The sequence below is a fragment of the Algibacter sp. 2305UL17-15 genome (assembly GCF_040720935.1).
GTDB lineage: Bacteria > Bacteroidota > Bacteroidia > Flavobacteriales > Flavobacteriaceae > Jejuia.
In genome coordinates, this window is the sequence record NZ_JBFDAE010000007.1 from 115,344 (window position 1) to 173,014 (window position 57,671).

40 protein-coding genes (2 of these 40 cut by a window edge) are annotated in these 57,671 nt (G+C 34.4%); 24 read left to right on the plus strand and 16 right to left on the minus strand.

Going from position 1 to position 57,671, the window contains the following annotated elements:
• From fabD to ABXQ82_RS09415, 4 genes are all read right to left on the minus strand, one after another.
• Positions 1-854, minus strand: partial view of an ACP S-malonyltransferase gene (gene fabD, locus ABXQ82_RS09400; RefSeq protein WP_367058283.1) — the 5' portion only. Its footprint begins 40 nt before the window's first position; the window shows 854 of its 894 coding nt (coding positions 1-854); the start codon lies at positions 852-854; its stop codon lies off the left edge, out of view.
• 546 nt (positions 855-1,400) lie between these two features.
• Complete coding sequence (locus ABXQ82_RS09405) at positions 1,401-2,957, minus strand: FAD-dependent protein (protein WP_367058286.1); 1,557 nt, start codon at positions 2,955-2,957, stop codon at positions 1,401-1,403.
• 351 nt (positions 2,958-3,308) lie between these two features.
• The gene (locus ABXQ82_RS09410) at positions 3,309-5,126 is read right to left on the minus strand and encodes a long-chain-acyl-CoA synthetase (protein ID WP_367058289.1); all 1,818 of its coding nucleotides are present in this window, start codon (positions 5,124-5,126) and stop codon (positions 3,309-3,311) included.
• A gap of 209 nt (positions 5,127-5,335) precedes the next feature.
• Positions 5,336-6,262, minus strand: coding sequence for a dihydrofolate reductase (locus tag ABXQ82_RS09415; RefSeq protein WP_367058291.1), 927 nt, complete (start codon positions 6,260-6,262; stop codon positions 5,336-5,338).
• A 293-nt stretch (positions 6,263-6,555) separates the two neighbouring features.
• On the opposite strand from ABXQ82_RS09415, the gene ABXQ82_RS09420 reads away from it, so the two are divergent.
• A complete protein-coding gene (locus ABXQ82_RS09420) occupies positions 6,556-6,852 on the plus strand; it encodes an isoamylase early set domain-containing protein (RefSeq protein WP_367058294.1) in 297 nt (98 codons plus the stop codon).
• A gap of 261 nt (positions 6,853-7,113) precedes the next feature.
• Here ABXQ82_RS09420 and ABXQ82_RS09425 read toward each other — a convergent pair whose 3' ends face one another.
• From ABXQ82_RS09425 to ABXQ82_RS09445, 5 genes are all read right to left on the minus strand, one after another.
• Positions 7,114-7,968, minus strand: coding sequence for a thymidylate synthase (locus ABXQ82_RS09425; protein ID WP_367058297.1), 855 nt, complete (start codon positions 7,966-7,968; stop codon positions 7,114-7,116).
• A 284-nt stretch (positions 7,969-8,252) separates the two neighbouring features.
• Positions 8,253-9,782 carry a nucleoside transporter C-terminal domain-containing protein gene (locus ABXQ82_RS09430; protein WP_367058300.1) on the minus strand — a complete coding sequence of 510 codons (1,530 nt, stop codon included), beginning with the start codon at positions 9,780-9,782 and terminating at the stop codon, positions 8,253-8,255.
• Between the two features lie 14 nt (positions 9,783-9,796).
• Positions 9,797-10,417, minus strand: coding sequence for a bifunctional nuclease family protein (locus ABXQ82_RS09435; RefSeq protein ID WP_367058303.1), 621 nt, complete (start codon positions 10,415-10,417; stop codon positions 9,797-9,799).
• A gap of 118 nt (positions 10,418-10,535) precedes the next feature.
• Positions 10,536-11,495 (minus strand): electron transfer flavoprotein subunit alpha/FixB family protein, encoded by a 960-nt coding sequence (locus tag ABXQ82_RS09440; RefSeq protein WP_367058306.1) that lies wholly within the window; start codon positions 11,493-11,495, stop codon positions 10,536-10,538.
• Positions 11,496-11,575: 80 nt separating this feature from the next.
• Positions 11,576-12,322 (minus strand): electron transfer flavoprotein subunit beta/FixA family protein, encoded by a 747-nt coding sequence (locus tag ABXQ82_RS09445; protein ID WP_367058309.1) that lies wholly within the window; start codon positions 12,320-12,322, stop codon positions 11,576-11,578.
• A gap of 310 nt (positions 12,323-12,632) precedes the next feature.
• On the opposite strand from ABXQ82_RS09445, the gene ABXQ82_RS09450 reads away from it, so the two are divergent.
• From ABXQ82_RS09450 to ABXQ82_RS09460, 3 genes are all read left to right on the plus strand, one after another.
• Complete coding sequence (locus ABXQ82_RS09450) at positions 12,633-13,610, plus strand: pyruvate dehydrogenase complex E1 component subunit beta (protein ID WP_367058312.1); 978 nt, start codon at positions 12,633-12,635, stop codon at positions 13,608-13,610.
• 151 nt (positions 13,611-13,761) lie between these two features.
• Positions 13,762-16,269 carry a DUF5686 family protein gene (locus ABXQ82_RS09455; RefSeq protein ID WP_367058315.1) on the plus strand — a complete coding sequence of 836 codons (2,508 nt, stop codon included), beginning with the start codon at positions 13,762-13,764 and terminating at the stop codon, positions 16,267-16,269.
• Positions 16,270-16,499: 230 nt separating this feature from the next.
• Positions 16,500-17,588 carry a glycosyltransferase family 1 protein gene (locus ABXQ82_RS09460; protein WP_367058318.1) on the plus strand — a complete coding sequence of 363 codons (1,089 nt, stop codon included), beginning with the start codon at positions 16,500-16,502 and terminating at the stop codon, positions 17,586-17,588.
• Here the strand turns inward: ABXQ82_RS09460 and ABXQ82_RS09465 are convergent.
• From ABXQ82_RS09465 to ABXQ82_RS09475, 3 genes are all read right to left on the minus strand, one after another.
• Positions 17,585-18,850, minus strand: coding sequence for a glycosyltransferase family 4 protein (locus tag ABXQ82_RS09465; protein ID WP_367058322.1), 1,266 nt, complete (start codon positions 18,848-18,850; stop codon positions 17,585-17,587). The genes ABXQ82_RS09460 and ABXQ82_RS09465 overlap by 4 nt on opposite strands.
• Positions 18,851-18,865: 15 nt before the next feature.
• A complete protein-coding gene (locus tag ABXQ82_RS09470) occupies positions 18,866-20,698 on the minus strand; it encodes an ABC transporter ATP-binding protein (protein ID WP_367058325.1) in 1,833 nt (610 codons plus the stop codon).
• Between the two features lie 728 nt (positions 20,699-21,426).
• Positions 21,427-22,320, minus strand: coding sequence for a LysR family transcriptional regulator (locus ABXQ82_RS09475; RefSeq protein WP_367058328.1), 894 nt, complete (start codon positions 22,318-22,320; stop codon positions 21,427-21,429).
• 82 nt (positions 22,321-22,402) lie between these two features.
• Between ABXQ82_RS09475 and hutH the strand changes: the two genes are divergently transcribed.
• From hutH to ABXQ82_RS09535, 12 genes are all read left to right on the plus strand, one after another.
• On the plus strand, positions 22,403-23,896 hold the full coding sequence (gene hutH / locus ABXQ82_RS09480; RefSeq protein WP_367058331.1) for a histidine ammonia-lyase: 1,494 nt from the start codon (positions 22,403-22,405) through the stop codon (positions 23,894-23,896).
• 9 nt (positions 23,897-23,905) lie between these two features.
• Positions 23,906-25,903: a urocanate hydratase gene (locus ABXQ82_RS09485; RefSeq protein ID WP_367058334.1), complete on the plus strand. Its 1,998-nt coding sequence runs from the start codon at positions 23,906-23,908 to the stop codon at positions 25,901-25,903.
• Positions 25,903-27,147 (plus strand): imidazolonepropionase, encoded by a 1,245-nt coding sequence (gene hutI, locus ABXQ82_RS09490; protein ID WP_367058337.1) that lies wholly within the window; start codon positions 25,903-25,905, stop codon positions 27,145-27,147. The genes ABXQ82_RS09485 and hutI overlap by 1 nt, the downstream gene beginning before the upstream one ends.
• A complete protein-coding gene (gene hutG / locus ABXQ82_RS09495) occupies positions 27,134-28,123 on the plus strand; it encodes a formimidoylglutamase (protein ID WP_367058340.1) in 990 nt (329 codons plus the stop codon). The genes hutI and hutG overlap by 14 nt, the downstream gene beginning before the upstream one ends.
• Before the next feature lie 292 nt (positions 28,124-28,415).
• The gene (locus ABXQ82_RS09500) at positions 28,416-28,943 is read left to right on the plus strand and encodes an inorganic diphosphatase (RefSeq protein ID WP_367058343.1); all 528 of its coding nucleotides are present in this window, start codon (positions 28,416-28,418) and stop codon (positions 28,941-28,943) included.
• Positions 28,944-29,068: 125 nt separating this feature from the next.
• The gene (locus ABXQ82_RS09505; RefSeq protein ID WP_367058345.1) at positions 29,069-31,429 is read left to right on the plus strand and encodes a sodium-translocating pyrophosphatase; all 2,361 of its coding nucleotides are present in this window, start codon (positions 29,069-29,071) and stop codon (positions 31,427-31,429) included.
• A 106-nt stretch (positions 31,430-31,535) separates the two neighbouring features.
• Positions 31,536-32,534 (plus strand): phosphatase domain-containing protein, encoded by a 999-nt coding sequence (locus tag ABXQ82_RS09510; RefSeq protein WP_367058347.1) that lies wholly within the window; start codon positions 31,536-31,538, stop codon positions 32,532-32,534.
• Between the two features lie 126 nt (positions 32,535-32,660).
• Positions 32,661-35,087, plus strand: a complete 2,427-nt coding sequence (locus ABXQ82_RS09515) for a chondroitinase-B domain-containing protein (RefSeq protein ID WP_367058350.1) — start codon at positions 32,661-32,663, stop codon at positions 35,085-35,087.
• Positions 35,088-35,265: 178 nt separating this feature from the next.
• A complete protein-coding gene (locus ABXQ82_RS09520; protein WP_367058353.1) occupies positions 35,266-36,012 on the plus strand; it encodes a hypothetical protein in 747 nt (248 codons plus the stop codon).
• Between the two features lie 10 nt (positions 36,013-36,022).
• Entirely contained in the window at positions 36,023-38,785 is a 2,763-nt protein-coding gene (locus ABXQ82_RS09525) for a carboxypeptidase-like regulatory domain-containing protein (RefSeq protein ID WP_367058356.1), read from the plus strand.
• Position 38,786: 1 nt separating this feature from the next.
• Entirely contained in the window at positions 38,787-39,992 is a 1,206-nt protein-coding gene (locus tag ABXQ82_RS09530) for a DUF4249 domain-containing protein (protein ID WP_367058359.1), read from the plus strand.
• Positions 39,993-40,081: 89 nt separating this feature from the next.
• Complete coding sequence (locus ABXQ82_RS09535; RefSeq protein WP_367058362.1) at positions 40,082-41,746, plus strand: hypothetical protein; 1,665 nt, start codon at positions 40,082-40,084, stop codon at positions 41,744-41,746.
• Positions 41,747-41,748: 2 nt separating this feature from the next.
• Here ABXQ82_RS09535 and ABXQ82_RS09540 read toward each other — a convergent pair whose 3' ends face one another.
• Together ABXQ82_RS09540 and ABXQ82_RS09545 are read right to left on the minus strand one after the other, a co-directional pair.
• Positions 41,749-42,363 carry a deoxynucleoside kinase gene (locus ABXQ82_RS09540; RefSeq protein WP_367058365.1) on the minus strand — a complete coding sequence of 205 codons (615 nt, stop codon included), beginning with the start codon at positions 42,361-42,363 and terminating at the stop codon, positions 41,749-41,751.
• 3 nt (positions 42,364-42,366) lie between these two features.
• Positions 42,367-43,149, minus strand: coding sequence for a hypothetical protein (locus ABXQ82_RS09545; RefSeq protein WP_367058368.1), 783 nt, complete (start codon positions 43,147-43,149; stop codon positions 42,367-42,369).
• An 822-nt stretch (positions 43,150-43,971) separates the two neighbouring features.
• Between ABXQ82_RS09545 and ABXQ82_RS09550 the strand changes: the two genes are divergently transcribed.
• A complete protein-coding gene (locus tag ABXQ82_RS09550) occupies positions 43,972-44,523 on the plus strand; it encodes a hypothetical protein (protein ID WP_367058371.1) in 552 nt (183 codons plus the stop codon).
• Between the two features lie 254 nt (positions 44,524-44,777).
• Here the strand turns inward: ABXQ82_RS09550 and ABXQ82_RS09555 are convergent, their stop codons facing one another.
• Entirely contained in the window at positions 44,778-45,965 is a 1,188-nt protein-coding gene (locus ABXQ82_RS09555; RefSeq protein ID WP_367058374.1) for a tRNA modification GTPase, read from the minus strand.
• A 180-nt stretch (positions 45,966-46,145) separates the two neighbouring features.
• The gene (metK, locus tag ABXQ82_RS09560; RefSeq protein ID WP_367058377.1) at positions 46,146-47,399 is read right to left on the minus strand and encodes a methionine adenosyltransferase; all 1,254 of its coding nucleotides are present in this window, start codon (positions 47,397-47,399) and stop codon (positions 46,146-46,148) included.
• 825 nt (positions 47,400-48,224) lie between these two features.
• Between metK and ilvD the strand changes: the two genes are divergently transcribed.
• The 7 genes from ilvD to ABXQ82_RS09595 form a co-directional block, all read left to right on the plus strand.
• A complete protein-coding gene (ilvD, locus tag ABXQ82_RS09565; protein WP_367058380.1) occupies positions 48,225-49,910 on the plus strand; it encodes a dihydroxy-acid dehydratase in 1,686 nt (561 codons plus the stop codon).
• A 111-nt stretch (positions 49,911-50,021) separates the two neighbouring features.
• Positions 50,022-51,758, plus strand: a complete 1,737-nt coding sequence (gene ilvB, locus ABXQ82_RS09570) for a biosynthetic-type acetolactate synthase large subunit (RefSeq protein WP_367058383.1) — start codon at positions 50,022-50,024, stop codon at positions 51,756-51,758.
• Between the two features lie 141 nt (positions 51,759-51,899).
• On the plus strand, positions 51,900-52,436 hold the full coding sequence (gene ilvN / locus ABXQ82_RS09575) for an acetolactate synthase small subunit (RefSeq protein ID WP_367058386.1): 537 nt from the start codon (positions 51,900-51,902) through the stop codon (positions 52,434-52,436).
• A gap of 71 nt (positions 52,437-52,507) precedes the next feature.
• On the plus strand, positions 52,508-53,983 hold the full coding sequence (gene ilvC / locus ABXQ82_RS09580; RefSeq protein ID WP_367058389.1) for a ketol-acid reductoisomerase: 1,476 nt from the start codon (positions 52,508-52,510) through the stop codon (positions 53,981-53,983).
• Between the two features lie 443 nt (positions 53,984-54,426).
• Positions 54,427-55,686, plus strand: coding sequence for a threonine ammonia-lyase IlvA (ilvA, locus tag ABXQ82_RS09585; RefSeq protein ID WP_367058392.1), 1,260 nt, complete (start codon positions 54,427-54,429; stop codon positions 55,684-55,686).
• A 148-nt stretch (positions 55,687-55,834) separates the two neighbouring features.
• Entirely contained in the window at positions 55,835-57,427 is a 1,593-nt protein-coding gene (locus ABXQ82_RS09590; RefSeq protein ID WP_367058395.1) for an NADP-dependent glyceraldehyde-3-phosphate dehydrogenase, read from the plus strand.
• A 17-nt stretch (positions 57,428-57,444) separates the two neighbouring features.
• Positions 57,445-57,671, plus strand: partial view of an azurin gene (locus ABXQ82_RS09595; protein ID WP_367058398.1) — the 5' portion only. Its footprint extends 286 nt past the window's final position; 227 of the gene's 513 nt are visible here — the first part of the coding sequence; the start codon lies at positions 57,445-57,447; the stop codon falls past the right edge of the window.

The following is a 57,671-nucleotide window of genomic DNA, read 5'->3' on the forward strand; positions in this document are numbered from 1 at the left end:
TCTCTATCTATTTTCTTTACCAAACCTTGTAACACTTTCCCTGGGCCCACTTCAGTAAATAATGTAGCGCCATCTGCAATCATTTGTTGCACAGATTGTGTCCATCTTACAGGAGCTGTTAATTGAGATATTAGATTTGCTTTAATGGCAGATTCGTCGGTTACAGCACTTGCCGTTACGTTCTGATAAATAGCACAATTAGGTTTGGAAAAGGTGGTGTTTTCTATAGCAGCAGCCAATTCTTCGCGAGCAGGTTCCATTAAAGGCGAATGAAATGCACCTCCAACAGGTAATACTAAAGCTCTACGAGCACCTTCTGCCAATAAAGCTTCACAAGCCTTGTTAATGGCTTCAACTTCTCCAGAAATAACCAATTGTCCGGGGCAGTTGTAATTGGCAGCAACCACAACACCTTCTGTAGTGGCACATATTTTTTCAACAATATCGTCATCCAATCCTAAAACAGCAGCCATGGTGCTTGGTTGTAGTTCGCAAGCTTTTTGCATAGCCAAAGCACGTTGAGATACCAATTTTAGACCATCTTCAAAATTCAATGCGCCGTTTGCAACCAATGCTGAAAATTCTCCAAGGGAGTGTCCTGCCACCATATCTGGTTTAAAACTATCACCTATAGATTTTGCTAAAATAACAGAGTGCAAAAAAATGGCAGGTTGGGTAACTTTTGTTTCTTTTAAATCTTCCGCAGAACCTTCAAACATAATGTCGGTTATATTAAAACCGAGAATGTCGTTTGCTTGTTCAAATAAGTTTTGCGCCAATGGAGCGTTCTCATAAAGGTCTAAACCCATTCCAGAAAATTGTGCACCTTGACCAGGAAATATATATGCTTTCATAATTTGTTGGTTTTTTAGTGTGGCAAAAATAGGAATTTTATAAGACTTTTTGCATAAGATGAAGTGCTCTGTTAATCTCAGCGAAATAATTGTTACACAGAGTTGCACAGAGCATCACGGAGTTGCACAGAGAAATCTTGATTGATTTTTAAATTGAGTGATAAAATGAAACAGTTTAAGTTAACAATAAGTCACGTAATTCTTTGCGCCTCCGCGCCTTTGCGAGAATATTTTTTCTCTCTGCGAGTCTATGTGAAAACCTCAGCGTATCTCTGCGTAATAACTATCACACAGAGTCGCACGGAGCATCTCAGAGTTGCACAGAGAAATCTTGATTAAAAATTAAAATTTAGATTTTGAATAATATAGAAAATAGGGTTAGCTCAAATTCTTCTGTGAAATATTTTCAAATTGAGTATTAAAATGAAACAGCCTCGGTTAACAACAATTCACATCACTCTTTGCGCCTTCGCGCCTTTGCGAGAACATTATTTTTTTATCTCTGTGAGTCTTAGCGAAAAACTCAGTGTGTCTCTGTGTAACAACCTATAACCCAACAATAGCCGCCTCAGCACAACGTTCCCCATCCATAGCAGCCGAAACAATACCTCCTGCATATCCACCACCTTCGCCACAAGGGAATAAACCTTCAATTTCTGGATGTTCAAGGTTCTCTTTTCTGGGAATATTTACAGGCGATGAGGTTCTAGACTCTACACCAACAATATTCGCTTCTTCAGTATAATAGCCTTTCATTTTTTGTCCGAAGGCTTCAAAACCTTTTCTTAAACGACCTCCAATAAGTTTAGGTAAAAGCGAATGTAAGGGCGATGATTTTAATCCTGGTTGGTAGGAGGTAGCATTTAAAGTATCAGACCATCTGCCTTCCACAAAGTCGGTCAATCGTTGCGCAGGCGCGGTCTGACTGCGTCCACCAGCCGTAAATGCCAATTTTTCTAAATTCTTTTGATATTCCAAACCTTTTAAAACTCCAAACTGTTCGAATTTGTGAAGGTCTTTTTCTGCATTAATTTCGACTACAATACCAGAATTAGCATATAAATTATTCCGTTTTGAAGGTGACATACCATTAACCACCACTTCCCCATTTGCAGTAGCGGCAGGCACAATAAAGCCACCGGGGCACATGCAAAAAGAATAGACACCACGCTCGTTAACTTGTTGTACCACGCTGTAAGAAGCAGCAGGCAATAATGGATGACGTTCGCCGCTACAATGATATTGGATTGAATCAATGATATGTTGCGGATGCTCCACGCGAACACCCATAGCAAACGATTTTGCTTTAAGCGCAATCTTCTTTTTATGCAATAAATAAAATATATCTCTTGCGGAATGGCCTGTTGCCAAAATAACGCGATTTGCTTCTAGTACTTCGCCGTTTTGTAATTGAATGGCTTTTATTTTATTGTTTTTGATCACAAAATCGGTAACACGGGTTTTAAAATGAATGTCGCCACCATATTTTAAAATGGTTTCCCTGATATTCTGAACCACTTTTGGAAGTTTATTGGTGCCAATATGCGGATGCGCATCTACTAGAATTTGATCGGTTGCCCCATGAAATACGAGGTTTTCAAAAATCCGACGAACATCGCCACGTTTTAAACTTCGGGTGTAAAGTTTGCCATCGCTATAGGTACCTGCACCACCTTCGCCAAAACAATAATTAGAATCCTCATTTACAAAATGGTCTTGATTGATGGCTTTTAAATCTCTCCGGCGGTCTTTTACATTTTTACCACGTTCTAAAACAATGGGTTTAAAACCGAGTTCTATACAACGTAAAGCGGCATACATACCAGCGGGACCAAAACCAATAATATGAATGGGTTTTGCTTTTGAAACATCTTTATAATCAAATACATATTCAGATTTTTTGGGTAAAGCTTCTCGAATATATACTGCAACTTTATAATTGAAAATTATTTTTGGTTTTCTAGCATCAATAGATTTCCGGAGTACTTTTACGCCCTTAATATCTTCTTTGTCAATATCTAATTTAATTGCAGATTTTAAAACTAGAATATTGCTGATTTCTTCTTCCTTAAGTGTAATACGAAGTTGTATTTCTTTTACCATGTGGCGAAATTAATGAAAATTGTGGTAGTTTGTAGGGAGGTTTTAGGTAGTTCGTTTAACGTGTCTTTATTATGATTAGTTCCGCGGTTAAGTACAAAAGTTAGCAAATAAAGGCTGAATAGAAAAGTCCACGCGGGCTTTCGTAAGTAAGCTAGAGCCTATTAATTAATTTATACGCAAGTTGTTATTGTTCTAATTTTGTGAACATGTCAATATTTAATTCGATATAATCGGCTACTTTCTTAAATAGTTTTTTCCTAAATTCTGTATTATTTTAGGCTTCCCCAAAAACGACTCCAATAATTCCAACTATTATAATTCCTAATATTAATTTCACACGTAATTTTTCATCTAGAATATATAAGTTCCTTTGTTAATTTCACCTAGAAGTTTTTTATCCATTTGGACGTAAAAATTGTTTTTTGGCAGCATTACATATATTTGGTCATCACAATTGAAGCCTTCTTTTTTTAATTCGAACTTTTTTATTTTGTGGGTATGTGTAAAATCAATGTTATCCTTTAACCTTATAAAAATGGGGATTGCATATTTGGGGAGTTCTTTATATAAATGTTCTGCAACGGCATCTATATCAAAATGCGCTTCGGGATGCCTAACTATGGTGACCATACCCGCTCTTCCGTCATTATTAGGGATTTGCACGCCATAAGCAGCGCAGATTTCAACACATTTTAGATGGTCCACAACACCTTCAACTTCGGCGGTTGCCACATTTTCTCCTTTCCATCTAAAGGTATCGCCAATCCTATCGATAAACCTTGCATGTCTAAAGCCAATATCCTGTAACAGATCACCACTATTGAACCAACTGTCTCCAGATTTAAATACATTTCGAAGTATTTTATCCTCGTTTTTTTTAGCATTTACATAGCCATCAAATACAGATTTGTCACTTATTTCAGAAATTAATAAACCGGTCTCCCCTTTGCCCACAGGAATTAGGAAACCATTGGAATCTTTAACCGGCGCGTCGTTTTCCACATCATATTTTACAATCTTAAAATTTTGGGGAGACCATCCTATGGTACAATCAAAATTAAAGGTATTTGTAAATCCAACATTTCCATCGGCAGCACCATAAAATTCAAAAATATTTTTGATGTTAAAGCGCTCTTTAAATTCATGCCAGATATCTGGTCTTAATCCATTGCCCATTATTTTTTTAATCCTATGGTTTTTGTCTAAGCGTGAATCTGGGGCATTCAATAAATAACGACATAATTCCCCAATATAAATGAATGCCGAAACCTGATACTTTTTAACATCTTCCCAGAAATGGCTAACGGAAAATTTTCTTCTCATCACCATGGTGCAAGGTGCTGCAAGTGCTGTTGGCCAACCAACAATTAGTGCGTTTGTATGGTAGAAAGGAAGCGGGACATACATCACATCCTTGACATTAAGATTCATATTCACCTTGCCGAACCAGTAATAAGTCGCTAACCATTTTCTGTGGGTTTGTCGCGATGCTTTGGGCAAACCTGTTGTTCCTGAAGTAAAAACGTAGGCATACGTTTGATTGGCTTTTATTTGTTGGGTTTCAATCGGGTTTTCTGTAGTTATGTTTTCTAGTTCTTTTTTTAGAGCGGAATAGTGCTTTGGGCAATCAATTATTTGTTGGTCACTAATCCAGTAGTACTTATGTTTTGTAGCATCAGAAAGCGAATTTTTAACCTCTTCAAAAACAGGAAACAATTCCTCGCCTATAAAAAAGTACGGGGATTTGGCAAGTTCCATGGAATGGATTAAGACCTTTCCTTTCTGGTTAGGATTGATCAACGAAATGATAGCACCTATTTTTGCACAGGCAGAAATTAAAAACAAAAGTTCCGGTCTGTTTTCTAAAAAGGCGATGACCGTTTCGCCATTTTTAACGCCTTCTCGAAGTAGATAATTAGCATACGTATTAACGATGCGATTAAATGCATCATAGGTGTAGCTTTCATCTTGATATTTTAGGGCAACAATGCTTCCGTGCTGGCGGGCATTCTGCTCTATAATCTTTCCAATGGATTGGTAATTATCTGGTGCAATAGCTTTAGCCAACTTGATATACTTTAAAATCCTTGGAAACTGAGGTAGAAGCTTCAGCACTTTTCCAGCGAAATTAGCTAGATTCAAATTGTTATGTTGAAGGCTATCTGACATTTGTTTTGGTCTTTGATTGTAATGAAACGAATGTCAACAATTTTTCTTATAAAGCCAAGTTTTTAACCTAATGAAAAAAAATATTCTGTTCTCATAACATGGTTTTGTATTATAGACGCTATCAATTCAACTTAACTGTTGATGTTTTTTTTGTCCCGATTCCAGATAGCCATCGGGATTAACACATCGCGGGCTTGCCTTGAGTGAGTTTATTTCCGCTCATAAGTTAAAAACGAAAACTCATGATCGTGCTCCGCATCTTTTTTATGAAACACATTATTTGTTTCTTTCCAAATAGATGGGTCTATTTTAGGAAAAAAAGCATCGGCTTCAAAATCTTCATGCACACGTGTTAATTCTATTTTGTCGGCAACATCTAAAGCTTGCTTATAAATTTGACCACCACCAATAATAAACGGTTGTTTGTCATTTTTCGAAGCATCAATAGCATCTTCTAGAGAATGCACTACAATAACTCCTGAAGGCGCTTTGTAGTCTTTTTGTCTGGTTATAACAACATGTGTTCTGTTAGGAAGTGGTTTAGGGAAGCTCTCAAATGTTTTTCGGCCCATGATAATATGATGTCCACTGGTTAATGCCTTAAAACGTTTCAAGTCATCGCCCAAATGCCAAATCAATTTGTTGCCTCTTCCAATAGCATCATTTTCGGCAGCAGCTACAATAATGGTAAGTTCCGAAGTTTTAGGATTTAAATTTACCACTTTGGTTGAAGATTCTTTAAAAAGTTCGCTTTTAGCTTTTATAACTTCCTCTTTTTTAAACCCTTCTTTTAGTTTATCTATACGCATTTGTTGTTGAGAAACCAATTTTTCAAGCTGTGCCTTTTCCCATGCTTTCCCCATAAATCTATGTGTAACAAACACATTAAAAAGATGGTATAGAAATAGAAAAAGCCAAATAAAAATGGCGAAAACAAACCAATCTATTCCAGCAATTTTAAAATCTTTCCCAATTCCAAGCACAGTATTGGCGGCAATAAGCAGCACACATCCTATTAAAAATAAAACAAAATGAACATACAAACGCTTTTTTTGTCTGATGCGTCTTTGGGCATTCTCAATGAGTTCTAATTGATCTTTATCTATCTGTGGTGTTTGTTTTTTCTTTCCGAACATCTTAAATTTTAAAAAAGTAAAGTTAAAGTTTTTTTGTTGAAATAATCTTCAATTTCTTAAGATTGAAATACGAAAACGTTTAAGTTTGGAAAACCCTGAAAATCAGACAAAAAAAGGTAAATCCGTCATTGCTAATACTTCAATTTTACTCTTAATTTTTTGACATACTTCAAATTAAAAGGAGAACATCTTAACAAATTGATAATTCTTTATACTTAAGTGGTTAAATTTGTGTCCTTTAGGATTTTTGTTTATAAATTTGCGCCTTAAAACAACACATATTATTATTTATTATGGCTATTAAAAAACAGTATTTAAAGAGTAAACCTATATGTAAAGTAACTTTTTCTATTGAAGCGGAAGACGCTAAGAAAGTTGCTCTAGTAGGAAGTTTTAATGATTGGAATGCAAAAAAAGCGCCACTTAAAAAATTAAAGAACGGTACATTTAAAGGTACTATCGATTTAGAAAAAGATAACTCTTATGAGTTTAAATATGTTATAGACGGTACTTATGTAAACGATCCAGAAGCAGATGCTTATGCTTGGAATGATTTTGCTGGAACAGAAAACGGTGTAGTTACTGTTTAGTTAAAACACATTAAAAATTTATTGAAAGCACTTTCTTTTAGAAGGTGCTTTTTTATTGCTGTAAATTTAAGTTTTGTAATTTGGAAGCCTGCCTGCTGGCAGGTCTTTTTTAAGCATCATAGCGAGGACGAAGGACGTGGCTATCTGTTAAATATTAGTTCAAAATAAGACTTTTTTCTTATCTTAAAAAAGTATGCCGCTACAATCTCTAACGCATCATCCTCCAAGGTTATTTTTTTAATCTGCTAAATTTCAGCTATTTTAAATAGCAACAGCTCCCTTAATATGTGGATGCGGATTATAATCTACCAGAGTGAAATCCTCAAAATCGAAATCAAAAATATCTTTAATTTCAGGGTTTAAAAGCATTTTTGGTAAAGGTCTAATAGCTCTAGACAATTGCAATTCCAACTGTTCAAGATGATTGCTATAAATATGAGCATCACCAAACGTATGAATAAATTCCCCAGCTTCATAACCACAAACTTGTGCCATCATCATCGTGAACAACGCATAAGATGCAATATTAAAAGGAACTCCTAAAAAGACGTCTGCACTTCTTTGGTACAATTGTAAAGATAATTTAGATTTTGCATTTGCTCCCTCTTCCGGGGCTGGAGGGCTTACATAAAATTGAAAAAAGGCATGGCAAGGCGGTAACGCCGCTTTTCCATTGGCCACATTTTCGCTAAAACTTTTTGAAGTATCCGGCAAGACAGAAGGGTTCCACGCCGAAACCAACATTCTTCTACTATTAGGATTATGCTTTAAGGTATGAATCACCTCTTTAATCTGGTCAATTTCATCACTATTCCAGTTGCGCCATTGGTGTCCGTAAACAGGGCCTAAATCTCCATTTTCATCTGCCCACTCGTTCCAAATGCGTACACCGTTTTCAGTTAAATATTTGGTATTTGTATCGCCTTTTAAAAACCACAATAATTCATAAACGATAGATTTTAAGTGTAGTTTTTTTGTTGTCACCATTGGGAAACCTTCACTTAAATCAAATCGCATTTGGTAGCCAAAAACACTTTTCGTGCCTGTACCGGTACGGTCTCCTTTTTCGTGGCCGTTTTCTAAAACGTGTTTTACTAGGTCGTGATATTGTTTCATAACATATTCCTGCGAAGGCAGTAATCTCTTTTTAATTAAACTTTATTCTAAAAAAATGGATAAGAATATTGCAGATACGAATTTAAAGAAAAACAAAATATTATTTTGAATGGTTGATGATAGATATTAAAAGTTATTAACTGCTTTACTATATTTTAGCGTTGTGTTTTAAAAATATCGAATGATTAAATCAGTATGGTTTCAAAAAAGATTTTGTTGCGTAGGGTTTTAAAAGAAAGAGTTCGTTTTTTTTAATATGAGATTCCTGCCTTCGCAGGAATGTGTTACCCGATAATCATTCCCGCAATAGTAGCCGAAATCAATGAAGCAATCGTCCCACCAATCAATGCTTTCATTCCAAATTTAGATAAGGTTTTACGTTGCCCTGGCGCTAAAGAGCCAATGCCACCAATTTGAATACCTATAGACGCAAAATTAGCAAAACCGCACAACATATAAGTTGCCATAACTATAGATTTTTGATAGTTTAAATGCAAAGCGTTTTTTACATCTTTAAGTTCAACTAATTGCATGTATCCTATAAACTCACTCGCAGCTAATTTAATTCCAATGAGCTGCCCCATCATCATGGTGTCTTCTTTTTCAATACCAATAAGCCACATCAATGGTGCGAAAACAGTTCCTAATAGCGATTCAAGTGAAAGATTACTATATGGACTGTTATTTGAAACCCATTCGTTAATATTGCCAATAGAGCCTAGTTTTAATAAACCATAGTTTATCATTGCGATGAATGCCACAAACACCAATAGCATTGCAGCAACATTAACTGCTAATTTTAAGCCTTCGGTTGTGCCATTTGAAATAGCGTCTAAAATATTAGAGCCAATTTTTTCCGACGAGACTTCTGCTTCTGTATTTACAGTTTCGGTTTGAGGATATAATATTTTTGAAATAACGATAGCTCCAGGTGCCGCCATAACTGACGCTGCTAACAAATGACTTGCAAAAAACTCTCTTAAAACAGGATCATCACCTCCCAGAAATTGAATATAAACTGCCAGAACGCCACCAGCAACGGTCGCCATACCTCCAATCATGACCAAGAGCATTTCGGACTTATTCATTTTTTCTAGATAGGCTTTAATCATTAAAGGTGCTTCTGTTTGGCCTAAAAAAATGTTTCCGGCAACGCTTAAGCTTTCCGCGCCCGAAATACCCAATAGTTTTGTAAGTAACCAAGCTAGTCCCTTCACTACTTTTTGAATGATGCCCAAATAAAATAACACCGATGTTAACGCTGAAAAGAAAATAATGGTAGGTAATATTGAAACGGCAAAATTAACCATTGGGCTTTCTATGGTGCCAGAAATAAAAGAGCTAAACAAGAATTCTGTTCCTGCTTCAGTAAAGGTCAATACTTTATTAAATGCTTTTCCTAAATAGTTGAAAACTAATTTTATAAAGGGAACTTTTAAAACACCTATGGCAATTAAAAGCTGAAATGTTAATCCTATGCCTACCGTTTTCCAATCAATAGCTTTTCTGTTTCTACTAAGAAGAAAACCAATAAAAATTAACGATACCATTCCTAAAATTCCGCGCCAAAGACTATGAAATGAAAAACCTTGACTGGGAATAATGGTGTTTTCTGAAGCGGTTTTTAATATAATTTCTTCGTTATTCTGTGGAATAACCTTGGTGTCGCCAATAAGAGTAGTATGTATTTCGCTATCAATTTCATTAACTATTTCAGTTGGGGTATCGACAGGGGTAATTTGGATGTTTTGGGAAAAAGAAGATGGACTAGCTAAAACTAAAATGAAAAAGCTAGACCAAATTAACTGTTTCATAACATTGGGAAGATTTATCGTTTAGATATTTCATCTCGAATATGGGCTGCTTTTTCGTAGTCTTCATTAGCAACGGCTTCTTCCAGTAATTTATGAAGCTCTTCAAGGGATTTTGAGGAGAAATCTTCACTTGATACAGCTGGTTCTAATTCTCCAGAAAGAATATCATCGACTAAAATACTATCTTCAGAAGGTTTATCTTTATCTTCTTTTTTCGAATCTACTTTTAAGTAAATTCCAGCTTTGTCCAAAATATTTTTATAGGTAAAAATCGGGGCGTCAAAACGTAAGGCTAAAGCAATAGCATCACTTGTTCGGGCATCAATTATTTCTTCAATTTTATCGCGTTCGCAAATCAAACTTGAATAAAAAACACCATCAACCAATTTGTGGATGATCACTTGTTTTACAACAATGTCAAATCGGTCAGCAAAATTTTTGAATAAATCGTGAGTTAAGGGTCTTGGTGGACGAATTTCCTTCTCTAAAGCAATAGCAATAGATTGCGCTTCAAAAGCGCCAATAACAATGGGAAGTTTACGGTCACCATCAACTTCATTTAAAATTAAAGCATACGCGCCATTTTGGGTCTGACTATACGATATACCTTTTATATTTAATCTTACTAAACTCATAATGCTATTAAAACGCAAAGAACCGCTTAAATTTGGAATTTACCAACTGCCATCGACAGATTTACAAATAATTTGCCAAATTTAAACAGTTCCTCGAAGCTACAAGTTATAAATTTTTTTATTGTTGTGCCTTAAAAGCTTTTAATTTTTCAATAAGTTGCGGTACAACTTCAAAGGCATCTCCAACTACACCATAGTCTGCGGCTTTAAAGAAAGGTGCTTCAGCATCAGTATTGATAACCACTTTTACTTTTGAGGCATTGATACCTGCCAAATGCTGAATGGCTCCTGAAATACCAATGGCGATATAAAGATTTGCAGCTACGGGTTTTCCAGTTTGCCCTACGTGTTCGCCATGAGGACGCCATCCTAAATCGGATACAGGTTTAGAACAGGCTGTTGCTGCTCCCAGAACATCGGCCAACTCTTCAACCATGCCCCAGTTTTCAGGGCCTTTTAAGCCACGACCAGCTGAAACTACTATTTCGGCATCTGCGATAGTTACTTTATCGGTAGCTTTATCAACAGATCTTACTTCAAGTCCTAATTCTGGAATTGACGGCGAAAAATCTTCTGCGGAAGCGCTACCACTATGTTCAACCAAACCAAAAGAGTTGTTTGAAACTCCAACAATTTTAACATCGGAGTTGATTTCGGTTAGTTCAAACGCTTTATTTGTAAACGCTGTTCTTTTAACTGTAAACGGATTTGTACTTGATGGTGCTTCAACAACATTTGAAGCATAACCAGCATTTAAACCAACCGCTAAAAGTGGTGCTAAATATTTGCTGTTTGCACTAGAACTCACAATGACAACTTGAGCACTTTCTGCTTCGGCAGCTTGCTTAATAACCGATGCATATGCATTGGCATTAAAGTTGTCTAACTGTGGGTTCGATACTTTTAAGACCTTATCCACACCATAATTTCCCAATTCGGAAGTGTCATTTGCATTTATCGCAACCGCAGTTACGGTAGTTCCCAATTGATCTGCCACAGCTTTGGCGTAGGAAGCGACTTCAAAAGCGTTCTTCTTAAATTTATTTTGTTCTGATTCTGTATATACTAATACTGACATAATTTTTTTAAAAAATTTAAAAATCCAAAAACTAAATCCCAATCATTATCTTTTGGGATTTAGTTTTTGAAAATTGAGATTTATATTACTTTGGCCTCATTATGAAGCAAATCTACCAACTCGTCCAAATTATCTGGAGACACCAATTTTACGGCACCTTTTGGAGCAGGTTTTTCAAATTTAACTGAAGTTGTTTCTGCTTTAGCATCAACTGGTTCAGCTACGGTCAATGGTTTTTTACGTGCCATCATAATACCTCTCATGTTCGGGATACGTAAATCGCTTTCTTCAACCAATCCTTTTTGTCCGCCAATAACTAAAGGCAGCGCTGTTGAAACGGTTTCTTTACCACCATCTATTTCTCTAATTGCTGTAACAGAAGTGCCTTCAACTTCAAGTCCAATACAGTTGTTTACAAAATTGGCATTGGTTAAACCAGCTAACATACCAGGCACCATACCGCCATTATAATCGATAGATTCACGTCCGGCAATTACCAAATCATAACCACCATCTTCTACAATTTTAGCCAATTGTCTTGCAACCGAAAATCCATCAGTTGCAGGTGTGTTCACACGAATTGCAGCATCTGCTCCAATTGCTAAGGATTTGCGTAATGTTGGTTCGGTTTCTGCACCACCAACGTTGGCCACGGTAACTTCCGCACCTTGCTTTTCTTTAAACCACATGGCGCGCGTTAATCCAAATTCATCATTTGGGTTAATTACAAATTGTACGCCATTAGTATCAAATTTCGTATCACCATCAGTAAAATTTATCTTTGATGTTGTGTCAGGGACATGACTTATACAAACTAATATTTTCATCTGAATTATTTTATTGTTATTAAGTTGTCATACCTGCCTGCGGCAGGCAAGTGTAACCCGTATGAGAAAATCAATCATTTAAAAGTGTTTCATGATGAATTTTAATCCTACTGGTTTCATGTTTTTTAATATTAAAAGGTCTAATTTTTTTTAATCGGCACGAAGTTAGGAATTTTATTTGAAAAATACTATGCACGCATAGTAAATTTTTAAATGATTCTTTTAAAGATGTAAGCCATTTATTGTTATTTTTGCAATTCTAATTTACTAACTTAAAAAAGTTCTTTCCTTTGGGAAGACGGAAGATGGGATGAAGACAATTCAATTTAGAGAGGCGATTTGTGAAGCAATGAGCGAGGAAATGCGCAGGGACGAAAGCGTATATTTAATGGGTGAGGAAGTAGCAGAATATAATGGTGCATATAAAGCATCGAAAGGAATGTTGGACGAATTTGGCGAAAAACGCGTTATAGATACGCCAATTGCAGAACTTGGTTTTGCAGGTATAGCCATAGGTTCTACCATGACGGGAAATAGACCTATTGTGGAATATATGACCTTTAACTTCTCTTTGGTTGGGATTGATCAAATTATAAACAATGCTGCGAAAATCAGACAAATGTCCGGTGGGCAGTTTAAATGCCCAATTGTTTTTCGTGGGCCAACGGCTTCTGCAGGACAATTAGGAGCAACACATTCCCAGGCTTTTGAAAACTGGTTTGCAAATACACCTGGTTTAAAAGTGGTTGTGCCATCTAATCCATATGATGCTAAAGGCCTTTTAAAGGCGGCTATCCGTGATGACGATCCAGTAATTTTTATGGAGAGTGAGCAAATGTACGGTGATAAGGGCGAAGTGCCAGAAGGCGAATATATTGTGCCTATTGGTGTTGCTGAGATTAAAAGAAAAGGAGATGATGTTACTATTGTGTCTTTTGGAAAAATAATCAAAGAAGCTTATAAAGCGGCTGATGAATTAGAAAAAGAAGGGATTTCTTGTGAGATTATTGATTTACGTACCGTGCGTCCTTTAGATCGAAAAGCGATTTTAGAATCGGTTAAGAAAACAAACCGTTTAGTGGTTTTAGAAGAAGCATGGCCTTTTGGAAATGTAGCAACTGAAATTACCTATTTGGTACAAAGTGAAGCATTTGATTATTTAGATGCACCTGTCGTAAAGATTAATACAGCCGATACTCCTGCACCGTATTCTCCAGTTTTATTGGCAGAATGGTTGCCAGATTACACTGAGGTCATTAAAGCAGTTAAGAAAGTGCTTTACAAATAAAATAAGAGTTTTTACGTTATATAAACTTCATCAACAATTGTTGATGAAGTTTTATTTTTTTAAAAACAAAACAACCCTAAATTATTTTTTTGCAAGTGATGCAACTAAGACGGATTATACTTGTCTATAAAAGAGAATTAAAGTTTTTTGAATGAAGATTAAACTACTTTTTGCCCTGTTCCTACTTAATATATGTGTCGCAATAGCCCAAACTAAAGTAAGTGGTTATGTGTTTGATGAGTCTAATCTACCTGTTTCATTCGCGAATGTTCTGTTTTCTGGTTCTACTCAAGGTACTATTACGGATGAAAACGGAAAGTTTTATTTAGAATCTGATGACACCTGGGATGCGCTTACAGTATCATTCATTGGCTATGAAACTTTAAAAATTCCGTTAGAAAAAAAAGTAAACTATAATTTAAAATTTGTTTTAAAGGAAGAAACTGCGCAACTTGATGCAGTAGTTATCCTTTCAGGAAAGCAATCTAAAAAGAACAATCCGGCCATTGATATTCTTAGAAAAATCTGGGCGAATAAGCGTCAAAATGGGTTAAAACAATTCAAGCAATACGAGTATGATAAATACGAAAAAGTAGAGTTTGATATCAATACTATAGATAGTGCCCTTATAAAAAGTAAGCTGTTTAGAGGGATGGAATTTGTTTTTAATGAGGTGGATACGTCACGGGTAACTGGAAAAACATATCTGCCAATATTTATTAACGAAGCTGTTTCAAAAATATATGGCGATAATATCATCAATAAAGAAAAGGAAGATTTAAAAGGAAATAAAAACTCAGGTTTTAATGACAATCAAGTGATTATAGATTTTATTGGCGATTTATATTCAGATTTTAGTGTGTACGATAATTACCTAAAGTTTTTTGATAAAAGTTTTGTGAGCCCGCTTTCAAAAACAGGAATTAACACTTATAATTACGTATTGTCAGACAGTAGTTTTATTGATAATAAATGGTGTTACAACATTATCTATTACCCAAGACGAAAAAATGAATTGACCTTTAAAGGCGATTTTTGGGTGGCAGATACAACCTATGCCATCAAGGAAATTAATCTGCAAGCTTCAAAGAGTGCAAACATCAACTGGGTAAAGGATATTTATATAGAACAGGAATTTGAGGTATTGAACGATTCTTTGTTTTTAGTGAAACGCGATTATATGATGAGTGATTTTGCTTTCAAGAAAAAGGAAAAATCAAGAGGCGTTTATGGCAAGCGTACCACATTGTATGATAATTATAAATTTGATATTCCGAAGGATAAAAAATTCTATGATACCGAAGTTTATAATTACGATAAAGATATATATGATAGAGATGATGCCTTTTGGGAAGAAAACCGTCTTGAGAGTCTAAATAAGGATGAAAAGGGGGTTTACAAAATGCTGGATACCCTAAAAACGGTTAAGAAATTTAAGCGTTTGTATAATTTGGGAAGTATTCTGGCTTCTGGATATATAGAGTTTAATTCATTGCCTTTAGATTATGGCCCTATATTTTCAACCTTTGGTTTTAATGATGTTGAAGGATTACGCTTGCGTACAGGGGGGCGGACTTATTTTTCTAGAAACGACCTTTGGCGATTGGAAGGTTTTTTAGCTTATGGTTTTAGAGACGATAAATTTAAATACGGCATCTCTGGAAAATGGTTGATCGATAAAAAGAGAAGACTTATTGTCTCAGGAGGAAATAGACGGGATATTGAACAAATAGGGGCGAGTTTAACGACTTCCACGGATGTTTTAGGGCGAAGTTTAGCCTCGTCATCTGTTGTTGGTACCGGCTCTAATGATAAGCTAACGGCTATTAATCTCACAAGTTTGGCTGTTGAAGCAGAACCTTTTAGGAATTTGATTTTACGATTGGGAGGAAACTATCGCACTCTAGAATCTGCTTCATCTACATTTAGTTTAGATTATAATACGCCAACAGGAATTGCATCAGAGATTAAGCAATATGAAACCTCACTTTCTGCATCCTTTTTCCCAAAACGAAAAATGACAGGTTTTGGTGTTGAACGTAAAACCGCAAATGACGATTTTGCACGTTTGTTTGCGCAAGTTACCAGAGGCGATAAAGGTATTTTAGATAGTGATTTTGATTATACCAAGGTGCAATTGTCCTATTTACAACCTTGGCAATTGGGTGGTTTTGGTAGGTTGGTAACTTCGGTTGAACTTGGTAAAACCTATGGAGAAGTACCTTTGGGGCTATTAAGTGTGATTCCTGGAAACCAAACGTATTTTTCGATTTACAACACGTTTTCCCAATTGGATTTTTACGAGTTTGTGTCTGATACTTATGCATCCTTTCATATTGAACATAATTTTAACGGACGCTTCTTTTCAAGAGTTCCGTTTTTACGAAAATTGAATTTACGTGAAATTATAAGTGTGCGTGGTGTTATAGGGGATATTTCAAATGAAAACATAGCATTGAGTAATGTGCCCAGTAATCCAAATAATCTTCAGTTGATAGCACCATCAAAAGAACCTTATTATGAATATAGTTTAGGTATTGGCAATATTTTTAAAGTGTTTAGAATAGACTTTAATTTCCGGGGGAATTATAAAGATGACATTGCATATCCAGAGGCTAGAAAATTTGGGGTTACGGGGAGTTTTGGGTTTTATTTTTAAGATAGTATATTGCTTGGAATGTTACACGAGCAATTTAAGATTTGTGTATCTATAAAAAATACAGCGCTAAACTAGTTATTTGCTAAAAATTACGCCATATTAAGGATAATGTAGGAAATGCTATTATTTTTAAGTATTTCTCGCTTATCTTTGTAGGAAAACAGGATTGATATAGCTTTTATTATAGTAATAAAAATTAGTTGAAATAAATAAGCCCAAAAAATTATTCCATGAGAAGTATATTTCTAGAAACTCATAACATTAACAATTTATACTCTGGTTTTGGACAATTCAATTTCAACTTAGCTAAAGCTTTGAGTGAGGAAACTGAGTTTCTCAATAAGCATGATATTATTTTAAATTGTAGCAATAACTTAGCTAAAAAACAACTAGGAAAGAATCTTTCATATAATAAGTATTGGCAAGTTACTAGATATCCTTTATTCAGAGTTAAGAAAAAGGTTGATTTATGGCACTCTGTAAATCAAAATACTAAAATAGAGCCTTATTTGGATGATACGCCTTATTTGTTAACGGTTCATGATGTTAATTTCATGGAAGAGGAAGAAGGTGATCATTTAGATTTTAGAATAAATCAATTTAAAAATAAAATAGAGCGAAGTGCAGCATTGGTATATATATCAGAATATGCAAAAAAAAGCACGCATGAACACTTTAAAGTTCCTGATATTCCCGAATATGTAATTTATAATGGAAACACCTTAATAAATAGTACTTCTAAATTTGTAGATGAAAAGTGCTCAAATCCTATTCCAGCAAGACCATTTATTTTCTCCATAGGTCAAGTTGTAGAGAAAAAGAACTTTCATACTTTAATAGATATGTTGAAGTTTTTACCAGATATTGATTTAGTGATTGCAGGTGAAATGAAGAGTGAATATGCTGAGTTTTTAACAGAAAAAGTAAAAGAGCTCCAATTGGAAGAAAGAGTTCTTTTAGTAGGTAGTATTACGGAGTCTGATAAAATATTCTATTATAAAAATTGCCTAGCATTTGGGTTTCCTTCGTTGCGCGAAGGTTTTGGATTACCTGTTTTAGAGGCTATGACATTTGGAAAGCCTGTTTTTTTGTCCACTAAAACATCACTACCAGAAATAGGTGGAGAAATGTCCTTTTACTGGGAGCATTTTGATCCAGAATACATGGCGCATGTTTTTGAGAAACGGATGGAGGCATTTAATAAAGATAAAGATACATTTAAAATGGCTTATAAAAATCATTCAAAGCAATTTACGTGGCAAAATGCAGCAAAGCAATATATTGAGGTCTATAAAAGTATTTTGGATAGTACTTCTTAAAGTGGTTTTTTCCCTTTAAGTATTCTTATTCTGTTTTTTATGAACAACATAAAACGGATGACAATATTTTTTTTCATACTTCTAACCTGTCTTTCAAGTACGGTTATTTCTGCCTTGGCTAGTTGTAATTGATTCAGTAAGTAAGAACTTTGGTTTTTATTCGTGCTCAAATCATCAAAATTCATATATAGATGATTTAATCGGTTACTCATTATTAAACCTATTGCATTAAACGATAATTTTTCTTTAATATAAAGCGCGGCGTTTTTAGCCTTTGTTTCTCTTAAATTGGGGTTTTTATAAACCTCTTTCAGCTTTTCAATGGAATGTTCTGTTATGGGGTTTGCCCAAAGTGTTTCGGGAGGAAAGTTAGCGTCTGGATTTTTGATTAGTCCAAGTTCGTAATCCACTAAAAAACTATTGTCATCATTCATAAATTCTTTATTCCCAGAATAATTGGTAGCTATAGCGGGTTTGCCAAAGTACATAGCTTCAGCGAGGGTTAAGCCAAAGCCTTCTGAATGGTGCATAGACACATAACAATCACAGTCTTTTATCAAATGATTTACACTATTTTTATCTAGCTCAATATCAATGATTTTTATATTTTTTTGACTAGAAACGCTTTTGGCTACTCTTCTTTCAAATTTTTTGTAATGCTTTGCACCAGAAGTTTTAATTACTAATTCTACATTTTCATTAGTTCCAAAGGCTTTTTTAAAGGAATCTATTAAATGAAAAGGGTTTTTTCTTTCGACAGAACTGTGGTAACTAAAAATAAATAGAAAGCTAAATTTATCTTCATTGAGTATAGAGTTAAATTTACTTAAAGGTGTAAGTGATATTTCTACTGGATGAGGAACTGTAAGTATTGGCCCCTCGAAAACTCTTTTAAATACATTTTTACAATAAGACGATGGTGTCCAGATTTCATTAAAAAGAGTAACTGTTTTCTTTAATTTTGAAGGAATATATTCAGATTCCCAAACTAAAAAGAGAATACTGTATTTATCCTGAAAAAAAGTAGGGTCTATAACACTAAAAAAACGCTCTAAATCGTTTAATGAAATTTGAATTAAATTTACATCATAATCAAAACTGTATCCATACGCAGCATTTTTTTTTAACTTTTCAAAGTTTATTAAATTTAAAGAAATATTAGCTGATTTTGCTGCATTTATATTTAACCGCACAGCTTCTCCTAAGCCAAATTCACCTTCAGTATAACCAACAATATTTAGACCTAAATTACTAGTTTTCATTATAATTGATTACTGTTAATTAACCTCCAAAGATTGTAGCGCCACCAAATTGTTATAAGTGCCTTTCTTTTTCAACAATTCTTCATGAGTGCCTTGTTCAACAATTCGTCCCTTTTTCATCACCACAATAAGATCTGCTTTTTGGATTGTAGAAAGTCTGTGGGCAATAACAAGAGAAGTCCGGTTTTCCATCATATTCACTAAAGCATCTTGTACAAGTTTTTCCGATTCTGTATCTAATGCCGAAGTGGCTTCATCTAGAATCATGATTGGTGGGTTTTTCATAACGGCACGAGCAATAGCAATACGCTGACGTTGACCTCCAGATAACAGACTTCCACCATCGCCTACATTATTTTCGTATTTCTTGGGAAACTCACAAATAAAATTATGGGCGTTGGCAACTTTTGCTGCATCAATAATTCTTTGATTGTCTTTTACGTCAATTCCTAAAGATATATTGTTGGCAATAGTATCATTAAATAATATAGAATCTTGCGCCACAATTCCCATTTGCTCTCTTAAGGATTTTGTGGTGACATCTCTAATATCTACACCATCAAAAGTAATATTGCCTTCGTTTACATCATAAAATCTAGTCACTAAGTTTGCGAGTGTAGATTTTCCACTTCCAGATTCACCAACTAGAGCTATGGTTTTCCCTTTAGGAACTGTAAGGTTAAAGTCTTTTAAAACATATTCATCTTTATATTTAAACGATATATTATTAAATTTTATTTCTTTATCGAATTCCGTTATTACTTTAGCGTTAGGAATATCTTTTAATGGGTTTTCCGCATCTAGAATAAAAGCGACCCTTTCGTAGGCGGCATTTCCTCCTTGCAGTGCGTGGTTGGCTCGTGTTATGGCTTTGGCAGGTGTCAATATTTGGTAGGCTAACCCCATATAAGCTATAAAAGCACCGCCACTTAAAGATTGTTCGACTAGAACTAAAGACCCTCCGTAAATAAGTAATACGGAAATTACCAAGATGCCTAAAAACTCACTGGCAGGAACTGCTAAACTCATTTTTTTTCCAACTACATTATTTAGTGTGTTTATGTTTTCAGAAAAATCATTGAATTTATTTGAAAAATAATTTTCGGAAGTGAAGTTTTTAATGATTTTTATGCCTCCTAAAGTTTCTTCAATATTAGAAAGTAAGCCCCCTTCTAAAGCATAAATGTCTCCAGATTGACTTTTAATGGTTTTTCCGAGCTTTGAAATCAAGAATCCTGAAATTGGGATAAAAAAGAACACAAAAACAGTAAGTTTCCAACTTATAGCAATCATTGCTGCAAGTGTAAAAATGATGGTTAACGGCTCTCTTATCATCATTAAAACACTCATAAAAGATGTTTTTATAGTGTTAATGTCCGAAGTCATTCTTGCAATCAAATCACCTTTACGTTCATTTGAAAAGAACCCCACATTTAAGCTAATCACTTTATGATATACGTCTTGTCTTAAATCTTTTAAAATACCATTATTTAAGTAAGTCATGTAAACAATGGACAGATAACTAAACAGGTTTTTAAGTAAAAAAGCGCATAAAACAAACCCAACAACAATAATGAGTGTTACCAAGGCGCCTTTAGTATCGCGAGTAGTTGTAATAAAATAGTTAAGATAATTTTCGAGATAATTTAAATCGAAGTCCTTCATGCCATTAAAAACAGGTTTTACTCTTAGTTTTTCTCCTTCTTCAAATAATACCTTGATCATTGGTAATAGAGAGAGCATGGATAATGAGGAAAAAAAGGCGTACAGGATATTAAAAATAATACTCTTTATTTGATATCTCCTGTAAGCTACAAGGTATTTTAGAAATCTTTTAAAGTTTTTCATTTCATGACAGCTATTAGTCTAAATATTATGGGGTGTTTTTCCAATTTGCAAAAGTAATGATTTTAGCGATACTTTCTTACTTAAATGAAAAGTGCATGCATTAGTATTTTAAAATCGGTTTATATGTGGAGTAGCAACGGGTATTTCTCTCTTAATAAATATCTCCACCAATATTAATCCCATTCGGCAAGCTTTTAGGTATCGACTTATCAACCCTATCATTATTTAAACTATAAAAAAAGAAATAATTAGGTTTCATGTCCTTATCACTCAATTTTAAATTTTGGACGAGTGTATCGATATATTCAACTTTTACGTTTGGGTTTCCGGTTCTTTTAAAACTTTAATCTTCATAAAATTCTAAAACTTTTCTAAAGTAAGTAATGTGCCATTATGCGTATAAGGAGCAGTAAATCTTAAATTTCGTAATGTTGGGGTTCTAAATCCAAATTGTTTTTCGAAACCATCATCTACTAGATTAATATGTCATTTTCGGGAACACTCAACATATGCATTTTATTATCAGAAAATATCGATACGTTGTTGCGGTTAATTTAGCCTGCAAAGGGTAACACGTTGCAAAAGTAACATCTTTATCTCCAGAAAGGATGAAAAACAACAACCTGCCCATTTCTATTTTTTTGTATTAGGCTTGTTGTTTTCAGGATGTTTTATATCAAGAGGTAGCGCACTTACCTTTCTTTTGGAAATGGAGATTTGTTTAATTATTATAGTTTTACGTGTTCCATCAAATTTAAAAGATTGATCAATATTGGGTTTCTATTGGTTTTATTCCATACTACAGATAGATCGGTTCTTTGTTCAATGGTTTTTAATTCTATAAATTTTATGTTTTTAGTGGCATTTTCTATTAAAGATTTAGGTACAATGGAAATGCCAAAGTTATTTTCTACTAGTTTGTAAATAGAGCTGGAATGAATTGTAAGGTGGGATATTAAAGGGGTGAAGCCACTAGTTTCAAATATCTGAAGAACTTTGTCATAATAAGATTTGCTGTATTCTGGGTCAAACAGTATAAAAGATTCATCTTTAAATTGAGATAAATTTTTGAAATTTGATGCATCAATTTGATGGTTTTTTGGAAGCACCAAACAAAATGTGTCTTTTTGAATTGGCTTTCTTTCAATATTGGAAGGCACTCTATCAAGTCTCACAAAACCAATATCAATATTTAGATTTAATAAATCTTGAATTTGTTTTTCGTTATCCATTTCCTTCAAATTAAAAACAATATCCGGGGTTTCGTTTTTTAGTTGTACTAATAAATTGGGAATTACTTTTTGCATTGCAGAACCAACGTAGCCTAGTTTTAATTGTCCTTTTTTTCCTTTGTGTATTAATTTTGCATGGTTAAAAATATCATTAAATTGTTTTAAATTTATAGTTAATTCACGTTTTAGGTATTCGCCAGCTTTGGTTAATTGTACTTTTCTATTATGGCGTTCAAAGAGTAAAACACCTAAATCTTCTTCCATGTTTTTAATCTGCCTACTTAGTCCGGGTTGTGATATATAAAGACGTTCAGCAGCTTTTCTAAAATGCAAATCTTCAGCAACAGCTAGAAAATATTTGATATGTCTCAATTCTATTTGATTACTCATGGTTATCAATAAGTGACTTAAATAGTCTTTTTAAGTATCAAAAATAAAAATAACTTTGAAGAAATCAAGTAAAATTTTTAAAATGACATTTAAATACGGTATAGATGTATTAACCATAGAAAAGATTGGTGCCATTCTAGATGATAAAATAGAAGGGGAGCTAACTACTGAAGCAAAGGACAAAGTAATTTCTTGTAGAAAGAAAGTTGAAGTTTTAGCAAATTCCAACAAAGCCGTATATGGCATAAATACAGGTTTCGGGCCTTTATGTGACGTTAAAATTACTACCGAACAAATTAATAAATTACAAGAAAACTTATTAATAACGCATGCTGTTGGAGTTGGTAACCCAATAGATAAAAGGTTGTCTAGGCTCATGATGATTTGCAAAGTGCACGCATTGTGCCACGGGTATTCTGGTATTCGTTTAAAGGTCATAGAGCGTATTTTGTATTTTATTGAGAATAATCTTCTTCCTGTTGTTCCCAAACAAGGTTCTGTTGGAGCTTCGGGAGACTTGGCGCCATTGGCTCATTTGTTTTTGCCGCTTATTGGTAAAGGGGAATTTTGGAAAGGGGAACAAATTGTTTCGGCAAAAAAAATACTTAAAGAACATAACTTAAAACCTATTCAAATAAAAGCGAAAGAAGGGTTGGCGCTAATTAATGGCACACAATTTATACTAGCTCATGCAATTGAAGGCTTAAGGAAGATGGCGTATTTATTGGATTTAGCAGACGTAGCAGGAGCTATGAGTATTGAGGGCTATCAAGGTAGTTTTTCTCCGTTTCGTGATGAATTGCATAAACTTAGACCTTTTCGAGGCACTATAGAAGTTGCAGAACGCATGTTTATGTTACTTTATAAGTCTCAAAATGTAAATGCTCATGAAAATTGTGATCGTGTTCAAGATCCTTATTCCATGCGATGTATCCCTCAAGTACATGGGGCTTCAAGAAACGCTTATTACCATTTAAAAGAACTGACGGAAATAGAATTAAATTCGGTAACCGATAACCCTATTGTACTTAGTGAAACCGAGGCTATTTCTGGAGGAAATTTTCATGGGCAAACATTAGCAATGGCATTGGATTATTGTGCTATTGCAGCAGCAGAACTGGGAAATATTTCAGACAGAAGATGCTATTTATTATTGGAAGGTAAATTTGAGTTGCCTCGTTTGCTCACAACTGGAGGTGGTTTAAACTCTGGATTTATGATTCCGCAGTACACTACAGCTGCTTTGGTTACAGAGAACAAATCGTTGTGTTTTCCGCCCTCCGCAGATAGCATCCCTACGTCTTTAGGGCAAGAAGATCATGTGTCCATGGGAAGTATTTCAGGACGAAAATTTAATCAGATTTTAGAAAATCTGGAAAAAATATTGGCTATTGAACTTATGTATGCTGCTCAAGCATTAGAATTTAGAAGACCAAATACATTCTCTGATATTATTGAAGATAATTTCAAAATTATAAGAAAAAAAGTTGACAGACTCGAAGAAGATCGCTTGTTAAAAAATGATATTGATGCCATGATAAAACTGGTAAAAGAGCAAGCTTTTATTTTAAAATAGATCATAAAGATGACATTCAAAGAACAGATAATAAAAGGTTTGCCAGATACACTTCCTAATAAAAAGGAGTATCCTAAAAATGTAAATAGAGCACCTATGCGAAAAGATGTGCTTTCCAATACTGAGAAAAAATTAGCACTAAGGAATGCATTACGTTATTTTCCTAAAGGATGGCATAAGGAATTGGCTAATGAATTTGCTGAAGAACTTAAAAACTACGGACGTATTTATATGTACAGGTTTAAACCAGATTACAATATTTATGCAAGACCCATTGATGCATATCCTTCAAAATCAAAACAAGCTGCAGCTATTATGTTAATGATACAAAATAATTTAGATCCAGCCGTAGCACAACATCCAGAAGAATTGATTACCTACGGTGGTAACGGAGCTGTGTTTCAAAATTGGGCACAATATGTTTTAACCATGCAATACTTGTCTATAATGACTGATGAACAGACATTACACATGTATTCTGGCCATCCAATGGGTTTGTTTCCGTCTTCAAAAGAAGCGCCAAGAGTAGTGGTAACCAATGGTATGATGATTCCTAATTATTCAAAACCAGATGATTGGGAGAAATTTAATGCGCTCGGGGTTACACAATACGGGCAAATGACTGCTGGCTCTTACATGTATATTGGACCTCAAGGTATTGTTCATGGTACCACAATTACAGTAATGAATGCATTTAGAAAAGTGTTGCCCAAAGAAGAAAAACCAGCAGGAAAGATATTTTTAACATCTGGATTGGGAGGCATGAGTGGCGCGCAACCTAAAGCAGGGAATTTTGCAGGATGCATAACGGTATGTGCAGAAGTTAATGCCAAGGCAGCTATAAAGCGACACGAGCAAGGTTGGGTAGATGTTTTGGTAAGAGGTATTAATAGGTTAGTTGAGCGTGTTAAGTTAGCTAAGGCTAAAAATGAGGTGGTTTCCATAGCCTATATTGGTAATGTTGTTGAAGTATGGGAGCAATTCGATAAGGAAAACATTTTTATTCATTTAGGGTCAGATCAAACCTCGTTGCATATTCCATGGACAGGAGGTTATTATCCTGTTGGTTGTACTTTTGAAGAAGCAAATGCTTTGATTAAAGATAATCCAGAGCTTTTTAAAATAAAGGTACAGGCATCTTTAAAACGTCATGCAAAAGCTATAAATAAGCATACAGAAAAGGGAACATACTTTTTTGATTATGGCAATGCATTTCTGTTGGAAGCCTCAAGAGCTGGTGCCGATGTGATGGCCCCAAATACTAGGGATTTCAAATATCCTTCCTATGTACAGGATATATTAGGCCCCATGTGTTTCGATTTTGGTTTCGGTCCTTTTAGATGGGTTTGTGCTTCGGGTAAGCAAGAAGATCTAGATAAAACAGATAAAATTGCTGCTCAGGTTTTGGAAAATATTATGGGGGATGCCCCCGAGGAGATAAAATTACAGATGCAGGATAATATCACTTGGATAAAAAATGCAAAAGAAAATAAATTGGTGGTTGGCTCACAAGCACGTATCTTGTATGCTGATGCCGAAGGACGCATAAAAATAGCGCTTGCCTTCAATGATGCTATTGCTAAAGGCGAAATAGGTTTAGTTGTTTTAGGAAGAGACCATCATGACGTAAGTGGTACAGATTCGCCTTATAGAGAAACATCCAATATTTACGATGGCAGCAAATTTACAGCAGATATGGCAATGCATAATGTAATTGGAGACAGTTTTAGAGGTGCAACTTGGGTATCTATCCATAATGGTGGTGGCGTAGGCTGGGGAGAAGTCGTTAATGGTGGTTTCGGAATGTTGTTGGACGGAACAAAAGATGCTGAAAAAAGATTGAAAAACATGTTGTTTTATGATGTTAATAATGGTATTTCAAGACGAAGTTGGGCTAGAAATGATAATGCACTTTTCGCTATAAAACGTGAAATGGGGCGCACACCAAATTTAAAAGTAACACTGCCAAATTTAGTGGATGATACTATTTTAGAATCCTTGTTTTAATGAAAACACTTTTTAAAAATATAAAAGAACTCGTTCAGGTTAGGGAATATAACATTTCTTTTGTTAGCGGTAAAGACATGTCTGTTTTACCAACTATCAAAAACGCTTTTTTGGTTGTGGAAAACGGAAAAATTTCAGGTTTTGGTAAAATGGAGGACTGCCCAAAAACACAAAATACAGAAATTATAGACCTTTCAGGTAGATTGTTAATGCCTACTTGGTGCGACTCTCACACACATATTGTATATGCCGGAACTCGAGAAACTGAATTTATTGACAGAATTAAAGGATTGTCTTATGAAGCTATAGCAAAACGAGGCGGTGGGATTTTAAATTCTGCCAAACAACTTCAAAATACTTCAGAAGAAGATTTGTATCTTCAAAGTAAAATGCGTTTGGATGAAGTTATTAAATTGGGGACAGGAGCTATCGAGATTAAATCAGGTTATGGATTAACTTTAGATGCTGAGCTAAAAATGCTGCGCGTTATAAAACGGTTAAAAGAAAATTTTAATGTACTGATAAAAGCAACCTTTTTAGGAGCACATGCTTTACCCGAAACGTTTAAAAATAATAAGAAAGGATATGTCAAATTATTAATTGATGAAATGATACCAAAAGTAGCTGAAGAAAACCTTGCGGAATATATAGATGTGTTTTGCGAAACAGATTATTTTTCAGTTGAAGACACAGCTTTGATTTTAAACAGTGCCGCAAAATATGGGTTGATTCCGAAAATTCATGTCAATCAATTTACAGCCATTGGAGGTGTGCAAGTGGGCGTGAAATGTAAAGCGCTCTCTGTAGATCATTTAGAAGAAATGAGAGATGAAGATATCAACGCTTTAAAAAATACAGCCACTATGCCAGTAGCATTACCAGGATGTTCTTATTTTTTAAGTATTCCTTATACGCCAGCGAGAAAGATGATTGACTCTGGACTACCTTTAGCCTTGGCAACAGACTATAACCCAGGTTCTGCACCTTCCGGAAACATGAATTTTGTAGTGTCGGCAGCATGTATTAAAATGAATATGACCCCAGAAGAAGCCATTAATGCAGCTACTATAAATGGTGCATACGCTATGGGAGTTCATGAAGAATTAGGGTCGATAACTCAAGGGAAATTGGCTAATTTTATGATCACAAAACCCATAAATTCTTATGGATTTATACCTTATTCTTTCGGAGTAGATGTTATTGAAAGTGTTTATATAAAAGGAAAGAAGGTTGAAAACAAATAGTTTTTTACATAAAAATGTGGTTTATGAGCCTGGGCAAAAGAAAAATTGGACAGGAAGAAAAACAGCTCCTAACTTAAGTAACCAATATTGGTATCAAGACATACAATGCCTTAATTTGAATAACATTCAGGATTCGATAACTCCTAATTTTGGTTTAGTGGGCTATGCTTGTGATGAAGGCGTAAAACGAAACTTTGGTCGTGTGGGTGCAAAGTATGGCCCGCAAAGTATTAGAGATGCCTTAGCTAAACTGCCCCTTCATTTTAAGGATAAGATTGTTGCAGATTATGGAGATATTATTTGTATTGAAGATGATATGAAAGCTTGTCAATCGTCATTTTCAAACAGTATAAGTGCCTTAATTACTCAGTCTGTTTTTCCAATCGGTTTAGGTGGAGGGCATGATATAGCTTATGCACATTATAAAGGACTCAAAAAAAACTTAAAAGAAAAACGAATTGGGATAATTAATTTTGATGCGCATTTTGATTTAAGACCAGTTGAAACAAAACCAAATTCTGGAACGCCTTTTAACCAAATAATTACAGAGCTTAAAAACGAAAAACAGACTCTAGATTATTTTGTTATAGGTGTTCAGCAACAATCTAACACGAGGGCACTTTTTGAAATTGCTTCAAAAGAAAACGTTGAATTTGTCTTTAGTGATGCCTGTGACATAGCATTCGAAGCGATTGAAAATATAAAGCAAAAATTAAATCCAATACTAGAAGCTAACGATTATTTGTATATTACTATAGATATGGATGGTTTCTCATCGGCCTATGCAAAAGGTGTTAGCGCACCTTCTCCATTAGGATTTTCTCCTCAATTCTTTTTTAAAATTTTAAATCATGTATTAAAAACAAATAAAGTCATTGCTTGTGATATTGCTGAATTAAACCCTGAAAAGGATGAAGATGGGCAAACTGCGAATTTGGCAGCTAAAATTATAGACTATATAATTAGAAGTTTATAGGTAAATAGGGTTTTCAGCTATTGAGGAACTTCAGATTAATACATTTTATTTAAATATTTATAGGCTCTAATTTGTTCCAAGGTTGAAGTCAAAAAACTATAAATTGATATTTCTCATCATATAGTAATTATCATATTATTAATAAGTTACTAATTGTTATGGTGTTCTTTTGGTGATTTTTCATTTCATTCATGCTGCTATTAAGCTTATGTGCAAAAAGGCATATATCTACTTTATAAGTTGTATGAGCCTTAAGTGTTATGTACATTTGCAACTCAAATTTTATAGAATTATGACTAAGAATAAATCAGTAACCTTCGATGTGCTAATTGAAATACCAAAAGGAAGTAGAAATAAATACGAGTATGATTTTACCTTACACAAAATTAGATTTGATCGTATGCTGTTTTCATCGATGATGTATCCGGGAGATTACGGATTTATTCCTGAAACTCTGGCTTTAGATCAAGATCCTCTAGATGTATTGGTATTGGGAACAGAACCAACTTTTCCTATGGTTGTTATGGAAGTAAGACCAATTGGTGTTTTTTACATGACAGATGAAAAAGGGCCTGATGAGAAAATTGTATGTGTGCCAGTTTCAGATCCTATTTGGAGTAAAAGAAAAGATATTTCTGATTTAAACCCCCATAGACTAAAAGAAATCGAGCATTTCTTTCAGGTATATAAGGATTTAGAGAAGAAAAAAGTAGATACAGGTGGGTGGGGAAATGCTGAAGCAGCGGTTAAGATTTACCACGAATGTGTAGCGCGTTACGATAATAGCGAGCACAAGAAAAAACGAACATTTACGATCTAATTGATAGATTAATAAATTATTGCTAAAAAACTGAGCCATCTTTAATCTAAGGTGGCTTTTTTTATCACTTATATTTTCATATTTTCGCCCAGTTAAAAAATAATTAATTTAAAACTGACTAACTAATGGAATTAATAGTAAAATTTTTACCGCTTTTTGGTGTTGTAGCTCTGATTTTCGTTTTTCTTAAGAGCGGATGGGTTTCAAAACAAGAGGTTGGTAATGAAAAAATGTCTCGTATCGCTAAGAATATTGCAGATGGTGCCATGGCATTCTTAAAAGCTGAATATAAAGTTTTAGCCATTTTTGTGGCTGCCGTAGCTGTCTTATTGTACTTTAAAGGGGTATCCGAAGTAGGCTCAAGCGGAATGGTTGCCGTATCATTTATTATTGGAGCAATTTGTTCTGCCTTAGCGGGATTTATCGGGATGAAAGTAGCAACCAAAGCCAATGTTAGAACTACAGAAGCTGCAAGAACATCATTAGGACGCGCCTTAGAAGTGGCGTTTGCAGGTGGTGCAGTTATGGGCTTAGGTGTTGTAGGTTTAGGTATCTTAGGATTGAGTGGCTTATTCATGATATATCAAGGCGTGTGGCCTGGAGGTGGAAATCTAGGAATGGTACTCAATGTACTTTCCGGTTTTTCTTTAGGTGCTTCATCTATTGCATTATTTGCACGTGTTGGTGGTGGTATTTATACCAAGGCTGCCGATGTTGGAGCAGATTTAGTTGGTAAAGTTGAAGCTGGTATTCCAGAAGATCACCCGTTAAACCCTGCAACTATTGCAGATAACGTTGGAGATAATGTTGGGGATGTTGCTGGTATGGGCGCCGATTTATTCGAATCTTATGTAGGTTCTATTATAGGAACCATGGTATTAGGTGCATTTATTCTAACACCAGATTTTTCTGGTTTAGGAGCTGTGTACTTACCTTTAGTGCTTGGTGCTGTAGGTATCATCATGTCTATTTTAGGGACATTCTTCGTAAAAGTAAAAGATGGTGGGAATCCACAAACAGCATTAAATATTGGAGAATTTGGTTCTGCTGGTTTAATGGTTGTAGCGTCTTATTTTATTATTAATGCTTTAATCCCAGAATCTGTTGAAGGTTTGCCTTATGGAGCAATGGGTGTATTTTGGGCTACAATTGCTGGTTTGGTTGCTGGTTTAGGTGTTGGTAAAATAACCGAGTATTATACAGCTACAGGTAAAAAACCTGTAATGTCTATTGTGAAACAATCGGAAACCGGTTCTGCAACCAATATTATTGCTGGATTAGGTGTTGGTATGATGTCCACTGCAATTCCAATTCTTTTAATTGCTGCGGCTATTATGATTTCACATCATTATGCAGGTTTATATGGTATTGCTATTGCAGCGGTAGGGATGTTAGCAAATACAGGTATTCAATTGGCTGTTGATGCTTACGGCCCAATTTGTGATAATGCAGGAGGTATTGCTGAAATGGCAGAATTACCAAGTGAAGTTAGAGAACGTACTGATAAATTAGATGCCGTTGGTAATACAACTGCGGCTGTTGGAAAAGGTTTCGCTATTGCTTCTGCGGCTTTAACAGCGTTGGCATTATTTGCTGCTTTTATGAAAACAGCAGGCGTAACTGCAATTGATGTGTCACAGCCTAAAATTATGGCCGGATTGTTAGTTGGTGGGATGTTGCCATTTGTATTCTCAGCATTATCAATGAATGCGGTTGGTAGAGCAGCTATGGCAATGATTGAAGAAGTGCGTCGTCAATTTAGAGATATTCCAAAGTTAAAGGCAGCTTTAGAAGTTATGAGGGCAGTTGATTCTGATATGACTAAAGCAACTCCAGCGCAAAGAAAAATATTTGATGATGCCGATGGTGTTGCAGATTATGGAAAATGTATTGATATTTCAACAAAAGCATCTATTAAGGAAATGGTATTGCCAGGTTTATTGGCTATTGCCGTTCCTGTTGCTGTTGGGTTTTTAGGTGGTGCTGAAATGTTAGGAGGACTTCTTGCAGGTGTAACTACTTGTGGTGTGCTTATGGCAATCTTCCAGTCTAATGCTGGTGGTGCATGGGATAATGCCAAAAAAACTATAGAAGAGGAAGGAAGAAAAGGGACTGATGCCCATAAAGCAGCAGTTGTTGGAGATACCGTTGGCGATCCTTTTAAAGATACTTCAGGACCTTCTTTGAATATCTTATTAAAATTAATGTCGGTTGTAGCATTGGTAATTGCACCAAGTATTGCAATGACTTCTGATACAGTTACAGCTTATGTTGAAGGAAGCGATACTATTGAGCAAGTTGATGTTCAAAAAGAAGTTCAGGTAAAATTAACTGAAACTAATGAAGAGGGTATCGTAAAAGCAGTTGTAACAACAGTAACTACCGAGAATGGTGAAGCATCTACAACTTATGAGACTATTACTGGAACTGAAGCAGAGGTTGAAGCTAAAGTGGAAGCAGTAAAAAAAGAAGCTAATGCATCTTAATTAACTAAATAACTATCAAACTAAACTAACTAAGCTAATTTTGATTGCATTAAAGCCACGTTTTACGTGGCTTTTCTGTTATCTTTAAGTTTGTAAATTTAACGGTATGTTTAAAAAAGACCCGCTTCAAATTATTGCATTTCAAACCTATGGTACCTCTCGACATATATATTTAAGAGGGAGGGCTTTGGAAGATGAAAGTATTAATTTGGAGGTCAAAGGTGTTTTCAAACTTCTATTCAATGCCTGGAAACGTTTTGAAACCGATGAAATAAAGAACGCAGAACTCATGATAAAGATGGGTGATGACAAGTTTTTCTATGTTAAAACGGATAATGAGGGGTATTTTAAACTTGATAAAAAGGTTGAGGATATCAGTAATTACGTAAATGAAGAAGGTTGGGTGCACTTAGAATTCTCCTACCGACAAGAACATCTAAAGCGAATCATTAAATCTGATAACAAATTCCCCGGAGAGATGCTTATTCCCTCTAAAAAGGCATCGTTTGGTGTGATTAGCGATATAGATGATACCATTTTGCATACAGGTTTAACTTCAACTTTAAAATGGCGTGTTCTTATTAATACGCTGTTAACTTCTGCGGATAAACGCTTGCCTTTAGAAGGTGCGCCAGAGTTTTATCACTTACTGCACCGAGGTAAAAAAGAAGATGGGGCTAATCCTATTTTTTACGTCAGCCATAGTCCGTGGAATTTATACCGCTATCTGGAGTTCTTTTTGAAGAAAAATAATTTTCCGAAAGGTCCCATAATCTTAAGGAATTTCCCAAGGCCGTTTAAGAAAAAGATTGAAAAAGAAAAGCCTGCAAAACAACGAGAAATTCTTAATCTGTTAAAAACCTATCCCGATTTGAAATTTATTCTAATTGGCGATAGTGGAGAACATGATCCAGATATTTACATGGAAATAGCGACACAATATCCCGATAGGATTTTAGCCATTTATTTAAGAAGTGTAAAACACAAAAAGAAAATGTTTAGGGTAAAAGGACTTTTCGAAAATTATAAAAAAACGCCCGTACTATTAGTCGAAAGTAGTAAGGAAGCTATTGAACATGCAAAAAGGCACGGGTTTATTAGATAATTGAAAAACAAGTGCTTATACTTCAAGTTTTTATCCCCTGTTTAATTATTTTTTAGGCTTTATTAAATTAAAATCGCTACATTTGCAATTGGTTAACCAGTTTGGTTATCCAATAAAGCAAATATTATGAGGAATTATATTTATGTATTAATATTATTAGTTTTTAATGCTCATTCTCAGGTTGTTAGTAATAATGCCGAGCTTCAAAACGCTATTTCCAATGCTACAGCTGGTTCAACAATTATTTTAACAAATGGTGTTTGGAATGATATTTCTATTAGTATAAACAAAACGGGTACTCTCGCAAATCCAATTACCATAAAAGCTCAAAATGTTGGGCAAGTTTTTCTTGAAGGCAACCCTCATATTAGTTTAGGCGGACAATATATCATCCTTGAAGGTTTTGTTTTTCAGAATCCATCAAATTTAGTTGCCAGTAGTAATAGAATTGACCCTATTATAGAGTTTAGAGATGCTAGCAATAATGAATGTAGTAATTGTATTGTAACTAATATAAAAATAGACAGTTTTAATGGTACAGCTTCTCAAGATGAAGCTGTTTTTAAATGGACTATTGTCTATGGACAATACAACGAAATAAGCCATAGTTCATTTATTGGTAAAAATGGGGTTGGAAGTATTATTAACGATAATAGAAATGATAGCAATCCAGATTACACAAAAATCCATCACAATTATTTTGCAGATAGAGTTCCTGTTGATAATGAAGTAAATGGTTTAAATGATCAAGATGCTATTAGGATAGGAAATAGCAGTACATCGCTATCAGATTCTTTTACTGAAGTTTATGATAATCTTTTCAATAACTGGTCTGGTGAAGTAGAAATTATTTCAAACAAAAGCGGTAGTAATAAATATTATAATAACACTTTTAGAGATTATCAAGGTACGTTAACGTTAAGACATGGTAATAATACAGAAGTATTTGGTAATTATTTTTTCGGAAATAACAATCCGTTTTCTGGGGGTGTAAGAATTATTGGAGAAGACCATAAAGTATTTAACAATTATTTTGAAGGGCTTAATTATAAAAAGCCAAATGGGTCGGGTTCTAATGCCACCGGGGGAATTAATGTCTCCAACGGAAAACCAGACTCAGAACTTAATGAATATTATCAAGTTAAAAATGTACAAATAGTAAATAATACCTTAGTCAATTGCGATTTAGGGATACGAGTTGGAACAGTTATTAATAACAGCTTAACTTTGGCTCCTGAAAATGTTACTATTGCTAATAATATTATGCTAAATTCTAGTGATTCTGCATTACAAGAAATTACAGCTCCAACAGGAACGTCTAAATACGAAGGTAATATAACCCAAAACGGAACTTGGGATTTAACCAATGGGGTAAACTCTAACCAAACAGTTGTTTCTGGTTTATTAACAAGTGGAACCGATTTTTATAGACTACCACTTGGAAGTCCTGCTATTGATGCAGGAATTGGCAACTATCCTTTTTTAACTTCTGATATTTTGAATAGTACAAGACCAACTTCGTTTGATGCTGGAGCAGAAGAATATGGCGGTACCGGAACAAATTTGCCTTATAAGGCTGAAGATGTAAGTGTTAAGGTTGGTTTTCTTTCATCGCCTACGCCATATATCTCATTATCTACAAACACTCTTAATTTCAATAATGCAGCAAATAGTTCAAGTTTTGATATCGGTTCTAACCTTATTTGGACAGTTTCTGATAATGCAGATTGGATATCATTAAGTGCTGCAAGCGGAAGTAATGCAGGTACAATTACAGTAAATGTTTTAGAAAACACCACAGGTTCAGTCAGAGCTGCTACTGTTACTGTTTCAGAAATTGGAGGTGGTTTAAGTGCTTCCCTAACAGTAAATCAATCTGACACCACCTTAATTACTGGAATTAACGTAACAGGCGTAGGTACTCAAAACCCAAATATTCCTGAAAACACATTGGATGAAAATACTTCTACGAGATGGTCTGCAAATTCTGAAGATGGTTCTGCTTATCTAACCTATGATATACAATGCCAAAAAACGATTTCTAGCGTGAAAATTTATTTCCATAAAGGAAATATAAGAACCTCTTCTTTTAAAATTGCGACTTCTAACGATGGGACTAATTTTACAGATGCTACTTCTATTTTGACAAGTTCTGGGACTACTATTGGTTTTGAAGAATTTCCTTTGGCTACAAATCCAACTGTACAATATTTAAGAATTTTAGGTTATGGAAATTCTGAAGGTAGTGGATGGAACAGTTACGAAGAAGTAGAAATTTATGGAAACAATACTTGTGCACCATTAAGTATTGAAGATCATTCACTTAAAAATAGCAGAATTGCAGTTTACCCAGTTCCTTCAACTGATGGGTACATTTCCATTACATCGGAAAACAATACAATAGGACTTATTAAAATATATGACATACAAGGTAAATTACTTCATGCTCAAAACATACAATCAAAAATATCTAAAATAGATATAAGCAATTTTTCAAGTGGTGTATATGTTTTAAAAACAGATAAGCATACCAGTCGATTTGTAGTTGAGTAAAAAGTTGTTCGGATAATGATGTAATCTTATTGATAACTTTATCCAATTTAACTAATATTTCTTCTAACCATATATGGTTTTGGTTACTGTGCATTCAAAATATTTAATGTTAAATAAAGTTTTCTTCTACTTTTATTTAAGTAATTCAATTAATTTTAGTGTCAATTTGATTTACAAAATGAAGTATAATTTATTTTTGCCACTTCTTTTACTCATTTCAACACATTTAAGCTTTTCTCAAAGCAAGTCTCAGGTTGAAACCTATTACAATCTTTTTGATGCTTTTATTCCTTATGAAAACCGTGATATATTTAATGGTTCGGAGTACATAGATGAATATCCTGAACTGGTAACAAAAGCAAAAACAAACAATAAATTTTATGGGAGCTACAACTTTGTTAAGGGTTATATCAATTATGACGGACAACCTTATTTCAATTTAGAAATGAAATATGATTTATTGCGTGATTTGGTGGTCTTGGAGTTTGTCAATAAAAAAGTGAATTATTTAAGCCTTAATTCTACATTGGTCAATGAATTTGAAATACTTGGAGCTAAGTTCGTAAGGTTAGAGAATAATTCAGTTTTAAATTCTAATTATAGAAATGGTTTCTTTAAGGAAGCATTTAATGGGAAGGCTTTTTCTTTTTATGTAAAGTATCGAAAAGATAAGCGACAAGACCTTAGTGAAAAAAAAGAACGCTATGTGTTTAATGAACATCAGTTTTATTTTGTGCAACACGATAAGAAGTTCTATAGAATAACATCGAAAAAAGACATTTTAAAAGCCTTTCCTTCTTATCAAAAAGAGATTAGACTTTTTTATAGAAAGAATCCCGTTTTACGAAGAACCAGCAAAGCACAGTTTTTTACCAATCTGTTTATGTATTTGGATGGAATAAATTTAGAAAAAGCAAAAAACTGAACCGTTAGGAATGAAGGTATTTAAAACCATATGTGTGTTCATTTTATTTTCACAATTTCTGATAGCTCAGACGGGTAAGAAAATTTCCATTTCTTTTGAAGAAGTGACCGTAATAGATGCCTTGTTGCAATTAGAGCAAGTCTCTGATTATCAATTTTATTTTGATGACAATTGGTTTAATAAGTCATTGATTTCAAAATCATTTCAAGATGCTGATATTACATATATTCTGGATGAAATTTTAGTTGAAACTCCAATTAACTACTTTATACTACATAACAAGATTATTCTAACCAAAAACAATGCGGTACGGAATACATTGCCGCCAAACTATTTTAATTCTGATGTTGATAGAGAAGAGGAACAAGAACAACTTGAAGCAAAAGCCCCAGTATTGCAAAAAGAATATGTGAGTGCCGTTAAGGTAAAAAATGAAAAGATTTTTTACGTTGGGAAAGAAAATAAAAACTCATCTCAAAAATTATTTACATTATCGGGTCGTATTATAGACGGTAAAACAAGAAAACCAATAGATAATTTAGATGTCTATATTCAAGGCACCAGTATAAATACCTTAACGAATAGTTTAGGATATTACACGCTTAATGTCCCAAAAGGATTTCATATTTTAGAAATTGCCTCAATAGCATACGGGAAGCATGAAAAGCAAATAGTAGTTTATGGCGAAGGGGTGTTAAACCTTGAATTGGAAGAAGACGTTGAAGAACTCGAAGAAGTTGTGATTCAATCTAACAAAGATGAAAACATTAAAAGTGTTGAGGTAGGTGTTACCAAGATAGATGTTGAAGGTGTTAAAAACATACCGCTAGTTTTAGGTGAAAGAGATATTTTAAAGGTTGCTACAACAATGCCTGGGGTAAAAACTGCTGGAGAAGGTGCCTTGGGCTATAATGTTAGGGGTGGAAAAGTAGATCAAAATTTAATTCTTTTTGATGATGCCGTAATTTATAATCCTTCACATTTCTTTGGCATATTTTCGGCAATAAATCCATTTGCAACAGGAAGTGTTAATATTTACAAAGGAAGTATCCCTTCAGAATTTGGAGGTAGATTATCATCAGTTATAGATATTTCTACCAAGGAAGTAAACGTAAAAGAGTTTTCGGGAGAGGGCAATATTGGCCCTGTAACTGGAAATTTAATGGTTGAGGTGCCATTGGTAAAAGATAAATCAGGAGTGTTGATTGGTGGAAGAGCGACGTATTCAGATTGGGTTTTAAAGTCTATTTCGGAAGAATCCATAAAAAACTCTAAAGCTTCGTTTTACGATGCAATAGTGAAGTATAATCATAAAATTGACATCAATAATTCAATACAGGCAACTGCATATTTTAGTAAGGATGAGTTCAGTATTACTTCAGATTCTATCTTTAGATATAGCAACAGGTTAGCTTCTGTAAAGTGGAATCATACCATAGACGAGAAAAATAAAACCACAGTACAACTGGCAACAAGTCAATATAAATTCAATATAGTTTATGATGGTATTTTTAATAGAAATTTCGATTTTGGGTATAGCATCAACGAAACGCAACTAAAATTAAAAGCTAGGTACTTACATAGCAAAAAACACAAATTCACTTATGGATTAAGTAGTAAATTGTATGCCATTAATCCCGGAGATATAAATCCTTTAGGTGCAGAATCTGTAATAGAAAGCAAAAGTGTTGATCGGGAAAAAGGGTTGGAATCGGCACTATTTATTTCAGATTTATATGAAGTCAACAAGAAACTCCTTATAGATTTAGGTTTTAGATATTCTGTTTACATGGCTTTAGGGCCAGGGACTCAAAATGTTTATGCGCCCAATGCGCCTGTAAATTCCGAGTCGGTTATTGAAACAAAACAATACGGCAATAATAAATTTATAAAAACATATGGCGGCCCAGAACTCAGGCTTTCTGCAAGATATTTTTTGTCGCCCACCACTTCTATAAAAGCGGGTTATAACAAAACGATTCAATATTCCCATTTGTTATCTTCAAACACTACAGCTTCTCCAATAGATTCCTGGAAATTATCAGATTTAAACATAGAGCCACAACGAGCGCAACAAATATCATTGGGTGTTTTTAAAAATTTTGACGATGGGGTATATGAAATGAGTATTGAAGGCTATTACAAAAAAATGAAAAACCTATTGGATTTTAAAGTAGGTGCGGAATTATTGCTCAATCAAAATATAGAAACCGAACTCCTGCAAGGAGATGGAAAGGCTTATGGTGTAGAGTTTTTATTAAAAAAGAAACAAGGTAGGTTTAATGGTTGGTTGGCCTATTCGTATTCCAGAACTTTGGTAAAGCTCGATAGCCAATTTTTAACTGAGAGAGTAAACAACGGTAATTATTTTGCAGCCAACCAAGATAGACCTCATGATGTTAATTTAATATCAAATTTTAGATTGACAAAACGTTATAGCTTCTCTATGAATTTTAACTATCAAACGGGCAGGCCCATCACATATCCTGTCGGTAAGTTTATTTATAATGGCGCAGAACAAGTCTTATATAGTGACAGGAATAAGTTTAGAATCCCTGATTATTACAGGCTGGATTTAGGGATTAATATAGAAGGCAATCATAAAAATGTAAAACTTGCCCATAGCTTTTGGAATATTTCTGTTTACAATGTTTTGGGTAGAAATAATCCTTTTTCTGTATTTTTTGTAAACGAACAAGGACAAATTAAAGGCTATAAGTCATCAATATTTGCTATTCCTGTGCCAACAATAACATATAATTTTAAATTTTAAAATGAATTTTAAAACGTTATATAAAAGTGTTTCTCTGTTGATTTTATTGGTAAGCCTTGGCTGTACCGAAGAGTTTCCATTAGTTACAGAGTCGTTTGAAGATGTTTTGGTTGTTGAGGCTACTATAACAGACGAGCTTAAAACACAACAGATCAAAATCTCCCGCACCTTCGATTTGGAAGCAGGAAATAGTCCTGAGTTTGTAACCAATGCCAATGTAAGAATTGAAGCTAGTAATAATAACATCTACAATTTTGTCAGTTCTGGTTCTGGAATATATACTTCAGCTAACGAGTTTAAAGCAGAACAGGGTGTAGCCTATAAGCTAATAATCACTACCGATGGAAAAGAGTACGAATCAAATGAAGAAGTATTAGCCCCTCAAGCCGAGATAGAGGATTTTTATGCAGAATTGATCACTTCAGAAGAAAAAGTTGGGGTGCAAGTTTTTGTTGATTCCAATGATAATTTAGGCGGTGCAAATTATTTTAGGTACGAATACGAGGAAGCCTACCAAGTTATACCTATATTTTACTATCCTTTGGATCTAATTCCTGTAAATGTACAAAATGCTGAAACAGATTCCATAAGTTACGATTTAAGGGAAGAAAGTAGGCCTGAAAGCGAGCGGGTATGTTATTCTTATAACAATTCAAATGAAATTATATTAACCAATACAAATGGACTGACTGAACAGAAGGTGTCTAGATTTCCTGTTCGTTTTATCCCCGCTAATGATGACCGCCTGAGAGATCGTTACAGTATTTTGGTAAAACAATATGTGCAATCGGCCGATGCCAATAACTTTTATAAAGTATTGAGGGATTTAAGTTCAGATGAAAGTTTATTGATAGATAATCAACCCGGTTTTATACGTGGTAATATTAGCTCAAGCCAAAATGAAGAAGAAAAAGTTTTGGGCTTTTTTGATGTTTCTTCGGTAAGTTCTAAACGCATATTTTTTAATTATGAAGATTTTGGACTAGATGTGCCACCGTATTTTTTTACTTGTGAAATCATAAAATATAATACTGAAATTACTGGACCACCAACTAACGAAAGGTTGAGATTATATCAATTTTTGGTAAATAGAGGCTACAAGTTTTTTGGTAGTGAAGAAGAGGATGAATATTCAATCGTCAGGCCAGAATGCGGAAATTGTAGTTCTTTCGCCTCTAGTATTAAACCAGAATTTTGGGAAGATTAATGAAATATTCAACATACATATATGTCGTTTTTTGCTGTCTGTTTTGTAATATGGCAATAGCCCAGATACAAGAAAATGTTCAAAATAAAATGAAAAGCACAATTCCTAAGGAGAAAATTGCCCTTCATTTAAATACTGATATATTGCTTACAGGAGAAACCATCTTTTATAAGCTTTTTTGTTTGCTTGAGGGTGCAAATACTCAAAGTGGCATAAGTAAAATGGCCTATGTTGAACTTATAGGTAGTGAGAAAAACAGCTTGTTTAGGCATAAGCTCAAATTGTCAAACGGATTGTCAAACGGACATTTTTTTATACCTGCAAACGTAAAAACAGGTCATTATAAGCTAGTAGGATATACACAATGGATGAAGAATAACCCAAAAAACCGATTCGTTCAAAAAGATGTATATATCTTAAATCCTTACGTTGAAAGCTCGAATTTACAGAGCGGTATTTCTGAGGAAAATAATTTGGGAATCGTTCAAATTAAGAAAACAGGAAATAAAAATTTGGTTACTAATGCATCTCAAAGTTTATCGTTGAAAACAGATTCAGAGGTTTATAGACCAAGAAATAAAGTTGCGTTGAAAATAAATAATTTATTAGGAGTTTCAGGTTATGGCAATTATTCCTTATCCGTTAGAAAATTAGATGATGCAGAGGTAGAAACAAAACAGAATGACGCATTAAAAAATGGTGTTAATACTAATAGCTCATTTTATTTGCCAGAACTTAGAGGAGAAATTTTATCTGGACATGTAGTTTCAAAAGGAAACGATATGGTTGCAGCAAACAAAATTATAGCCTTATCCATTCTAGGTAAAAACTATGTGTACAAAAATGTTATGACTGATGAATTTGGAAGGTTCTACTTCAATGTTTATGAAAGTTATACGAATTCTAATGCCGTGCTGCAACTTCTCGATGCCAATAATGAAAACTTTAAAATTATATTAGATGATAAGTTGTTCAACTATTTTGAGGCTTTAAAATTTAAGAAGATACATTTAAACGAGAATATAAAGGATTGGTTGGTTCGTAAAAGTATTGCTAATCAGATTGAAAACGCATACAACTCATCAAAACTAGATAGCACAATTTATAGAAATCCTGCCAAATCTTTTTATGGAAAACCAACCATTACCTATAAGTTAGATGATTATAAAAGATTTCCAACAATAAGAGAAACGTTTGTTGAGGTGATTGAAGGTGCTGGAATAAGGGAAGGTAAGGAGGGCTATTCATTTAAAGTGTATTATCACGAGGATTTTGATACCAACCCTTTTAGCGGTTTTGAACCTTTGGTGCTTGTTGATGGTTTAATGATAAAAGACAACCAACGCATCATAGATTTTAGTCCATATAAAATTGAAGATATAAGTTACGCTCAAGGCATTCATTTTTATGGGCCAAGTATATTTAACGGGATTATTGATTTTAGAACAAAAAATGGAGATTTTTATGTGCCTACTAATGGCGATGGTTTGAATGATTTTGAACTTGATATTCCTCAGGAAAATAAGAAATATTACCATCCAAATTATGATAAAGAAGCCGCCATTCTTAAACGCATTCCAGATTATCGACACCAGTTGCTTTGGAAACCAGATATAGCATTAAAATCTAATATGGGGTCATTAGAGTTTTACACTTCGGATGTAGAAGGTGTTTACGAAATGGTGCTAGAAGGTTATACCTTAAATGGAAACTATATAAACTCTAAAGGATATTTTGAGGTAAAGCATCATTAGACCTAAAACAGCCCGTTAATCTCAGCATCGATGGTGTTGATAACATAACCTAAATCTTCAGGATTGTCCACAAAATTCAACTTGTCAACATCAATTATCAACAATTTGCCCTTGTTATACCCATGAATCCATGCTTCGTAACGTTCGTTCAATCTGCTTAAATAATCGATACTTATAGAGTTTTCGTAATCTCTTCCACGGTTATGAATTTGTGACACCAAATTAGGAATAGAGCTACGTAGATAAATTAAAACATCAGGGCCCTGTACCAAAGATTCCATCAAGTCGAACAATGAGCGATAGTTCTCGTAATCTCTATTGGTCATTAAGCCCATAGCATGTAAGTTGGGCGCAAAAATATGAGCATCCTCGTAAATGGTTCTATCTTGAATGATGTCTTTGCCACTTTCTCGAATCTGTAAAACATGACGGAAACGACTGTTTAAAAAATACACTTGAAGATTAAAACTCCAACGTTCCATTTGATTGTAAAAATCATCTAAATATGGATTGTCAACAACGTCCTCTAATTGCGCTTCCCACTTATAGTGTTTCGCAAGTAATTTGGTTAGCGTTGTTTTTCCAGCGCCAATGTTTCCGGCAACAGCAATATGCATAGTTTATTTGATTTTTATTTGGAATTCTTGAAGCGTTTCATCGTTGTAAATATACAAGGTTTCGTTGATTACAAAAAACTGTTGTATTAAAATATTATCAGTTTTTATTGGAATTATATCCTTAGAATCTTTTCCTAAGTAAAACAAATTGTTGTCTTTTAATAGAAATAAAGACTCATTGTTTTCAACCAATTTTGTATAGCCATCGTTTTTTATTTTCTTCACTACACTTCCAAAATAATTATAGATAATCAGTTCTTCTTTAGTTAAAAGGTAGCTGTAATTATAATTGCTTTTTAAGTCCAGAATTGGGCTATCAATAGGTTTTAGGGTTTGTGCTTTTGTAGTTTTTGTTTTGTAATCAAACACTTCTAGGCGTTGTGTGTCCTGGTTGAAAATCCAAATGGTATTATCAAATCCTGTTGATGTATGGGATACATTTTTATAATTGTTGATGCTGCTAAAATCTATTTTAAATATTTCGGCTAAACGATTGTCCAAAATAATTGCCGTGTTTAGTTCTTGGTAAAATAGATTGATTTTTAAAGGATTAAAACTGTTTGCAGAAGTCAATTCGCCTAATTGTAAATTATTATAGCTAATGGTTTCACTTTTGTTTTTCTTGTAAATGGTATTTAATTTGGTGTAAAAAATGGTGCCGAAATTATCAATACCAACAATGGTGTCGGCTTTCAATTTGGTTTGTTTAACAAGGGTAATTTCAATAGGATTTTGCGCATACATCGAAATCGTAAAACCTAAAAATAGAAAAAGTGCGTATTTCATTTCAAGTTGAAAAATACAAAAATTGAACCATTCTTTATCTTAATAAAATCCAAATGAAAGGGAAAGTGTAATCAATTTGTACTTTTTAAGGAAGTTTTAACTTTTGCCGATTAAACGAAAGGGGCTATTAAACGTCTTAGTATTGTTTCAAAAGAGTATTTTTAACCTCTAATCCATAGCATAAATACAATGATTTTCAATTTTATAAAATGCCTAGGTATTTGTTTTTTTATGTGCTTTTCGGTGTTGGCGTTTTCGCAACAAGATTTTCAAGGGAAAGCTTATTACATTTCTAAAACCACGCTGGACATGAGTAATTTTGGGCGTCGGGACATGCCCGAAGACCAAAAGAAACGTAGGGAATAATAACCTTTCTGTGTTTTCTTCGGAATATTTTATACAGTTCAGGTTTGTGATGTTTCGGTTGCGGTATGAGATTTAGGAGAAGGGGTTGGTTTTTCATCATATATAAATTTTAATACTGAAATAGGTTCAACTTAGAGCCAAAATAAACTTGAAGTTATACATTATGAAAAGCTACAGACCATATAAATTGCATGAACTTTTCGCTCAGAACACCACTAGTTTTAAAATTAGGCATAAAATTTATTCTTATAAAGACATACCGATTAGGAGGGCGTTATTTGCCTAAAACTCTTACCTATATTTAATTGCGAGAACGAAAAATTACAAGACAATACTAATAATAAAGTAAACCGATAGTGCATAATTTAAATAGGTTAAGTTGGTTTTATAAAATAAACCCATACAGGAACATATAACAGTTTAATTGGTACTGAAGACAGTATTAATACAGGAACATTGAATTTGATATCAAATTCTGGTAATGCTACTCATACAGGAGTAGCAAATACCCTTACAAGTACAGGCAATGGTGTGCATATTGGGGTAGATAATAACATTAATAGTGCTACTGGTGATAGTTATGGTGTTAAAACCGATATAGCTACCACAGATTCAGGACAAACAAGCTATGGTATCTATAATGATTTAAATCTTGTTTCAGGAACAGGTTATGCCGGTTGGTTTACTGCAACAGGATCAGGAACTACCTATGCAGCTGTTTTTGATGATGGCGCCGTTGTGGTTAACGAAAGCGGAAACGATAACGATACCAGAATAGAAGGACAAAGCGATAATGATTTGATTTTTGTAGATGCTAGCGCAGATATGGTCGGTATTGGACTTAATAATCCTTCAGAAAAACTAGAAGTTAATGGTACCATTAAAGCTACAGATATAAACTTTACAGGTCTGCCTGTATATGCTGATGACGCTGCTGCTGTAACAGGGGGTTTAACAACTGGGGATATGTATCGAACTGCAACAGGTGAGCTGCGAATTAAATTGTGAAAAAACATTTTCACGTTCTATAGAAGCTTCAAAAAAATAAAAGCAACTTTTACAATTTAAAAAGACCACTAATAAGTGGCCTCTTTCAAAAATCTATATCATTTCAATCCTACAACCCAAGGCAGAGTATTTTATTCAACCAAGGTTTGTAACGTTTAGGTTGCGGTACGAGATTTAGGGGGTGTTATATTAAAAAGAGCAAAAACACCTATTCGAAACGCTACTTGTCGCATCCTAAAATAGGTTTATGGGCTTTAAAACAATGAATACCCAAATATTAGTGACAATGTATTATAGTTACTGCTCCAATATAAATAGTTTGATAAAAGATCTCTATCTGTTTGATATCTCAATTCTAAACTATATTTGTCATTATGTTTATAGCCTAAACCAAACGCTAAGTTGTTTTTTGATTTAATTTCTAAATTGGCTCCAGAACCAAAATCAAAATTAGAATTACCACTGAGATCGAAAATAAATGAGCCATTAATGAAAATTTTAGCATTATCACCTAAAAAGAAGTAATGTCTTATTCCAATTGGTAGTTCAATCGATTTATAGTCAACCTTATTACTCCGTCCTGTTAATTTTTTTTCTGATTTGAAATATTGATATGTTGGTTCAATTATGACTGCCCATTTGTTTTTATTAAAGGGCATTATAAGTTCTCCCTCAATTCCTAGTCTAAATCCAAGTTCATTATCAAAATCAGTATTATTGTAGCTTGTAATGGCATTTTGAATTGAAAGAGATGAATTATTGATTCCAGGACGAATACTTAAATTAAATAAATCCTTTTTTTGTTTTTCTTCAAAATTTGTAAATTCTTGACTATTACATTCGTTATATTCTACAAAAAATTTGATTAACTCATTTTTTTTATAATCTACATTTTTAATTTTACTTATTTTAAAAGTTGAACATTTTAAATCAGTCCATAACTGTTGCTGATATCTATTGTTTTCACCAATTTTATTGTCAATACTTAGATATCTTTTAAATATTAATTGTTGGATTTTTGAGTCATCCTTACTATAAAAATATCTGTTCAAACTACCATCTTCAAATGAGTATAGATTGGCTTTTCCTTCTATTAATACTTTTAAAAAAAGTTGTTCTTTTTTGAGTATGGCGTTTTTATCATTGCTTATTTCGCTCATAATATTACTCGATCTGTCAATATCAATTGTTTGTCTGCTATATTTTGATATGTTGTAAATCCCAAACTCTTTGATGGTTTTTATAGTTGCCGTTTTTTTACTCGAGTGCTCTGTTAATTTATATTCAAATTCAGTCGGATTATTTTTCCAATCAATGTTTTTGATTAAGCAATCAACTTTTTGATTGGAATTATCGATATAATAGCCTTTTTCAAAGCTGATTTGTGCATAGCAATTGATGCTCAAGATTGTGATTAAAAGTAATAAGAGTTGTTTTTTCATCTTATAAATTAATTTCGGTAATTCAAATAATCCATAGGGGTTCTATGAGGGAAAGTGGTTTTAATGTTTTTATCGGGCTCTAATCGAAAGGAGTAGATGTTTTTTACGAATATAAGACAATATAAAGAAAAAGACCACTTTATAAGTGGTCTTTTTTTAATACACATATAAGGTTTTATCCTATAACTCAAAAGCCTCCTTTACCGCATCCACATAATCCAACTTCTCCCAAGTAAACAACTCCACATCAAGCGTTACACTCTCGCCATTGGGTTGTGTAAACGTTTTATTCACGGTTTCATTTTGCCTTCCCATATGTCCATAAGCAGCAGTTTCACTATACATTGGAGAACGTAATTTTAAACGCTCTTCAATAGCAAACGGGCGCATATCAAAAATTTGAGATACTTTTTCGGCAATTTCGCCATCGGTCATATTAAACGGACATGTGCCATACGTATCCACAAAAATCCCCATTGGTTCAACAACGCCAATGGCATAACTTACTTGTACTAAAATTTCGTCCGCAACACCTGCCGCCACTAAATTTTTAGCAATATGGCGTGTGGCATAAGCAGCACTTCTATCAACCTTGCTTGGGTCTTTTCCAGAAAAAGCACCACCACCATGGGCGCCTTTTCCACCGTAAGTGTCAACTATTATTTTACGACCTGTTAATCCTGTATCTCCGTGAGGACCACCAATTACGAATTTTCCTGTTGGGTTAATATGGTATTTAATAGCACTATTAAATAATTTTTGAAGATTCTCAGGTAATTTAGAAACCACACGAGGTATTAAAATGTCAACAATATCTTTTCTGATTTTTGCCAACATGGTATTATCATCTGCAAAATCATCATGCTGCGTAGAAACCACAATGGCATCAATACGTTGCGGTATATTATCATCGCTATATTCAATGGTTACCTGACTTTTAGAATCGGGTCTTAAATAAGCGATGTCTTTGTTTTCTCTACGTAATTCTGCCAATTCTTTTAAAATACGATGCGATAAATCTAAGGCCAATGGCATAAAGTTTTCGGTTTCGTTGGTAGCATAACCAAACATCATCCCCTGATCTCCTGCACCTTGCTCTTCTTTACTGCCGCGATCTACACCTTGATTAATATCTTCTGATTGTTCGTGAATTGCAGAAAATACACCACAAGAATTACCATCAAACATATATTCGCCTTTGGTATAGCCTATTTTATTGATGGTGTCTCTAGCGATTTTTTGAACATCAAGATAGGTATGCGATTTCACCTCGCCCGCAAGTACTACCTGTCCCGTAGTTACCAAAGTTTCACATGCAACTTTAGAATCTACATCGAAAGCTAAAAAGTTATCGATTAATGCGTCACTAATTTGATCAGCTACCTTATCTGGGTGTCCTTCAGAAACACTTTCCGAAGTAAATAAATATGCCATATGTTTTATTTTAATAAGTAGGATTTGACGGGAAACGTCTCAGGAGTTTGCACTGCCTTTAGCATTTTTTTTAATGCTGAACTTGCTAGTCCTGAATTTATTTCAGGATCTTTAACGTTCAGCATTAAGAGGTTGCAATCAGTCAAATCCTTCCTCTGTTATTTTATTAAGTCGCAAAAGTAAAAAAATAAAAGAAATTGGGGATAGTTTTTAACTTTTTTCACCAAAATTAATATTCTGGTTTTTTAGCCACGAATTCCACTAACAAATGAGTGTTACTGATTTAAAAATTCGTGAAATCGATATCCTAAAAATAATTTAAAGACTAGAAAAATCTAAAGATTTTTTAAATATTAGTGACAATTCATGAAATTTGTGGCTTAATATTTTTAATGAGTTTCGCTTGATTTTTTTTCATTCAATTAATTGGTCAAATCATTTTATTTTCAAATATTTGTTCTTCAAATGAAACATCAAATTTTAAATAGTATTTATGTCAGTATCTTAGTGGTTTTTTCACGAGGATAAGGAGTGCTATTTAAAGATTAGAATAATTTATAGCCTTCCTGAAATAATCGGAAGGTTTTTTTATGACTTTTTTTTCATTTGAACATCATAAAATAATCGCATTAAATTGCTGTAAATGAACGATTTATAATATTATTTTGTGGTGTGAGTTTAGCGCATTGGAATCTGGATTGGAAACCATATATAAGTAATGAATTATTTTCGTTATCTGGAATTGAAGATTAATGTTAAAATTCTTAAAGTAATTGAAGTATTTCTAACGAAATCAACTAAAACCTTAAATTATTTTCAATAAAAATGAAGGAACTTAATAAACATAGTAAAAGATTAACTCAAGATGAATCTCAACCAGCATCTCAAGCCATGTTGTATGCAGTAGGTTTTTCTGATGAAGATATGCACAAAGCACAGGTAGGGATTGCTAGTACAGGTTACGATGGTAATCCGTGTAATATGCATTTAAATGGTTTGGCTGCTGAGGTTAAAATTGAATGTAAAATTGCTAATTTAGTGGGTTTAGGGTTTAATACCATTGGTGTTAGTGATGGTATTTCAATGGGGACTTCTGGAATGAATTATTCGTTAACGTCTCGTGATATTATTGCAGATTCTATCGAAACCGTAATGAACGCCCAGAGTTATGATGCGCTAATTTCTGTTGTAGGTTGCGATAAAAATATGCCGGGAGCTGTTATGGCGATGTTGCGTTTAAACCGTCCGTCAATCATGATGTATGGTGGAACGATAGCCTCAGGTAAATATAATGGAAGAAAATTAAATATTGTTTCTGCTTTTGAAGCACTAGGTCAAAAAGTCGCTGGCGAAATCGGTGAAGAAGAATATAGAGAGATTATAAAAAGAGCGATTCCGGGAGCAGGGGCTTGCGGGGGGATGTACACCGCGAATACTATGGCTTCGGCTATAGAATGTATGGGGTTTGCGTTACCTTATAATTCTTCTATTCCTGCGGAAAACCCGAATAAACTATCTGAAAGTGAAAGAACTGCCAGAGCGATAAAAAATCTATTGGAATTAGATCTAAAACCCTTGGATATTATTTCTAAAAAATCTCTAGAAAATGCTATTGCATTGGTGAATGCTTTAGGGGGTTCTACAAATGCAGTATTGCACTTTTTAGCGATTGCGCATGCTGCGGATATCGATTTCACATTAGAGGATTTTCAACGAGTTAGTGACAGAACGCCATTAATTGCCGATTTAAAACCTAGCGGAAAATACCTCATGGAAGATGTTCATGGTATTGGAGGAACACCAGCTGTTATGAAATACCTTTTAGACAATGGCTATTTGCATGGCGATTGTTTAACAGTAACAGGAAAAACATTAGCCGAAAATTTAGCCGATGTTGAACCATTGACTTTTGAAGATGATAGTCAGGATGTCATTTATCCAAAAGATAAGGCTTTGAAATCTTCAGGAAACCTACAGATTCTTTATGGTAACCTTGCGGAAGAAGGTGCAGTAGCAAAAATTTCCGGAAACGAAGGGTTGTTATTTGAAGGAAAAGCTGTGGTTTACGATGGTGAGCAAGCTGCAAATACAGGAATTTCAAACGGCGAAGTAGAAAAAGGAGATGTGGTCGTCATTAGATATGTAGGGCCAAAAGGAGGTCCTGGCATGCCAGAAATGTTAAAACCAACCTCATTGATTATGGGTGCTGGTTTAGGAAAATCTGTAGCATTGATTACAGATGGTCGTTTTTCTGGAGGAACACACGGATTTGTTGTTGGGCATATTACTCCAGAAGCACAATCTGGTGGTGCCATCGGGCTATTAAAAACTGGTGATAAAATTAGAATTAGTGCTGAGGATAATTCCATTAACGTATTACTTTCTGATGAAGAATTAGAAGAACGGAAATCAAAATGGGTACAACCCCCTTTAAAACACACAAAAGGCATATTATATAAATACGCAAAAACGGTAGCGCCAGCTTCAAAAGGCTGTGTGACTGATGCATAAAATTCCTGCAAACGCAGGAATCTCATAATTGAATAACCAAAAGTTAGTCATTTATAAGTAAGTATAAAACTTAGAGTAAGTTCGAAAGCGTAAGAAGAAAAATACTGAGAGATGAAAGAAACTCAAACGATAAAGAAAGAAGTAAACAAAACGGCAAAAACAGAACGCATATCTGGATGTGAAGCCATCATCAGATGTTTGATAGCTGAAGGTGTGGACATACTTTACGGATATCCGGGAGGTGCAATTATGCCCGTTTATGACGAATTATTCAAATATAAAGATAGAATCCATCATGTGTTAACACGTCACGAACAAGGTGCAGCTCATGCCGCTCAGGGGTATGCAAGGATTTCTGGTAGGGTTGGTGTCGCTATGGCAACATCTGGCCCTGGAGCTACCAATTTGGTAACAGGTATTGCAGATGCGCAAATAGATTCAACACCATTGGTGTGTATTACGGGTCAAGTGCCATCACATTTATTGGGTACGGATGCGTTTCAGGAAACCGATATTGTTGGTATTTCTACGCCTGTTACCAAATGGAATGTCCAAGTCACAAAAGCGTCTGAAATTCCAGAAGCTATTGCAAAGGCATTTTATATTGCCAAAAGTGGACGACCAGGGCCTGTGCTTATTGATATCACAAAAGATGCACAGTTTGAGGAATTCGATTTTAAATATGAAAAATGTACAGGCGTAAGAAGTTACAATCCAGTACCAAAAACAGATATAAGCGATGTTAAAGCTGCCGCTGAATTAATCAATAACGCAAAAAAACCAATGATTGTTTGGGGACAAGGTGTTATTTTAGGTAAGGCCGAGGCAGAATTAAAAGCAGTTATTGAAAAAGCGGGAATTCCATCGGCATGGACCATTTTGGGAGCATCTGCAATTCCTACCTCACATCCGTTAAACATAGGTATGGTTGGGATGCACGGTAATTATGCGCCAAATAAGTTAACCAACGAATGTGATGTGCTCATTGCAATTGGGATGCGTTTTGATGACCGTGTAACAGGAGATTTGAGAACCTACGCAAAACAGGCCAAAATCATTCATTTTGATATAGATCCTGCCGAAATCAACAAAAATGTTAAAGTTGATGTTGCTGTTTTGGGAGATTCAAAAGAAACTCTAGCATTATTGCTTTCAGAATTAAAAGAGAATTCTCATGAATCTTGGCATCAAGAATTTAAAGATTTATATGCTATTGAATATGAAGCAGTCATTAAAGATGATTTAAACCCTGAAAAAGAAGGCTTAACCATGGGTGAAGTCATTAAAGAAATAAACATGCAAAGTAATGGCGATGCAGCTATTGTTTCAGATGTAGGGCAACATCAAATGATTGCCTGTCGTTATGCTGAATTTAACCATTCCAAAAGTAATATCACTTCTGGAGGGCTGGGTACTATGGGGTTTGCCTTACCGGCTGCCATTGGTGCTAAAATGGCAGAGCCGCATCGTGAAGTTGTGGCAATTATTGGAGATGGCGGGTATCAAATGAACATTCAGGAATTAGGTACCATTTTTCAGCAGAAAGCAGCTGTAAAAATTGTGGTATTGAATAACGAATTCTTGGGAATGGTGCGCCAATGGCAACAATTGTTTTTCGATAAACGCTATGCGTCAACAGAAATGACAAATCCAAATTTTGTAGCCATTGCGGAAGGCTATTATATAAAAGCGAAAAAAGTAACAAAACGAGAAGAATTGGCCGATGCCGTAAAAGAAATGATGGCATCAAAAGAGTCCTATTTCTTGGAGGTTTGTGTGGAGAAGGAAGATAATGTTTTTCCAATGATTCCGTCTGGGGCTTCAGTTTCTGACATCAGGTTAAGTTGAAATAGAATTAAAAAATAAAATAGAGAAAAGAGTAAAGAAATATAGAACAGAGAGAATAGATGATGTTATAGAAATATATTTAATATTTAAGACTTAAAACGGTCTTTTTTCTATCATCTTTTCTCTAATATCTTTAATATAATGAATCAAGAAGACATAAAATCATTCACGATATCAATTTATACTGAAAACAATATAGGGTTGCTTAACCGCATTTCTGCAATTTTTCAACGGAGACATATTAATATAGAAAGTTTAACTACTTCACAATCTGAGATTGAGGATGTAAATCGTTTTGTTATCGTGGTTAACCTTACCGAAGATCACGCCAATAAAATTGTAAAGCAAATAGAAAAGCAAGTTGAAACTATTCGCGCCTATTATCATACAGAGGAAGATACTATTTATACAGAGTCTTGTATGTTCAAAATCAAATCAAGTTTACTGTTCGAAGAGCCTCAAATACAAAATATCATAAAAGATAGCAACGCTAGAATTGTAACAGTAAACAAAGATTTTTTTGTATTGGAGAAATCTGGAAGACGTCACGAAATAGAGGAATTACGAAAAGAATTCAACAAATTTGGAATTATGCAATTTGTGCGTTCTGGTCGTATTGCAGTCACAAAGGACGAAATGAAAGTTTCGCAAATGCTTGAAGAATTCAAAAATCAATAATAAATCAAAATTAAATAAATTAGCCATCAAATCTAAAGATGGTAACTGACTATTAAATCAATAAAGTAAAAATGGAAAATTATTTTAACACACTTACATTAGCAGGAAAATTAAACCAATTGTCTAAATGTAGATTTATGGATGCATCAGAGTTTGCTGATGGCGTAAATGCATTAAAAGGCAAAAAAATAGTAATTGTAGGTTGCGGGGCCCAAGGGTTGAACCAAGGCTTGAATATGAGAGATTCTGGATTGGATATTTCTTATACATTACGTGAGGCAGCCATCAAGGAAAAACGTACTTCATTTTTAAATGCAACCGAAAACGGATTTAATGTCGGGACATACGAAGCGTTAATTCCAACTGCTGATTTGGTGTTAAACCTTACGCCAGATAAACAACATACCAATGTGGTAAATGCAGTAATGCCTTTAATGAAAAAGGGAGCTACCTTATCTTATTCTCATGGTTTCAATATTGTTGAAGAAGGGATGCAAGTTCGCGAAGATTTAACGGTAATTATGTGTGCGCCTAAGTCTCCAGGGTCTGAGGTTCGCGAAGAATATAAGCGTGGTTTTGGTGTGCCAACATTAATTGCGGTACATGAAGAAAACGATCCAGAAGGAAAAGGTTGGGCGCAGGCAAAAGCTTATGCTGTAGCAACTGGCGGCGATAAAGCTGGTGTTTTAGCATCCTCTTTTGTAGCTGAGGTAAAGTCTGATTTAATGGGTGAGCAAACTATTTTATGTGGGTTGTTACAAACTGGTTCCATCCTTTGTTTCGATAAAATGGTAGAAAAAGGAATCGATGAGGGCTATGCTTCAAAATTAATTCAATATGGTTGGGAAACTGTAACTGAAGGTTTGAAGTATGGTGGTATTACCCATATGATGGACAGATTGTCTAATCCAGCAAAAATTAAGGCTTTTGAATTATCAGAAGAATTAAAAGATATCATGCGTCCGTTATTCCAAAAGCATATGGATGATATTATGGAAGGTAATTTTTCTAAAAACATGATGGCAGACTGGGCACAGGGCGATAAGAACTTATTGGATTGGAGAGCTGCAACTGCAGAAACTAATTTTGAAAAAACACCTGCTGGAAATGTTGAGATTTCTGAGCAAGAGTACTACGATAACGGTGTGTTAATGGTTGCCATGGTAAGAGCTGGAGTTGAGTTGGCTTTTGAAGCAATGACGGAATCTGGAATTATCGATGCCTCTGCTTATTACGAATCTTTACACGAGACACCACTTATTGCAAATACGATTGCAAGACGTAAATTATATGAAATGAATAGTGTTATTTCTGATACAGCAGAGTACGGATGTTATTTATTCGATCATGCTTGTAAGCCTTTATTAGCAGATTTTATGAGAACTATCGATACAGATGTAATTGGTAAAGCTTATGCAAAGGATAACGGTAAAGGTATTGATAACGCTAAATTAATTGAAATCAATGCAAAATTAAGAGCGCATCCAGTTGAAAAAGTAGGGACATTCTTAAGATCAGCAATGACGGCTATGAAGCCAATAGTTTAAAAATTCAACTCAACTAAATTAAATAGTACATTTTTGTACAAAGCCTCACATGTTTTAAATATGTGAGGCTTTTTTTTGGTGAAGTATTGAAACATTCATTTTATAAGCACTCAAAATATTTAATTATGTAACTTGCATGAGTTAATAAACTGACGGGTTTTGGAAACATTACCTTTAGGAAGTTAAATATTTATGATAAGCTGTTCCCCTCCACGGAGGGGTTAGGGGTGGGTTTTTATATCTTCTACCTCTTTGTTGACTAGTTGTATTAATTTACACACCTCTAATCCCTCCAGCCTGCGGACAGACAGGAGATAGGGATTAAGTTGCGGTTTGGTTTTAAATAAAAAAACACTAGTTATTTCATATATGATGACCATTTTTTTATCAATATTTTATCTTCCGAATTCTTATGTTTTCAAAAACCCGACTACAATAAAAAAATGAAAAACTCAATATATTTTCCTAGTATTAGCGATATCAATACAGCTGCCGAAACCATCAAAAACGTATCCGCAGTTACGCCTTTAAGCGCTAACCTAAGATACTCCAAAACCTTTGATGCAACTATCCTCTTAAAGCGCGAAGATTTACAACAGGTGCGTTCCTATAAAATCAGGGGGGCATACAATAAAATAAGTTCTCTAACTTCCGAAGAATCCCAAAAAGGTGTGGTTTGTGCTAGTGCAGGAAATCATGCGCAAGGTGTCGCTTTATCTTGTAAATTACTAGAAATCAAAGGCACTATTTTTATGCCCACACCAACCCCAAATCAAAAGTTGGAACAGGTAAAAATGTTTGGCGAAGAGTTTATCGAAATCAAATTGGTGGGCGATACCTTTGATGATGCCTATGAAGCTTCAATGGAAGAATGTGAGCGCTTAAACAAAACCTTTATCCATCCATTTAATGATAAAAAAGTGATTGAAGGGCAAGCAACAGTAGGACTTGAAATTTTAAATCAGACGGATACGCCTATCGATTATGTGTTTGTCCCAGTTGGTGGTGGTGGTTTATCTGCGGGATTATCAACGGTTTTTAAAGCCTTATCTCCAAACACAAAAATTATTGGGGTTGAGCCGGAAGGTGCGCCTTCAATGTCCGTTTCCATAAAAAATAATAAAAACACAACCATAGATAAAATTGAAAAGTTTGTAGATGGTGCTGCGGTAAAACGGGTTGGCGATTTAACATTTCCAATCTGTAAGCAGAACTTGGATGCTATGATTACCGTACCAGAAGGCAAAATATGCCAGACTATATTAGAGCTTTACAATAAAGACGCCATTGTTGTAGAACCAGCAGGCGCATTAAGTTTAGCAGCATTGGATTTTTATGCTGAAGAAATTAAAGGAAAAACAGTAGTCTGTGTGGTAAGCGGTAGTAACAACGACATTACAAGAACCGCAGAAATCAAAGAACGCGCATTGCTCTATAGAAACTTAAAACACTATTTTATTGTGAAGTTTCCGCAACGTGCCGGTGCTTTAAAAGAGTTTGTGGTAGATATTTTAGGGCCTAATGATGATATCACACATTTTGAATACACCAAAAAAACCAATCGCGAAAATGGAGCAGCGGTAGTCGGTATTGAATTAAAATCTGCCAATGATTTAGAGCCATTAATCGCTAAAATGAAAGAACGTAATTTTTATGGCGATTATTTAAATAACTCTCCAGATTTGTTTCGGTTTTTGATTTAAGTTTTTTGTTGAAAATTTCTCAAACGATTGCGTTTCATTTCCATGTAAAATTTTTGTTAATTCTTAAGTTTGTATGGGTTTTGTTGCCTTTTAAAAAAAAGATTTTATCCTAATTATTAGGTATCTTAGCAACAGTAAAAATAAAACCATGAGTAAGATTAAAATAAATATTCCAGAGGCCTATCAAATCAAAACGTTAGTACATCAAAACACGTATTTAGTTGATGGTGAATTGAAACAATGGAATGGTGAGACTGCCGAAATATATTCCACAATTTCTTCAACAGAAAACTATAAACCGACACTTTTAGGAACAATTCCGCAGTTGGGAGAAAAGGAAGCCGTAGAAGCATTGGATTCTGCAACAAAAGCCTATGGTAAAGGTCAGGGCTTATGGCCCACTATGAAGGTTATTGATCGCATAGCGTGCATGGAAAAGTTTGTTGAAGAAATGAAAACCAAGCGCGAAGAGGTTGTAAAATTGCTGATGTGGGAGATTGGTAAAAATTTACCCGATTCTCAAAAAGAGTTTGATAGAACCGTAGATTATATTTACGATACTATTGAAGCCTATAAGCAAATTGACCGAGATTCGGCGAGATTTGAGAAAAGTTCAGGCGTTTATGCCCATATACGAAGAGGACCTTTGGGCGTTGTGTTATGTTTAGGGCCTTATAATTATCCGCTTAATGAAACGTTTTGTTTGTTGATTCCCGCTTTAATTATGGGGAATACTACCATATTTAAGCCAGCAAAAATAGGAGTTTTATTAATTTCTCCTTTACTGGAAGCGTTTCAAAATAGTTTCCCAAAAGGCGTCGTAAATATTGTGTATGGTCGCGGTAGGGTTTTAGCATCGCCTATCATGAAATCGGGCAAAGTAACAGTATTGGCTTTAATAGGCAACAGTAAATCTGCAAACGCACTTCAAAGTCAGCATCCAAAAGGGAATAGATTAAGAATGGTATTAGGTTTAGAAGCAAAAAACCCAGCTATTGTTTTACCCGATGCCGATTTAGATTTGGCAGTAGATGAATGTATCGCAGGTTCGTTATCTTTTAATGGACAACGTTGTACAGCGCTAAAAGTACTCTATGTTCACGAATCGGTTGTTGAAGAATTTAATAGACGATTTGCCTATAAAGTGGATCAATTAAAATTTGGAAATCCTTGGGAAGAGGGCTCTAAATTAACACCACTTCCAGAAGCTGATAAACCGGCATATATTCAAGAATTAATTGACGATGCCACTAAAAAAGGAGCATCAATTTTAAATAAAAAAGGAGGGGAGACAACCGATAATTTTATTTTTCCAGCAGTACTGTTTCCAGTAACCAAAGACATGCGTGTTTTTGAAGAAGAGCAATTTGGCCCAATAGTACCAATTGTATCGTTTTCGGATATTGAAGAGCCATTGCATGATATGGCGGAATCTGATTACGGACAGCAAGTAAGTCTCTTCGGAAAAAATGTGACAACGCTTTCGCCTTTAATTGATACTTTAGTAAATTTGGTGTGTCGTGTGAATCTAAATAGTTCCTGTCAAAGAGGTCCGGATGTGTATCCGTTTACAGGACGAAAAGATTCTGCCGTTGGGACATTAAGTGTCTCAGATGCATTACGGTCGTTTTCAATAAGAACCTTTGTGGCATCAAAAGACAATGAGTATAATAATGCTATTTTAAATGAATTGTTAGAAAAGAAAACGTCTAACTTTATAAGTACAGATTACATATTATAAACACTAAATATAAACAGATGAAAACCATTAAACACCTATTTGTTGCAGTTTTGGCCCTAACTTTTTTAAGTTGTGGAGGCGAAAAGAAAAAAGAGGAAAAACAAGAAAAAATTAAACTTGGAACTCAAAAAGAAGAAAAGAAAGTAGATGATAACGTTGCTAGTTTAACTTTGGTTGGGGATGATATGATGAAGTTTGATAAAAGCGAACTTAAAGTGAAAGCAGGACAAAAAGTAAAATTAAC

Coding starts and splice junctions, on each gene's coding strand:
- ABXQ82_RS09525 (WP_367058356.1), top strand. CDS start 36,023: ATGAAGGTATTTAAAACCATATGTGTGTTCATTTTATTTTCACAATTT.
- ABXQ82_RS09465 (WP_367058322.1), bottom strand. CDS start 18,850: ATGAAAACTAGTAATTTAGGTCTAAATATTGTTGGTTATACTGAAGGT.
- metK (WP_367058377.1), bottom strand. CDS start 47,399: ATGGCATATTTATTTACTTCGGAAAGTGTTTCTGAAGGACACCCAGAT.
- ABXQ82_RS09415 (WP_367058291.1), bottom strand. CDS start 6,262: ATGTTCGGAAAGAAAAAACAAACACCACAGATAGATAAAGATCAATTA.
- ABXQ82_RS09455 (WP_367058315.1), top strand. CDS start 13,762: ATGAAGATTAAACTACTTTTTGCCCTGTTCCTACTTAATATATGTGTC.
- ABXQ82_RS09505 (WP_367058345.1), top strand. CDS start 29,069: ATGGAATTAATAGTAAAATTTTTACCGCTTTTTGGTGTTGTAGCTCTG.
- ABXQ82_RS09540 (WP_367058365.1), bottom strand. CDS start 42,363: ATGCATATTGCTGTTGCCGGAAACATTGGCGCTGGAAAAACAACGCTA.
- ilvN (WP_367058386.1), top strand. CDS start 51,900: ATGAATCAAGAAGACATAAAATCATTCACGATATCAATTTATACTGAA.
- ABXQ82_RS09555 (WP_367058374.1), bottom strand. CDS start 45,965: ATGAAAAAACAACTCTTATTACTTTTAATCACAATCTTGAGCATCAAT.
- ABXQ82_RS09420 (WP_367058294.1), top strand. CDS start 6,556: ATGGCTATTAAAAAACAGTATTTAAAGAGTAAACCTATATGTAAAGTA.
- ABXQ82_RS09410 (WP_367058289.1), bottom strand. CDS start 5,126: ATGTCAGATAGCCTTCAACATAACAATTTGAATCTAGCTAATTTCGCT.
- ABXQ82_RS09450 (WP_367058312.1), top strand. CDS start 12,633: ATGAAGACAATTCAATTTAGAGAGGCGATTTGTGAAGCAATGAGCGAG.
- ABXQ82_RS09485 (WP_367058334.1), top strand. CDS start 23,906: ATGACATTCAAAGAACAGATAATAAAAGGTTTGCCAGATACACTTCCT.
- ABXQ82_RS09510 (WP_367058347.1), top strand. CDS start 31,536: ATGTTTAAAAAAGACCCGCTTCAAATTATTGCATTTCAAACCTATGGT.
- ABXQ82_RS09405 (WP_367058286.1), bottom strand. CDS start 2,957: ATGGTAAAAGAAATACAACTTCGTATTACACTTAAGGAAGAAGAAATC.
- ABXQ82_RS09430 (WP_367058300.1), bottom strand. CDS start 9,782: ATGAAACAGTTAATTTGGTCTAGCTTTTTCATTTTAGTTTTAGCTAGT.
- ABXQ82_RS09435 (WP_367058303.1), bottom strand. CDS start 10,417: ATGAGTTTAGTAAGATTAAATATAAAAGGTATATCGTATAGTCAGACC.
- ABXQ82_RS09515 (WP_367058350.1), top strand. CDS start 32,661: ATGAGGAATTATATTTATGTATTAATATTATTAGTTTTTAATGCTCAT.
- ABXQ82_RS09425 (WP_367058297.1), bottom strand. CDS start 7,968: ATGAAACAATATCACGACCTAGTAAAACACGTTTTAGAAAACGGCCAC.
- hutH (WP_367058331.1), top strand. CDS start 22,403: ATGACATTTAAATACGGTATAGATGTATTAACCATAGAAAAGATTGGT.
- ABXQ82_RS09445 (WP_367058309.1), bottom strand. CDS start 12,322: ATGAAAATATTAGTTTGTATAAGTCATGTCCCTGACACAACATCAAAG.
- hutI (WP_367058337.1), top strand. CDS start 25,903: ATGAAAACACTTTTTAAAAATATAAAAGAACTCGTTCAGGTTAGGGAA.
- ABXQ82_RS09475 (WP_367058328.1), bottom strand. CDS start 22,320: ATGAGTAATCAAATAGAATTGAGACATATCAAATATTTTCTAGCTGTT.
- ilvC (WP_367058389.1), top strand. CDS start 52,508: ATGGAAAATTATTTTAACACACTTACATTAGCAGGAAAATTAAACCAA.
- ilvB (WP_367058383.1), top strand. CDS start 50,022: ATGAAAGAAACTCAAACGATAAAGAAAGAAGTAAACAAAACGGCAAAA.
- ABXQ82_RS09535 (WP_367058362.1), top strand. CDS start 40,082: ATGAAAAGCACAATTCCTAAGGAGAAAATTGCCCTTCATTTAAATACT.
- ABXQ82_RS09460 (WP_367058318.1), top strand. CDS start 16,500: ATGAGAAGTATATTTCTAGAAACTCATAACATTAACAATTTATACTCT.
- ilvD (WP_367058380.1), top strand. CDS start 48,225: ATGAAGGAACTTAATAAACATAGTAAAAGATTAACTCAAGATGAATCT.
- ABXQ82_RS09500 (WP_367058343.1), top strand. CDS start 28,416: ATGACTAAGAATAAATCAGTAACCTTCGATGTGCTAATTGAAATACCA.
- ABXQ82_RS09520 (WP_367058353.1), top strand. CDS start 35,266: ATGAAGTATAATTTATTTTTGCCACTTCTTTTACTCATTTCAACACAT.
- ABXQ82_RS09530 (WP_367058359.1), top strand. CDS start 38,787: ATGAATTTTAAAACGTTATATAAAAGTGTTTCTCTGTTGATTTTATTG.
- ABXQ82_RS09440 (WP_367058306.1), bottom strand. CDS start 11,495: ATGTCAGTATTAGTATATACAGAATCAGAACAAAATAAATTTAAGAAG.
- ABXQ82_RS09470 (WP_367058325.1), bottom strand. CDS start 20,698: ATGAAAAACTTTAAAAGATTTCTAAAATACCTTGTAGCTTACAGGAGA.
- ilvA (WP_367058392.1), top strand. CDS start 54,427: ATGAAAAACTCAATATATTTTCCTAGTATTAGCGATATCAATACAGCT.
- ABXQ82_RS09545 (WP_367058368.1), bottom strand. CDS start 43,149: ATGAAATACGCACTTTTTCTATTTTTAGGTTTTACGATTTCGATGTAT.
- ABXQ82_RS09590 (WP_367058395.1), top strand. CDS start 55,835: ATGAGTAAGATTAAAATAAATATTCCAGAGGCCTATCAAATCAAAACG.